This is a genomic window from Pseudomonas sp. GZJR-8, assembly GCF_002916705.1.
Classification (GTDB): Bacteria; Pseudomonadota; Gammaproteobacteria; order Pseudomonadales; family Pseudomonadaceae; genus Aquipseudomonas; species Aquipseudomonas synxantha_A.
Genome location: NZ_JXSI01000007.1, coordinates 194,316 through 250,511, shown reverse-complemented (window position 1 = coordinate 250,511; position 56,196 = coordinate 194,316). Strand labels below are relative to the sequence as shown.

55 protein-coding genes and 5 tRNA genes (1 of these 60 cut by a window edge) are annotated in these 56,196 nt (G+C 59.8%); 30 read left to right on the top strand and 30 right to left on the bottom strand.

Translation table 11 applies throughout. From position 1 onward, the window contains the following. From TK42_RS16340 to TK42_RS16300, 9 genes are all read right to left on the bottom strand, one after another. Window positions 1-586 carry the 5' portion of a sigma 54-interacting transcriptional regulator gene (locus TK42_RS16340; protein ID WP_032878007.1) on the bottom strand. It extends 338 nt beyond the left edge of the window, so 586 of the gene's 924 nt are visible here — the first part of the coding sequence; its start codon is at window positions 584-586; its stop codon lies off the left edge, out of view. A 323-nt stretch (window positions 587-909) separates the two neighbouring features. After that, entirely contained in the window at window positions 910-2,010 is a 1,101-nt protein-coding gene (ychF, locus tag TK42_RS16335) for a redox-regulated ATPase YchF (protein WP_005784608.1), read from the bottom strand. A gap of 22 nt (window positions 2,011-2,032) precedes the next feature. Beyond that, on the bottom strand, window positions 2,033-2,617 hold the full coding sequence (pth, locus tag TK42_RS16330) for an aminoacyl-tRNA hydrolase (RefSeq protein WP_005784610.1): 585 nt from the start codon (window positions 2,615-2,617) through the stop codon (window positions 2,033-2,035). A gap of 167 nt (window positions 2,618-2,784) precedes the next feature. Continuing rightward, window positions 2,785-3,390 (bottom strand): 50S ribosomal protein L25/general stress protein Ctc, encoded by a 606-nt coding sequence (locus tag TK42_RS16325; RefSeq protein ID WP_005784612.1) that lies wholly within the window; start codon window positions 3,388-3,390, stop codon window positions 2,785-2,787. 138 nt (window positions 3,391-3,528) lie between these two features. Beyond that, a complete protein-coding gene (locus TK42_RS16320; protein ID WP_003208392.1) occupies window positions 3,529-4,470 on the bottom strand; it encodes a ribose-phosphate pyrophosphokinase in 942 nt (313 codons plus the stop codon). A 46-nt stretch (window positions 4,471-4,516) separates the two neighbouring features. Further along, window positions 4,517-4,591, bottom strand: a tRNA-Gln gene (locus tag TK42_RS16315). 37 nt (window positions 4,592-4,628) lie between these two features. Beyond that, complete coding sequence (gene ispE / locus TK42_RS16310) at window positions 4,629-5,477, bottom strand: 4-(cytidine 5'-diphospho)-2-C-methyl-D-erythritol kinase (RefSeq protein WP_032878006.1); 849 nt, start codon at window positions 5,475-5,477, stop codon at window positions 4,629-4,631. A gap of 1 nt (window position 5,478) precedes the next feature. Next, window positions 5,479-6,096, bottom strand: coding sequence for a lipoprotein insertase outer membrane protein LolB (gene lolB, locus TK42_RS16305; RefSeq protein WP_032878005.1), 618 nt, complete (start codon window positions 6,094-6,096; stop codon window positions 5,479-5,481). Between the two features lie 4 nt (window positions 6,097-6,100). Beyond that, window positions 6,101-7,825: a tetratricopeptide repeat protein gene (locus TK42_RS16300; protein ID WP_032878004.1), complete on the bottom strand. Its 1,725-nt coding sequence runs from the start codon at window positions 7,823-7,825 to the stop codon at window positions 6,101-6,103. A 182-nt stretch (window positions 7,826-8,007) separates the two neighbouring features. Between TK42_RS16300 and hemA the strand changes: the two genes are divergently transcribed. The 6 genes from hemA (at window position 8,008) to TK42_RS16270 (ending at window position 13,372) form a co-directional block, all read left to right on the top strand. After that, window positions 8,008-9,297 (top strand): glutamyl-tRNA reductase, encoded by a 1,290-nt coding sequence (gene hemA / locus TK42_RS16295; protein ID WP_032878003.1) that lies wholly within the window; start codon window positions 8,008-8,010, stop codon window positions 9,295-9,297. Next, window positions 9,294-10,376, top strand: coding sequence for a peptide chain release factor 1 (prfA, locus tag TK42_RS16290; RefSeq protein WP_032878002.1), 1,083 nt, complete (start codon window positions 9,294-9,296; stop codon window positions 10,374-10,376). Before hemA ends, prfA begins: the two co-directional genes overlap by 4 nt. Continuing rightward, a complete protein-coding gene (gene prmC / locus TK42_RS16285) occupies window positions 10,377-11,207 on the top strand; it encodes a peptide chain release factor N(5)-glutamine methyltransferase (RefSeq protein WP_103734671.1) in 831 nt (276 codons plus the stop codon). Next, window positions 11,201-11,956 (top strand): molybdopterin-synthase adenylyltransferase MoeB, encoded by a 756-nt coding sequence (locus TK42_RS16280; RefSeq protein WP_103734670.1) that lies wholly within the window; start codon window positions 11,201-11,203, stop codon window positions 11,954-11,956. The genes prmC and TK42_RS16280 overlap by 7 nt, the downstream gene beginning before the upstream one ends. Next, window positions 11,949-12,743 carry a glutamate racemase gene (murI, locus tag TK42_RS16275; RefSeq protein ID WP_103734669.1) on the top strand — a complete coding sequence of 265 codons (795 nt, stop codon included), beginning with the start codon at window positions 11,949-11,951 and terminating at the stop codon, window positions 12,741-12,743. Before TK42_RS16280 ends, murI begins: the two co-directional genes overlap by 8 nt. Window positions 12,744-12,853: 110 nt before the next feature. Next, complete coding sequence (locus TK42_RS16270) at window positions 12,854-13,372, top strand: acyloxyacyl hydrolase (RefSeq protein WP_005784623.1); 519 nt, start codon at window positions 12,854-12,856, stop codon at window positions 13,370-13,372. A gap of 136 nt (window positions 13,373-13,508) precedes the next feature. On the opposite strand, the gene TK42_RS16265 is transcribed toward TK42_RS16270, so the two are convergent. The 12 genes from TK42_RS16265 to TK42_RS16210 form a co-directional block, all read right to left on the bottom strand. Beyond that, on the bottom strand, window positions 13,509-13,814 hold the full coding sequence (locus TK42_RS16265; RefSeq protein WP_032803249.1) for a YkgJ family cysteine cluster protein: 306 nt from the start codon (window positions 13,812-13,814) through the stop codon (window positions 13,509-13,511). 54 nt (window positions 13,815-13,868) lie between these two features. Then, entirely contained in the window at window positions 13,869-14,360 is a 492-nt protein-coding gene (locus tag TK42_RS16260; RefSeq protein WP_032877998.1) for a DUF2878 domain-containing protein, read from the bottom strand. After that, window positions 14,353-15,624: a cyclopropane-fatty-acyl-phospholipid synthase family protein gene (locus tag TK42_RS16255; RefSeq protein ID WP_032877997.1), complete on the bottom strand. Its 1,272-nt coding sequence runs from the start codon at window positions 15,622-15,624 to the stop codon at window positions 14,353-14,355. The genes TK42_RS16260 and TK42_RS16255 overlap by 8 nt, the downstream gene beginning before the upstream one ends. Continuing rightward, window positions 15,611-16,420, bottom strand: coding sequence for a DUF1365 domain-containing protein (locus TK42_RS16250; protein WP_103734668.1), 810 nt, complete (start codon window positions 16,418-16,420; stop codon window positions 15,611-15,613). Before TK42_RS16250 ends, TK42_RS16255 begins: the two co-directional genes overlap by 14 nt. Beyond that, window positions 16,417-17,664 carry an NAD(P)/FAD-dependent oxidoreductase gene (locus tag TK42_RS16245; RefSeq protein ID WP_103734667.1) on the bottom strand — a complete coding sequence of 416 codons (1,248 nt, stop codon included), beginning with the start codon at window positions 17,662-17,664 and terminating at the stop codon, window positions 16,417-16,419. The genes TK42_RS16250 and TK42_RS16245 overlap by 4 nt, the downstream gene beginning before the upstream one ends. Continuing rightward, entirely contained in the window at window positions 17,661-18,443 is a 783-nt protein-coding gene (locus TK42_RS16240; RefSeq protein ID WP_032877994.1) for an SDR family oxidoreductase, read from the bottom strand. The genes TK42_RS16245 and TK42_RS16240 overlap by 4 nt, the downstream gene beginning before the upstream one ends. Next, entirely contained in the window at window positions 18,440-18,862 is a 423-nt protein-coding gene (locus TK42_RS16235; protein ID WP_032877993.1) for a nuclear transport factor 2 family protein, read from the bottom strand. The genes TK42_RS16240 and TK42_RS16235 overlap by 4 nt, the downstream gene beginning before the upstream one ends. Then, on the bottom strand, window positions 18,855-20,297 hold the full coding sequence (phrB, locus tag TK42_RS16230) for a deoxyribodipyrimidine photo-lyase (RefSeq protein WP_103734666.1): 1,443 nt from the start codon (window positions 20,295-20,297) through the stop codon (window positions 18,855-18,857). Before phrB ends, TK42_RS16235 begins: the two co-directional genes overlap by 8 nt. Then, complete coding sequence (locus TK42_RS16225) at window positions 20,298-21,227, bottom strand: MerR family transcriptional regulator (protein ID WP_032877991.1); 930 nt, start codon at window positions 21,225-21,227, stop codon at window positions 20,298-20,300. A gap of 3 nt (window positions 21,228-21,230) precedes the next feature. Beyond that, the gene (locus tag TK42_RS16220) at window positions 21,231-22,190 is read right to left on the bottom strand and encodes a DUF523 and DUF1722 domain-containing protein (protein ID WP_005784633.1); all 960 of its coding nucleotides are present in this window, start codon (window positions 22,188-22,190) and stop codon (window positions 21,231-21,233) included. A gap of 111 nt (window positions 22,191-22,301) precedes the next feature. Beyond that, window positions 22,302-22,517, bottom strand: a complete 216-nt coding sequence (locus TK42_RS16215; protein WP_005784634.1) for a TIGR02450 family Trp-rich protein — start codon at window positions 22,515-22,517, stop codon at window positions 22,302-22,304. After that, entirely contained in the window at window positions 22,514-23,500 is a 987-nt protein-coding gene (locus TK42_RS16210; RefSeq protein ID WP_032877989.1) for an NAD(P)/FAD-dependent oxidoreductase, read from the bottom strand. The genes TK42_RS16215 and TK42_RS16210 overlap by 4 nt, the downstream gene beginning before the upstream one ends. Before the next feature lie 212 nt (window positions 23,501-23,712). On the opposite strand from TK42_RS16210, the gene TK42_RS16205 reads away from it, so the two are divergent. Together TK42_RS16205 and hemH are read left to right on the top strand one after the other, a co-directional pair. After that, on the top strand, window positions 23,713-24,612 hold the full coding sequence (locus tag TK42_RS16205) for a TIGR01777 family oxidoreductase (RefSeq protein WP_032877988.1): 900 nt from the start codon (window positions 23,713-23,715) through the stop codon (window positions 24,610-24,612). A gap of 14 nt (window positions 24,613-24,626) precedes the next feature. Continuing rightward, window positions 24,627-25,652, top strand: a complete 1,026-nt coding sequence (gene hemH / locus TK42_RS16200) for a ferrochelatase (protein ID WP_005784637.1) — start codon at window positions 24,627-24,629, stop codon at window positions 25,650-25,652. A gap of 127 nt (window positions 25,653-25,779) precedes the next feature. Here the strand turns inward: hemH and TK42_RS16195 are convergent, their stop codons facing one another. Both TK42_RS16195 and algW read right to left on the bottom strand, forming a co-directional pair. Beyond that, window positions 25,780-27,873, bottom strand: coding sequence for a TonB-dependent siderophore receptor (locus TK42_RS16195; protein WP_103734665.1), 2,094 nt, complete (start codon window positions 27,871-27,873; stop codon window positions 25,780-25,782). A 110-nt stretch (window positions 27,874-27,983) separates the two neighbouring features. Beyond that, a complete protein-coding gene (gene algW, locus TK42_RS16190; RefSeq protein ID WP_005784639.1) occupies window positions 27,984-29,144 on the bottom strand; it encodes a Do family serine endopeptidase AlgW in 1,161 nt (386 codons plus the stop codon). Window positions 29,145-29,245: 101 nt separating this feature from the next. On the opposite strand from algW, the gene TK42_RS16185 reads away from it, so the two are divergent. From TK42_RS16185 to cysN, 3 genes are all read left to right on the top strand, one after another. Continuing rightward, window positions 29,246-30,004, top strand: a complete 759-nt coding sequence (locus TK42_RS16185; RefSeq protein WP_103734664.1) for a Nif3-like dinuclear metal center hexameric protein — start codon at window positions 29,246-29,248, stop codon at window positions 30,002-30,004. Between the two features lie 259 nt (window positions 30,005-30,263). Next, window positions 30,264-31,181, top strand: coding sequence for a sulfate adenylyltransferase subunit CysD (gene cysD / locus TK42_RS16175; protein ID WP_005784641.1), 918 nt, complete (start codon window positions 30,264-30,266; stop codon window positions 31,179-31,181). A 9-nt stretch (window positions 31,182-31,190) separates the two neighbouring features. Next, window positions 31,191-33,089, top strand: a complete 1,899-nt coding sequence (cysN, locus tag TK42_RS16170) for a sulfate adenylyltransferase subunit CysN (RefSeq protein WP_005784642.1) — start codon at window positions 31,191-31,193, stop codon at window positions 33,087-33,089. 193 nt (window positions 33,090-33,282) lie between these two features. Here cysN and TK42_RS16165 read toward each other — a convergent pair whose 3' ends face one another. The 3 genes from TK42_RS16165 to TK42_RS16155 form a co-directional block, all read right to left on the bottom strand. After that, the gene (locus TK42_RS16165; RefSeq protein ID WP_103734662.1) at window positions 33,283-34,182 is read right to left on the bottom strand and encodes an acyltransferase; all 900 of its coding nucleotides are present in this window, start codon (window positions 34,180-34,182) and stop codon (window positions 33,283-33,285) included. Continuing rightward, on the bottom strand, window positions 34,183-36,282 hold the full coding sequence (pta, locus tag TK42_RS16160) for a phosphate acetyltransferase (RefSeq protein WP_032877983.1): 2,100 nt from the start codon (window positions 36,280-36,282) through the stop codon (window positions 34,183-34,185). A 79-nt stretch (window positions 36,283-36,361) separates the two neighbouring features. Continuing rightward, entirely contained in the window at window positions 36,362-36,652 is a 291-nt protein-coding gene (locus TK42_RS16155) for a DUF3565 domain-containing protein (protein ID WP_103734661.1), read from the bottom strand. On the opposite strand from TK42_RS16155, the gene TK42_RS16150 reads away from it, so the two are divergent. Further along, complete coding sequence (locus tag TK42_RS16150) at window positions 36,651-37,136, top strand: peptidylprolyl isomerase (RefSeq protein WP_003171645.1); 486 nt, start codon at window positions 36,651-36,653, stop codon at window positions 37,134-37,136. The genes TK42_RS16155 and TK42_RS16150 overlap by 2 nt on opposite strands. Before the next feature lie 263 nt (window positions 37,137-37,399). Here the strand turns inward: TK42_RS16150 and rpsT are convergent, their stop codons facing one another. Then, a complete protein-coding gene (gene rpsT / locus TK42_RS16145; protein WP_003188401.1) occupies window positions 37,400-37,678 on the bottom strand; it encodes a 30S ribosomal protein S20 in 279 nt (92 codons plus the stop codon). 253 nt (window positions 37,679-37,931) lie between these two features. On the opposite strand from rpsT, the gene murJ reads away from it, so the two are divergent. The 6 genes from murJ (at window position 37,932) to ispH (ending at window position 45,449) form a co-directional block, all read left to right on the top strand. Further along, window positions 37,932-39,470: a murein biosynthesis integral membrane protein MurJ gene (gene murJ / locus TK42_RS16140; protein ID WP_103734660.1), complete on the top strand. Its 1,539-nt coding sequence runs from the start codon at window positions 37,932-37,934 to the stop codon at window positions 39,468-39,470. A 119-nt stretch (window positions 39,471-39,589) separates the two neighbouring features. Beyond that, on the top strand, window positions 39,590-40,528 hold the full coding sequence (gene ribF / locus TK42_RS16135) for a bifunctional riboflavin kinase/FAD synthetase (RefSeq protein WP_003188404.1): 939 nt from the start codon (window positions 39,590-39,592) through the stop codon (window positions 40,526-40,528). Window positions 40,529-40,542: 14 nt separating this feature from the next. Then, window positions 40,543-43,374: an isoleucine--tRNA ligase gene (ileS, locus tag TK42_RS16130; protein WP_103734659.1), complete on the top strand. Its 2,832-nt coding sequence runs from the start codon at window positions 40,543-40,545 to the stop codon at window positions 43,372-43,374. Then, on the top strand, window positions 43,367-43,879 hold the full coding sequence (gene lspA / locus TK42_RS16125; protein ID WP_032877979.1) for a signal peptidase II: 513 nt from the start codon (window positions 43,367-43,369) through the stop codon (window positions 43,877-43,879). Before ileS ends, lspA begins: the two co-directional genes overlap by 8 nt. Further along, window positions 43,872-44,324 carry an FKBP-type peptidyl-prolyl cis-trans isomerase gene (gene fkpB, locus TK42_RS16120; RefSeq protein WP_103734658.1) on the top strand — a complete coding sequence of 151 codons (453 nt, stop codon included), beginning with the start codon at window positions 43,872-43,874 and terminating at the stop codon, window positions 44,322-44,324. The genes lspA and fkpB overlap by 8 nt, the downstream gene beginning before the upstream one ends. Before the next feature lie 177 nt (window positions 44,325-44,501). Next, window positions 44,502-45,449 (top strand): 4-hydroxy-3-methylbut-2-enyl diphosphate reductase, encoded by a 948-nt coding sequence (gene ispH, locus TK42_RS16115; RefSeq protein WP_005784653.1) that lies wholly within the window; start codon window positions 44,502-44,504, stop codon window positions 45,447-45,449. On the opposite strand, the gene TK42_RS16110 is transcribed toward ispH, so the two are convergent. Next, on the bottom strand, window positions 45,403-45,984 hold the full coding sequence (locus TK42_RS16110; RefSeq protein WP_032877973.1) for a GspH/FimT family pseudopilin: 582 nt from the start codon (window positions 45,982-45,984) through the stop codon (window positions 45,403-45,405). The genes ispH and TK42_RS16110 overlap by 47 nt on opposite strands. A gap of 206 nt (window positions 45,985-46,190) precedes the next feature. On the opposite strand from TK42_RS16110, the gene pilV reads away from it, so the two are divergent. The 5 genes from pilV to thiO all read left to right on the top strand — a co-directional run bounded on the left by pilV (window position 46,191) and on the right by thiO (window position 49,501). After that, window positions 46,191-46,676, top strand: a complete 486-nt coding sequence (gene pilV, locus TK42_RS16105; protein WP_032877971.1) for a type IV pilus modification protein PilV — start codon at window positions 46,191-46,193, stop codon at window positions 46,674-46,676. After that, window positions 46,673-47,380, top strand: coding sequence for a prepilin-type N-terminal cleavage/methylation domain-containing protein (locus TK42_RS16100; RefSeq protein ID WP_103734657.1), 708 nt, complete (start codon window positions 46,673-46,675; stop codon window positions 47,378-47,380). Before pilV ends, TK42_RS16100 begins: the two co-directional genes overlap by 4 nt. A gap of 5 nt (window positions 47,381-47,385) precedes the next feature. Further along, window positions 47,386-47,916: a PilX N-terminal domain-containing pilus assembly protein gene (locus tag TK42_RS16095; RefSeq protein ID WP_103734656.1), complete on the top strand. Its 531-nt coding sequence runs from the start codon at window positions 47,386-47,388 to the stop codon at window positions 47,914-47,916. A gap of 11 nt (window positions 47,917-47,927) precedes the next feature. Further along, window positions 47,928-48,329, top strand: coding sequence for a type IV pilin protein (locus TK42_RS16090; protein WP_032877965.1), 402 nt, complete (start codon window positions 47,928-47,930; stop codon window positions 48,327-48,329). A 62-nt stretch (window positions 48,330-48,391) separates the two neighbouring features. After that, window positions 48,392-49,501: a glycine oxidase ThiO gene (thiO, locus tag TK42_RS16085; RefSeq protein WP_005784658.1), complete on the top strand. Its 1,110-nt coding sequence runs from the start codon at window positions 48,392-48,394 to the stop codon at window positions 49,499-49,501. Here the strand turns inward: thiO and TK42_RS16080 are convergent. Together TK42_RS16080 and TK42_RS16075 are read right to left on the bottom strand one after the other, a co-directional pair. Next, complete coding sequence (locus TK42_RS16080; protein ID WP_005784659.1) at window positions 49,488-49,721, bottom strand: PP0621 family protein; 234 nt, start codon at window positions 49,719-49,721, stop codon at window positions 49,488-49,490. The genes thiO and TK42_RS16080 overlap by 14 nt on opposite strands. A gap of 127 nt (window positions 49,722-49,848) precedes the next feature. Beyond that, a complete protein-coding gene (locus TK42_RS16075; protein WP_005784660.1) occupies window positions 49,849-50,874 on the bottom strand; it encodes an outer membrane protein assembly factor BamD in 1,026 nt (341 codons plus the stop codon). Window positions 50,875-51,023: 149 nt separating this feature from the next. Here TK42_RS16075 and rluD point away from each other — a divergent pair, with 149 nt between their 5' ends. The 7 genes from rluD (at window position 51,024) to TK42_RS16040 (ending at window position 56,117) form a co-directional block, all read left to right on the top strand. Further along, window positions 51,024-51,986, top strand: a complete 963-nt coding sequence (gene rluD, locus TK42_RS16070) for a 23S rRNA pseudouridine(1911/1915/1917) synthase RluD (RefSeq protein ID WP_005784662.1) — start codon at window positions 51,024-51,026, stop codon at window positions 51,984-51,986. Further along, window positions 51,983-52,708: a peptidoglycan editing factor PgeF gene (gene pgeF, locus TK42_RS16065; RefSeq protein WP_103734655.1), complete on the top strand. Its 726-nt coding sequence runs from the start codon at window positions 51,983-51,985 to the stop codon at window positions 52,706-52,708. The genes rluD and pgeF overlap by 4 nt, the downstream gene beginning before the upstream one ends. A gap of 135 nt (window positions 52,709-52,843) precedes the next feature. After that, a complete protein-coding gene (gene clpB, locus TK42_RS16060; protein WP_005784667.1) occupies window positions 52,844-55,408 on the top strand; it encodes an ATP-dependent chaperone ClpB in 2,565 nt (854 codons plus the stop codon). A gap of 295 nt (window positions 55,409-55,703) precedes the next feature. Next, window positions 55,704-55,779, top strand: a tRNA-Asn gene (locus TK42_RS16055). Between the two features lie 9 nt (window positions 55,780-55,788). Then, a tRNA-Pro gene (locus TK42_RS16050) sits at window positions 55,789-55,865 on the top strand. 5 nt (window positions 55,866-55,870) lie between these two features. Beyond that, window positions 55,871-55,946: transfer RNA gene (locus tag TK42_RS16045), tRNA-Lys, on the top strand. 94 nt (window positions 55,947-56,040) lie between these two features. Further along, window positions 56,041-56,117 (top strand) — tRNA-Pro (locus TK42_RS16040). Window positions 56,118-56,196 lie beyond the last annotated feature (79 nt).

Below are 56,196 nucleotides of genomic sequence, written 5' to 3'. Positions count from 1 at the left end.
CCATTTCCAGAAACAACGGGATGATGCGTTCGCGCCGATCTCGCAGGGCGGGGAGCTCGATGTTGACCACATTCAAACGAAAGTAGAGGTCACGCCTGAAGGCGCCTTGTTCGACCATGATTTGCAGCGACTGCTGGGCTGATGCGATGACGCGCATGTCCACGGAGATCAGCCGAGTCGAGCCCAGGCGTTCCACCCCACGGCACTCCAGCACGCGCAGGAGCTTGGCTTGCAGGTTCAGGGGCATGCTGTCGATCTCATCCAGGTATAGGGTACCCAGGTGGGCTGCTTCGACGAATCCAGCCCTTGATTGTATTGCCCCGGTATAAGCCCCGCTGTTGACACCGAACAACTGGCTTTCCGCGAGGCTTTCTGGGATTGCCGCACAGTTCACGGCAACAAAATTACCGCGTCGCCCCGATAAACGATGAATCCGCTGTGCAAGAGTGTCTTTTCCGGTGCCGGTTTCTCCCAGCAACAGAATGTCAACGTTGAGCGCGGCAGTGTTGTTAAGCGTGGTTTCAATTTCCGGACCTTCGATGAGTGAAACGTCTGTTTTATTATCCTTCTGGACGTAGGTCGACATGAATTGATACTCCCTGTTCGCTATTACTTCACTGTTGCAAATACGGTGTGCAAGCGCCATTTCAGTAGAGCGTAGATTATAAAAGTTGTCACTCGGTGTAGAGAGGTTTAAGCGGAGGAGTGATGTAGGAAAATGATGGTAAGTTAAGGCTTGTTGGTCGCAGGAATAAGTGCGGGGTTAATCGGTCGATTGGTAAGTAGGAATATTCTGAGAGTCTGTTTTTTTTGGGGATACAAGTCTTTTTTCATAAGCGCTCGCCCACAAAAAAGCCGATGCAATGCATCGGCTTTTTCTGGTCCCGCAGTCAATACCGCGGGTTGTACTTACACGTTAAAACGGAAGTGCATTACATCGCCATCCTTGACGACGTATTCCTTGCCTTCCAGGCGCCATTTACCGGCTTCCTTGGTGCCGGCTTCACCCTTGTACTGAATGAAGTCGTTGTAGGCGATCACTTCGGCGCGGATGAAGCCCTTTTCGAAGTCGGTGTGGATCACGCCGGCAGCTTGTGGCGCGGTAGCGCCAACCTTGACGGTCCAGGCGCGAACTTCTTCGACACCGGCGGTGAAGTAGGTCTGCAGGTTGAGCATCTCGTAGCCGGCGCGGATCACACGGTTCAGGCCAGGCTCTTCAAGGCCCAGGGCCTCAAGAAACATATCTTTTTCTTCGCCGTCATCGAGCTCGGCGATTTCAGCTTCGATCTTGTTGCATACCGGAACAACAATGGCGCCTTCTTCCTCGGCAATGGCCTTGACCACGTCGAGCAGCGGGTTGTTCTCGAAGCCGTCTTCGGCGACGTTGGCGATGTACATCACAGGCTTGGTGGTCAGCAGGTGGAAGCCCTTGATCACAGCCTTCTCATCGGTGCCCATGCTCTTCATCAGGCTGCGTGCCGGCTTGCCTTCGGTGAAGTGAGCGATCAACTGCTCCAGCAGGCCTTTCTGGACCACTGCGTCCTTGTCTCCGCCTTTGGCGTTACGCGCGACTTTCTGCAGTTGCTTTTCGCAGCTGTCGAGGTCGGCGAAGATCAGTTCCAGGTCAATGATTTCGATGTCGCGCTTGGGGTCGACGCTGTTGGAGACGTGGATCACGTTCTCGTCTTCAAAGCAGCGGACCACATGGGCAATGGCATCGGTTTCACGGATGTTGGCCAGGAACTTGTTGCCCAGGCCTTCGCCTTTGGATGCGCCAGCGACCAGGCCCGCGATGTCGACGAATTCCATGGTGGTCGGCAGGATGCGCTTGGGGTTGACGATCGCTGCCAGTGCCTCCAGGCGTGGGTCCGGCATCGGCACGATGCCGCTGTTGGGTTCGATGGTGCAGAAGGGGAAGTTCTCCGCCGCAATACCGGACTTGGTCAGGGCGTTGAACAGGGTGGATTTGCCGACGTTGGGCAGGCCGACGATGCCGCAATTGAATCCCATGGTGTTTCCCCTCGGGTAAAAGTCAGGCCTTCTGGCTGTGCAGGTTTTTCATCGCGCGGTTCCATTCACCGGCGAAGATATCCGGCAGCACGCCGAGGGCAAAATCGATGCTGGCATCGAGTTTTTCCTGTTCGGCGCGTGGCGCACGACCCAGGACGAAATTTGAAACCATACTGGCAACGCCTGGGTGGCCAATGCCGAGCCGCAGACGGTAAAAGGTATTCTGATTGCCCAGCTGCGCGATGATGTCGCGCAGGCCATTGTGCCCGCCGTGTCCGCCGCCTTGCTTGAGCTTGGCAACGCCGGGTGGCAGGTCCAGTTCGTCATGGGCCACCAGGATTTCTTCGGGTTTGATCCGGAAGAAGCCCGCAAGCGCCGCGACAGCCTGGCCGCTGCGGTTCATGTAGGTGGTGGGAATCAGTAGACGAATATCCTGACCCTGGTGCGAAAAGCGCCCGGTCAGGCCGAAATATTTGCGATCGGCCACAAGGTTGATGCCTTGGGCATGGGCGATGCGCTCAACAAAAAGGGCCCCCGCGTTATGCCGGGTCTGTTCGTATTCGGCGCCTGGATTTCCCAGGCCAACGATCAGTTTAATGGCAGTCACGACAGGGGCCCTTCCTTTGGAGTTGTGGATAACATCGCTACACCAGCGTGCGGCGAAAGTGGACGACAGGAGCTCACTTATCCAGAGATAAACTTCGCGTTGTTGCCCGCTTTCTCGCTACGTTTCGGTCCGCGATGTTCCCTCAAGCTCCTTCGTTGCAGAGTGTATTACTCGGCAGCGGTTTCGCCGGCTTCATCTTCTGCTACAACACGTGGCGCGTGGACGTTGGCAACAGCCTTGTCGTCGTTGTGAGCCAGTGCAACGAACTCAACGCCTTTAGGGGCCTTGAGGTCGGACAGGTGGATGATGGTGCCGATTTCAGCAGCCGACAGGTCGACTTCGATGAACTCAGGCAGGTCTTTCGGCAGGCAGCTTACTTCCAGCTCGGTAGTGGTGTGAGAAACAACGCCACCTTTCTTGACTGGAGCTTCTTCGCCAACAAAGTGCACAGGCACGATAGCGGTCAGTTTCTGACCAGCTACGACGCGTACGAAGTCAGCGTGCAGTACGTGGCCCTTGGAAGGGTGGCGCTGCAGGGCCTTGATGATAACGTTCTGCTTTTTGCCGCCAACGTTCAGTTCGATAACGTGGCTGTAGGCAGCGTCGTTTTCGAGCAGTTTGGCAACTTCTTTGGCCAGCATGCTGATGGATTCAGGGGCTTTGTCGCCACCGTAAACTACAGCTGGAACCAGGCTTGCGAGACGACGCAGGCGGCGGCTCGCACCTTTCCCCAGGTCGGAACGCACTTCAGCATTCAGAGTAAAATCGTTCATGTTGTATCTCCAAAATAACCACATTCGCCCCAGCGTTTGCGACCAGCGCTAAAGGCGATATGGGCAAAAAAGCCCCGCCCCAACAGTATGTTGGGGCGGGGCGCTTTTCGTCAGTGAGGTGCTCCGAAGGTTTGACCCTTAACGGAACATCGCGCTGATCGATTCTTCATTGCTGATGCGGCGAACCGCTTCGGCAACTACCGGTGCGATATCCAGTTGACGGATACGCGAACAGGCTTGAGCAGCAGCGGACAACGGGATGGTGTTAGTCACCACCAGTTCGTCCAGCATGGAGTTCTCGATGTTCTCGATCGCTCGGCCCGACAGCACAGGGTGTGTGCAGTAGGCGAAGACTTTTGCAGCACCGTGCTCTTTCAGGGCTTTCGCCGCGTGGCACAGGGTGCCGGCGGTGTCGACCATGTCATCAACCAGAATACAGGTACGCCCTTCGACATCACCGATGATATGCATCACTTCAGAGTGATTGGCTTTTTCACGGCGTTTATCGATGATCCCGAGGTCCACGCCCAGGGATTTGGCAACGGCCCGTGCACGCACGACGCCACCAATGTCCGGGGACACGATCATCAGGTTTTCAAAGCGCTGGTCTTCGATGTCATCCACCAGAACGGGGGAGCCGTAGATGTTATCTACCGGAATATCGAAGAAACCCTGGATTTGGTCAGCGTGCAGGTCAACCGTGAGAACACGGTCGATGCCTACCACGGTCAGCATGTCAGCAACGACTTTCGCGCTGATAGCCACACGTGCGGAACGCGGACGGCGATCCTGACGGGCATAACCAAAGTAAGGGATTACAGCTGTGATTCGAGTCGCTGAGGAGCGGCGGAAGGCATCAGCCATCACGACGAGTTCCATCAGGTTATCGTTGGTCGGAGCGCAGGTCGGCTGAATAATGAAGACGTCTTTACCGCGGACATTTTCATTGATCTCGGCTGTAATTTCGCCGTCGGAAAACTTACCGACAGAGATGTCACCGAGAGGGATATGCAGCTGACGTACGACACGTCGAGCCAGATCGGGGTTGGCATTCCCCGTAAAGACCATCATCTTGGACACGCGCAGTACCTAGAGGCTGAGGGTAACCTGGATGAGTATTAGAAAATGGCAGGGGCGGCTGGATTCGAACCAACGCATGGCAGGATCAAAACCTGCTGCCTTACCGCTTGGCGACGCCCCTGTATCTGTTGCAACGAGTGCCTAACACTCGATTCCTTTTAGAGCAGACTTTGCAGCTTGCGATGCAACATCGAAACGTTGCTTCCCTTTGCTACAAACCCTGTAAGGGTCTCTGTAAGAAGGGCCGAGACTTTATCAGCTTCAGCTTTGCTTGGGAAGCCCCCAAACACACAACTTCCAGTTCCGGTTAATTTTGCTTCGGTAAATTTACCTAACAAATTCAAAGCGTTACGTACCTCTGGATAACGCCTTGCTACAACCGGTAAGCAGTCATTTCGACTGTTTCCCTTGGGAACGGGGCGCACTTTAATGGGAGAAGAGTTACGTGTCAACAACGGATCTGAAAAAATTTCTGCTGTACTTACAGATACTTGCGGCACAAGCACGACATACCAAGGTTCTTCGGGCTCTACAGGGGTAAGTTTCTCCCCTACGCCCTCAGCAAACGCGGCGTGGCCGCGCACGAAAACCGGGACGTCCGCGCCCAGCGTCAGGCCCAGCACAGCCAGGCGATCGTGGTCCCAGCCCAGTTGCCACAAGTGGTTCAGCCCCAGCAACGTCGTTGCAGCATTCGAGCTCCCGCCCCCGATACCTCCGCCCATGGGCAGGATTTTGTCGATCCAGATATCTATCCCGAGCGGGCAGCCGGATTGTTGCTGAAGTTTTTTCGCCGCCTTCACGATCAGATTGCTGTCGTGGGGCACGCCTTCGAATTCGGTGTGCAGCTGGATCACGCCATCGTCGCGTACGGCGAAGGTCAGCTCATCGCCATAGTCGAGGAACTGAAAGAGGGTCTGCAGCTCGTGATAGCCATCTTCACGGCGACCAAGAATATGCAGCATCAGATTGAGTTTCGCAGGCGAGGGCAGGGTCAGGCGTTCTGTCACGTTATTGCCCCAACTTGCGCGGTTGCCAGTCCTTGATCACCAACGTGACATCAAGGTCGGTGCCGTGCAGCTTGATGCGCTCGGGCAGCCAATAGCCGTTCTGTTGCACGTAGCTCAGGTACTCCACCTGCCAACCGTCCTGCTCCAGGGAGGCAAGGCGACTGTCGCCATTGAGGCTCAGGCGACTTTTGCTCTCGGGCGCCGGAAGACCGCGCACCCACCAGACCAAATGCGAGACAGGCAGCTTCCAGCCGATCTGCTGCTCCAGCAGTTCCTCCGGGGAGGTCGCTTCATAGCGGCCCTGGTTGGCCACTTCCAGGCTCACCTGCCCCGGCCGGCCCGTCAGGCGAGCCGCCCCCCGGCCCAGCGGGCCCGAGAGGCGAATGTCGTAATAATCCTGGCGTTGCAGCCAGAACAGGGTGCCGCTGCCGGAATCTTTCGGCGCGCGAACCCCGACCTTGCCCTCGATCTGCCAGCCGTCGATGCTGCTGAGCTGATCCTTGTGTTGTTGCCATTGCGCCGGGTTGCCCTGGCCTTCAACGGATTCACGGGTGCCTACGCCCGCGCAACCGGCGAGCAGGGCGATAAAACTGAAAACGATAATGTGGCGCAAGAACATAAGCTTAAAGGGTCTCGGATCCGGTCAGGCGCTTGATGGTGCCGCGCAGGATTGGGCTTTCGGGTTGTTCCTTGAGGAATTTTTCCCAGATTTGTCGTGCTTCGCGTTGCTTGCCCTTGGCCCAAAGCACTTCGCCCAGGTGCGCGGCAACTTCTTGATCGGGAAAGCGCTCCAGTGCCTGGCGCAGCAAGCGCTCGGCCTCGTCGAGGTTGCCCAGGCGGTAATTCACCCAGCCCAGGCTGTCGAGTACGGCCGGGTCTTCAGGGTTGAGCGCATGGGCCTGCTCGATCAGTACCTTGGCTTCGGCGTAACGCGTGGTGCGGTCGGACAAGGTATAACCCAGGGCGTTGAGTGCCATGGCGTTATCCGGGTCGCGCTTGATGATCAGGCGCAGGTCCTTTTCCAGCTGGGCCAGGTCATCGCGTTTTTCTGCCTGCATGGCGCGGGTGTACAGCAGGTTCAAATCGTCGGGATATTGCAACAAAGCTTGTTGCAGCAGCTTCCAGGCGCGTTCGCCCTGCTTGTTGGCCGATAAGGTCTCGGCCTGGATCAAGTACAGCTGGATGGCGTAGTCCGGCTCGGCATCGCGGGCCGCCGCCAGGCGTTTTTCCGCTTCGTCGGTACGGCCATTGCTCATCAGGATGTCGGCCTGGCGCAACTGGGCGGGCAGGTAGTCATTGCCGGGGCCGACCTGGGCGTACTCGAGCAGGGCGGCCTGCGGGTCGTTGCGTTCTTCAGCGATGCGGCCCAGGTTCAGGTGCGCCGAGTCGACATGGCTGTCACGTTCAATCAACTGTTCCAGGTAGCCCTTGGCCTCATCCCAGGCTTTGGCTTCCAGGCACACCAGGGCCAGCGAATAGCGCAGTTCGTCGTCGTCGGGGTATTGCTGGACCAGGTTGGCGAACTGCACTTTGGCGTCTTCCATGCGGTCCTGCTCAACCAGCATTCGCGCATAAGTCAGGCGCAGGCGCTTGTCGTCCGGGTATTTCTTGATGCTTTTTTCCAGCAGAGGAATCGCTTCCTTGCCGCGGTTGAGGTTCTGCAGCAGGCGTGCTCGCAGCAGGATCGGCGCGATCTCGCCGTCTTCCGGCGGGTTCTGCTCAAGCAATTTGAGTGCGGCGTCGGCTTCGTCATCCTGTTGCAACAGCAAGGCTTTGCCGAAAATCAACTGGCTGTTCTTGGGATGCTTTTGCAGCAGGCGGTCGAAGCTCTTCATCAGGCCATTGCGGGTGTCCTGATCGGTGTCGGCGGCCGACAGTGCCAGGAAGTCGAAATGCGTGTCGCCCTTGCCCTGCAGGACTTTCTCCATATAGACCATAGAGTCGTCATAGCGGCCCGCGCGCGCCAGTTGCACGGCGGCGGCGCGCTGGGCTTCCAGATCATCGGGGGCATTTTTTGCCCAGATCAGCGACGTATCCAGCGCAGCCTGGTCGGCGCCCAGGTATTCGGCGATGCGAAACGCACGCTCGGAAATGCCCGGATCCTGGGTGTTGATGGCCTGGGTCACGTAATTATCCAGCGCAATATCGAAACGATTACGCTGGCCGGCCAGTTCCGCGGTCAGCAGGCTGTAGATCGTTTCTTCACTGAACGAGGAATAAACCTTGGGCTTTTCAGGGGCGGGGGAGGTGTCTTCTACCGGCGGCGTAGCCTCCGGCGACACGGGTGCCATGGCCTGGCAGCCGCTGAGAAAGACAAAAGCAAGGAGCAACGCGGAAGATCTATTCATATAGGAAGAGGACGACTAACCTGCGGTCGGATCATCATGACACAAGCCTTCGGCCAAACATAACCGAGTCTCAGTGGAGGCCTTTATAGGCATAACGCATTAGGACAATAGACGACGGTGGTTGTTCTGGATCTTTCGAAGTAGGACAATTGTCGGCTTCCCGACATCATCAGCGATATTGAATGGCCTTCCTCGCACTCGGTATTAACCACAAGACTGCCTCCGTAGACGTGCGCGAGCGCGTGGCGTTTACGCCAGAGCAGTTGGTTGAGGCCTTGCAGCAGCTCTGCCGGCTCACCGACAGCCGCGAAGCTGCGATCCTTTCGACCTGCAATCGCAGCGAGCTCTATATAGAGCAGGAACATCTTTCAGCGGATGTGGTACTGCGCTGGCTGGCCGATTATCACCATTTGAGCCTCGATGACCTGCGCGCCAGTGCCTATGTGCATGAAGAGGATGCGGCAGTTCGTCACATGATGCGTGTGGCGGCCGGTCTCGACTCGCTGGTGTTGGGCGAACCGCAAATTCTTGGCCAGATGAAGTCTGCCTATGCCGTAGCGCGTGAGGCCGGCACGGTCGGTCCGCTGCTGGGTCGCCTGTTCCAGGCCACCTTCAATTCGGCCAAGCAGGTGCGTACCGACACGGCTATCGGCGAAAACCCGGTGTCGGTGGCCTTTGCCGCTGTCAGCCTGGCCAAGCAGATTTTCAGCGACTTGCAGCGCAGCCAGGCGCTGCTGATAGGTGCCGGTGAAACCATTACCCTGGTAGCCCGGCACCTGCACGATTTAGGCGTGAAGCGCATCGTTGTCGCCAACCGCACGCTCGAACGGGCGAGTATCCTCGCTGAACAGTTCGGGGCCCATGCCGTGCTGTTGTCAGACATCCCGGCTGAACTGGTACGCAGTGATATCGTTATCAGCTCCACCGCCAGTCAGTTGCCGATCCTCGGCAAAGGTGCGGTCGAGAGCGCGTTGAAACTGCGCAAGCACAAGCCGATCTTCATGGTGGATATCGCCGTTCCCCGGGATATCGAACCCGAAGTCGGCGAGTTGGACGACGTTTACCTCTATAGCGTCGACGATCTGCATGAAGTGGTCGCCGAGAACCTCAAGAGCCGCCAGGGGGCCGCCCAGGCCGCCGAGGAGATGGTCAGCACCGGTGCTGAAGATTTCATGGTGCGCCTGCGTGAATTGGCGGCGGTGGATGTGCTCAAGGCGTATCGTCAGCAGGGCGAACGCCTGCGTGATGAAGAGTTGCTCAAGGCCCAGCGTCTGCTCGCCAACGGCAGCAGCGCCGAAGAGGTGCTGATGCAATTGGCCCGTGGCCTGACCAACAAACTGCTCCATGCACCCAGCGTCCAGTTGAAAAAGCTTACCGCCGAAGGCCGCCTCGATGCGCTGGCCATGGCTCAGGAACTCTTTGCCCTCGGTGAGGGCGCGTCAGACAGCTCTTCGGATAAAAAACCGCAATGAAAGCGTCACTGCTCAATAAACTGGACGTGCTCCAGGACCGTTTCGAAGAACTGACCGCCTTGCTCGGCGACGGCGAGGTCATTTCTGATCAGGCCAAGTTTCGCGCTTATTCCAAGGAGTACGCCGAAGTTGAGCCGATTGTAGCCACCTACAAACATCTCACCAAAGTGCAGGCTGACCTCGAAGGCGCTCAGGCGCTGCTCAAGGACAATGACCCGGACATGCGTGAAATGGCCGTGGAAGAAGTCCGCGAGGCCAAGGAAAAACTTGCCGAACTGGAAGGCGACCTGCAACGCATGTTGCTGCCCAAGGACCCTAATGACGGCCGTAACGTGTTCTTGGAGATCCGCGCCGGTACCGGTGGCGACGAGGCGGCGATTTTCTCCGGCGACCTGTTCCGCATGTATTCGCGCTACGCCGAACGACGCGGCTGGCGGGTCGAGATCCTGTCCGAGAACGAAGGTGAACACGGTGGCTATAAAGAAGTCATTGCTCGGGTAGAAGGTGACAACGTCTACGGCAAGCTGAAGTTCGAATCCGGCGCCCACCGTGTGCAGCGTGTCCCTGCGACTGAGTCCCAGGGCCGTATCCATACCTCGGCGTGCACCGTGGCGGTGTTGCCTGAGCCGGACGAGCAGGAAGCCATCGAGATCAACCCCGCGGACTTGCGTGTTGACACCTACCGCTCGTCGGGCGCCGGTGGCCAGCACGTCAACAAGACCGACTCGGCGATTCGGATTACCCACTTGCCGTCGGGCATCGTGGTGGAATGCCAGGAAGAACGTTCCCAGCACAAGAACCGGGCGCGGGCCATGTCCTGGCTGTCGGCCAAATTGAACGACCAGCAAACCAGCGCCGCCGCCAACGCGATTGCCAGCGAGCGTAAGCTGCTGGTGGGCTCGGGCGATCGCTCCGAGCGCATCCGAACTTACAACTTTGCCCAAGGCCGGGTGACCGACCATCGGGTCAATCTCACCCTTTATTCCCTGGACGAGATTCTCGCTGGCGGCGTGGATGCGGTGATCGAGCCGTTGCTCGCCGAATATCAGGCGGATCAACTGGCCGCGATAGGTGAATAAATGACCATCATAGCCAGCCTGCTGCGCGCGGCCGACCTGCCCGATTCGCCCACCGCGCGCCTGGATGTGGAACTGCTGCTGGCCGCCGCCCTGGGCAAGTCCCGCAGCTACCTGCACACCTGGCCGGAAAAGATCGTCAGCAGCGAAGACGCCCTGACCTTTGCCGACTACCTGCAGCGCCGCCGCAGCGGCGAGCCGGTGGCCTATATCCTCGGCCAGCAAGGCTTCTGGAAGCTGGATCTGGAAGTCGCGCCGCACACGCTGATTCCGCGTCCGGAAACCGAATTGCTGGTGGAAGCCGCTCTGGAACTGCTGCCTGCTACCCTGGCCAAAGTCTTGGACCTGGGCACCGGCAGTGGCGCCATTGCCTTGGCGTTGGCCAGCGAACGCCCGGCCTGGCAAGTCACCGCCGTTGATCGCGTGCTCGAAGCGGTGGCCCTGGCCGAGCGCAACCGCCAGCGCCTGCACCTCAATAACGCCACGGTGCTGAACAGCCATTGGTTCAGCGCCCTGCAAGGCGATCGCTTCGACTTGATCATCAGTAATCCGCCCTACATTGCTGACAACGATCCGCACCTGGTGGCGGGGGACGTGCGGTTTGAGCCGGCGAGCGCCCTGGTGGCCGGGCCTGATGGCCTGGACGATTTGCGCCTGATCATCAATGAATCACCTGCCTATCTGAATGCTGGCGGCTGGCTGTTGCTTGAGCACGGCTACGACCAGGCCTTGGCTGTGCGTGACTTGTTGTTGAGCCAGGGTTTTGAAGGCGTACACAGTCGTATCGATCTTGGCGGTCACGAACGTATCACCCTGGGGCACCGACCGTGCTGACCGATCAGGAGCTGTTGCGTTATAGCCGGCAGATTCTGTTGCAGCATGTCGACATCGAAGGGCAGTTGCGCCTGAAACAGAGCCGCGCGTTGATCGTCGGCCTCGGTGGCCTGGGCGCTCCGGTTGCGCTCTACCTCGCCGCTGCCGGTGTAGGTGAGCTGCACCTGGCGGATTTTGACACGGTCGATTTGACCAACCTGCAACGTCAGATCATCCATGACACCCACAGCGTAGGGCAGACCAAGGTAGATTCGGCCATGCGTCGGCTGAGCGCGATCAACCCTGAAATCACCCTGACCGCCCATCGCGTGGCGCTGGATGCTGACTCGCTGGTCTCTGCAATCGGCGCGGTGGATGTGGTGCTCGATTGCAGCGACAACTTCTCTACCCGCGAAGCGGTGAATGCGGCCTGCGTCGTGGTGGGCAAGCCATTGATCAGTGGCGCGGCCATTCGCCTTGAGGGGCAATTGTCGGTGTTCGACCCGCGTCGCGCCGACAGCCCGTGCTATCACTGTTTATACGGGCACGGCAGCGACACCGAACTGACCTGCAGCGAAGCAGGTGTGGTCGGGCCGTTGGTGGGGCTGGTCGGTAGCCTGCAAGCGCTGGAAGCCTTGAAGCTGTTGGCAGGTTTCGGTGAGCCGCTGGTGGGTCGCCTGTTGCTGATCGACGCCTTGACCACGCGTTTTCGCGAATTGCGCGTCAAGCGCGACCCGGGTTGCAGCGTGTGTGGAACCCTGCATGGTTAAGGGCGCGCCCATCGGTGTGTTCGACTCCGGCGTCGGCGGCCTGACGGTGCTGGAAGAAATCCAGCAGTTATTGCCCCATGAATCGCTGCTGTATGTGGCCGACTGCGGGCATATCCCCTATGGTGAGAAAACGCCCACTTTCATCCTTGAGCGTTCTCGAACCGTCGCCGAGTTTTTCCGCGAGCGCGGCGCCAAGGCATTTGTGATCGCGTGTAACACCGCAACGGTCGCCGCCGTTGCCGATTTGCGCCAGGACTACCCAGATTGGCCCTTGGTCGGCATGGAGCCTGCGGTCAAGCCCGCTGCTGCCGCTACCCGCAGCGGCGTGGTGGGTGTGCTCGCCACCACCGGCACGCTGCAAAGCGCCAAATTCGCGGCCTTGCTCGACCGCTTCGCCACTGATGTACGAGTGGTGACCCAACCCTGTCCGGGCCTGGTGGAGCTGATTGAAGCCGGCGACCTGAACAGCCCGGCTTTGCACATACTGTTGCAGGGCTATATCGAGCCACTGCTCAGCGCCGGTTGCGACACCATCATCCTGGGTTGCACCCACTATCCCTTCCTCAAGCCGCTCCTGGCGCAGATGCTGCCCCCCAGCATTATCCTGATCGACACCGGCGCCGCCGTGGCGCGCCAGCTCAAGCGCTTGCTGGATGGGCGCGACCTGCTGGCAGCTGGCAATCCCGACACTGCACAGTTCTGGACCAGCGGCGATCTGACTCACCTAAGAAATATCCTACCGACACTTTGGAAACATCCCGGAGTTGTGCGAAGCTTTGGCTCGTGAAAATTTCGTGAAATAGTGCTGATAAAAGCTGAACTTCCGGCTCTACGTCAGCTTCTATAGCCAGTTAGCCTGTTTAAAACTATATAACTTCGTTCGGAAGGATGTTTCTTATGAAGCGCTTGTTCTGTTTGGCTGCGATTGCGGCCGCTGTGTTGGGACACTCTGTTTCAGCCCAGGCCGCCGGCCTGGAGTTCGGGTTGGGGAGTACCAGTGATTCGACGTTGACCTATCGACTGGGCCTGACTTCGGATTGGGATAAAAGCTGGATGCAAAGCGATGTTGGCCGTCTGACCGGCTACTGGAGCGGCGCCTACACGTATTGGGAAGGTGATGACCGTGCAGGTGCCAGCAGCCTGTCGTTCTCGCCGGTGTTTGTGTATGAGTTTGCCGGCCAGTCAGTCAAGCCCTACATCGAAGCCGGTATCGGCGTGGCGGTGTTCTCCCGCACCCGGCTGGAAGACAACAACATCGGCCAAGCTTTTCAGTTCGAGGACCGCCTGGGTTTCGGCCTGCGGTTTACCGGTGGGCATGAAGTGGGCATTCGCGCCACGCACTATTCCAACGCCGGCATCAGCAGCAATAACGATGGGGTAGAGAGCTACTCGTTGCACTACACCATGCCGTTGTAATTCAACAACAACGAAGCCCCCCTGTGGGAGCGGGCTTGCTCGCGAAAGCGGTGTATCAGCTAGCACATGCATAGACTGACCCACCGCCTTCGCGAGCAAGCCTGCTCCCACATTTAGATCTTTGCTCATCGCAGGATCAGCGGTAGACCGTCGCGATGCCTTCCCGCTCTTCAAGACACTCCGGCGCACCCATCTCAAACTCCCGGCAAATCAGCGGTCGAAGCGCGTAAATCGTGCACATCATCGTGTCCCGGTCCAGCGCGGCGCACCAGCCGTCGTCCAGGCGCAGCATCACTTCGCCGCCCCACTCATCGGTATCGATAAAGCGCTGCGGCACGCCGGTGTCGGTGATCAGCATGACTTCCAGCTGACAGCAGCAGGCCGCGCACGTCGAGCAGGTGACGGCCGGTTCAGTGATTTGGATATGGGGGATGTTGGTCATAGCCGCGCAGTGTAAGGCAAGTGCGTTAAGCGTGTATGAATGCTCGGACAAGCGTCAGTGTTCGAGCTTGCGCGCGAGCCCGTGCAGCAAGGGAAACAGCATGGCCCATAGCAGCGTCAGACCGGTCAGAGTGGCTGCCGTGCCGTAGCCAAAACCCACACCGGCCAATTGGCTGCCGGCGTAATAAGACAAAGGCCCACCCACTGCGCCCAACAGGCCGGCCAGCCACCAGGGCCGTGCACTCCAGGCCAGGCAATGGCGCAGGGTCGTGGCCAGCAGCGCCCACAGTACGATCAACCAGAATGGAATCAACGGCCCGGGCTCGCTGAAGTGGAAAACGCCCAGGGTGCGCAACAGCGTGTCCAGCAGTGTGCCCGCCAGTGTCACGTTGAGCACGAGCAGGCCGTCATCCGCCGGCGAACTTATCCACAGCAGATGCACGCCCAGTGCCGCCAAACCCACCAGCAGCCATGGGCTGTCGCCGCCGAGTACGCAGGCAAACCAGCCGCATTGGAACAGCGCGGCATTGGCCAGGGTTTTAAGCACTGAAGCGCCCAAGCAATGGCGGGTTGATCGCCGCGGGTTTGGCCAGCAGCAGTTGTGCGGTACCAATGGTGCGTTCCATAAACCCGCCTTCGCAATAGCACAGGTAGAACTCCCACAAACGCAGGAAATATTCGTCGTAGCCCAATTCCATGAGACGGCCATGGGCGCGGCGGAAGTTTTCATGCCACAGGCGCAGGGTACGGGCGTAGTGCAGGCCGAATTCCTCCATGTGCAGCAGGTTCATGTCGGTGTCGCGGCTGACGATGTGCAGCATGTTCTGTACACAGGGCAGGGCGCCACCGGGGAAAATGTAGCGCTGGATGAAGTCGACGCTGCGCTTGGCCTGCTCAAAGCGCTGTTCGCGAATGGTGATGGCTTGCAGCAGCATCAGGCCGTTGGGCTTGAGCAAGTGCGCACATTGTTTGAAATAGGTCGGCAGGAACCGATGGCCCACCGCTTCGATCATCTCGATCGACACCAGCTTGTCATACTCGCCGGTGAGGTCGCGGTAATCGCTGAGCAGCAAGGTCACTTGATCTTGCAGGCCCTGCGTCTGGATGCGTTTTTCGGTGTAGGCGAATTGCTCCTTGGACAGGGTCGTGGTGGTGACCTTGCAGCCGTAATGCTGCGCCGCATACAACGCCATGCTGCCCCAGCCGGTGCCGATTTCCAGCAGATGGTCGCTGGGCTTGAGCGCCAGTTTCTGGCAGATGCGCTCCAGCTTGTTCAGTTGCGCTTGTTCCAGGCTGTCATCGGGTGTCAAAAACTGCCCCGCCGAGTACATCATGGTCGGGTCGAGAAACTCTTCGAACAGGTCGTTGCCCAGGTCGTAATGGGCGGCGATGTTTTTCTGCGAGCCCTTGCGTGTGTTGCGGTTGAGCCAGTGCAGGCCTTGGGTGAACGGGCGGGCCATGCGTGCCAGGCCACCTTCCATGGCGTCGAGTACTTCCAGGTTGCTGACCATCACCCGGACCACGGCGGTGAGGTCGGGACTGGTCCAGTAACCATGGATAAATGCCTCGCCGGCGCCGATCGAACCATTGGCGGCCACCAGGCCCCATACCGCCGAGTCGAGAATCTGAATTTCGCCTAACAGGTGCGCTTCCCGTGCGCCGAACACTTGTCGCTCGCCGTCTTCGATCACCACCAACTGGCCGTGACGCAGTTGGCTGAGCTGGCGCAGCACCGCCTTGCGCAACAGCGCAGCGGTCATGCCATTGACGTTCAGGCGGTTAGCCTTGACCGATAAACTAGGGTGTTTCATGGCGGCGATCCTTGGTGTACCCGACGGCGGTGCGAGAGGCGCCATCGGCGGCCCGGTGGGAAAAAATCGGTGTGCGCTTGAGCAGCAGGCGCAAGGCTTGCCAGTAGATTGCCAGGCAGGTCTTGGCGGTCATCCAGGGGAAACGCCACAAATAGTGATGCAGGCTTGCGCGGCTGAGTGAGTGTTTTTCCAGGCTCAAGGTGGCGTCGAAAACCTTTTGCGTGCCCTGCCAGTCGGCCATGTGCACGCCGAGCCGGGCAGATGGAGGGCTGAAACTCATGCGATATTCCAGGTCGCGCGGTAAGAAGGGCGACACATGGAACCCCTTGGCCACGGCGAAGTGCTGATGCTCATCGGCGTCGAGGGGCTGGGCCGGCAGCACGTAGTGATAGCGCTCGCGCCATGGCGTGTTGGTCACTTCACACAGAATCGCGGCCAACTGCCCGTCGGCCTCGAAGCAGTAGAAGAAACTCACCGGGTTAAACGCCAGGCCCCAACTGCGGGCCTGGGTCAGCAGGCAGATAGCGCCCTGGGGTGTTCGCCCCAGAGCTTTGCCGACTTCGTGGCGCACGGCATCGCTCAAACTCATGCCGTGGCGCGTGAGTTCACGCAGGTAGTCCTGCTGGCGAAAGCCGAAAGGCGCCAGGCGACTAGTGCCGGCCAGGGGTGAAAGCCCGAGTACTGCATCCTGTTCGCTGAGGTCCAGATACAGCAGGCCGATGCGGTAGCGAAAGGCGTGGGCCCTGGGTGTAAACCGGCGATGGGCGATCCAGCCGCTGTACAGGGCGCTGTTCACAGGCTTTCCCCGAACGCCTGGGCCACGCGCAGGGCACTGACCACGCCGTCTTCGTGGAAGCCGTTGGCCCAGTACGCGCCGCAGTAGAAGGTGTTGCGGGTGCCGTGCAATTCTTCCCAGCGTGCTTGAGCGGCCACGGCGGCCAGGCTGTACTGCGGATGGGCGTAGGTGTAGCGCGCGAGGATCTTCAACGGGTTGATCACTTGCGTCTGGTTGAGGCTGACACAAAACGTGGTGTCGCTGTCGATGCCCTGCAGGATGTTCATGTCGTAGGTGACGGCGGCCTGATTCTGCGAGTGGCCGGTCAACCGGTAATTCCAACTGGCCCAGGCCAGCTCGCGGTCAGGCAGCAAGCGCGTGTCGGTGTGCAGCACTACGTCGTTGTCGGCGTAGGGTAGGGCGCCGAGGATCTCTTGTTCGGCCTGGCTCGGGTCTTCAAGCAATGCCAGGGCCTGATCACTGTGGCAGGCCAATACCACCCGGTCGAAGGTTTCGCTGCCGTACGGGCTGTGGATAACCACGCCATTGTCGGTGCGTTGCACTTTATGCACAGGGCAACCGAGGCGCACACGCTCGCGAAAACTGCGGGTCAGCGGTTCGATGTAGCTGCTTGAACCACCTTCGATCACGCACCATTGCGGCCGGTTGTTGACCGACAGCAAGCCGTGGTTCTTGAAGAAGCGCACGAAGAATTGCAGTGGGAAACCGAGCATGTCCGAAAGGGACATTGACCATATCGCAGCCCCCATCGGCACGATGTAGTGGCGGATAAACCTTTGGCCGTAACCGCCGGCTGCGAGGTAGTCACCGAGGGTCATCTCGGCACTGATACGCTGCTCTTGCAGGTCCAAAGGCGCTTGGCGGTTGAAGCGCAGGATATCGCGCAACATGCCCCAGAACCCGGGCGACAGAATATTGCGGCGTTGGGCAAACAAGCTGTTGAGGTTGTTGCCGTTGTACTCGAACCCGCTGCTTTGGTCACACACCGAAAAGCTCATTTCGGTGGGTTTGAACGTCACGCCGATCTGGCCCAGCAACTGGATGAAGTTGGGGTAGGTCCAGTCGTTGAACACAATAAAGCCGGTGTCCACGGCATAGCGTTCGCCCTCTACGGTAACGTGGACTGTGTGCGTGTGCCCGCCGATGCGGTCGCCCGCTTCGAACACCGTGATGTCGTGGCGGCGGCTGAGCAGGTAGGCGCTGGTCAGCCCGGCGATACCGCTGCCGACAATGGCGATCTTCACGGAATGTCCTTTTTCGGTGGCGGGCTGCGCAACATGCGCTTGCCGATGATCAATTGCGCGCGGTTAGGCAACTTCGACAGCGGCCACAGGGTGGCAATGAACATGGCCGGGAAGGCAATTTCCAGCGGGCGTTTCTCCAGTTTCGCAAAGATGTGCCGCGCCGCCTTGTCGGCGGACCAGCTCAGGGGCATCGGGAAGTCATTGCGTTCGGTCAGCGGTGTGTCAACAAAGCCTGGGCTGATCACGGTGACGTCGATGTTTTCCGGTGACAGGCTGATGCGCAGGGACTCGAACAGGTAACGCAGGCCGGCCTTGGATGCGCCATAGGCTTCGGCGCGTGGCATCGGCAGGTAAGTCACCGCGCTGGCCACGCCCACCAGATGCGGGGTACGCCCCGCGCGCAACAGCGGCAGCGCGGCCTCGATGCAATAACTGCTGGCCAACAGATTGGTACGCACCACATGTTCGATGATCGAAGCGTCAAATTGCCGGGCGTCGACATATTCACAGGTGCCGGCATTGAGGATCACCGTGTCCAACTCACCCCAGACCTGGGCGATGTGTTCACCGATCTCGCGCACGGTCTGGCTGTCGGTCAGGTCGCCGGCCACCACCAGCACTTGCCCTGGATAACGATGGGCGAGTGCTTCCAGCGGGCCTTTGGTGCGGGAACTGAGGGCCACATGGGCGCCACTGTTGAGCAGCTCTACGGCCAATGCGGCGCCGATGCCACTGCTGGCGCCGGTTAGCCAATAACGGCGGGGCGATGCAAGGCTCATCCCATTCTCCTTTTCAGCCAACTGATGACGCGGCCGAGAATCGGCACATGTTCATAAAGCAGTGCGCCCGCATCGAAGTAATCGCGATGCCGGTAGACCTTGTCGCGCCACATCAAGTGGGAACAGCCCTCTACCCGGATCATCTTGCCTGCGGCCAGGCGCGGATGACGAAAACTCATGATCCAGCGCAGGTAGCCTTCGCCTTCGGCCGTCTGGTCGATACCCTGAAACTCGAAATCCAGTTGGCTGACGTTGCTGTATAGCTGAGCGAAATAACGCTGCAGTTCGGGCAGCCCATGGACTTCATGCAGCGGGTCGGCAAATACAATGTCATCACTGTACAAACTGCCAAGCAGGTGCAGGTTGTGCTTGTCCAGCGTAGTGAAGGCTTCGGCGAAGCGGCGCAGGAAGTCACTCATGATCGGCCATCTCCTGACGTGAAGGCAGGCGGCGAAAGGCAGCCAATGCGCGTTCCCGAGAGGCTTTGAGGTCGACGATGGCGCAGGGGTAATCCGCCACGCCAAACAAACCGCCAGCCGCTGCCGGGTTATGCACTTCTTTTTTATTCAGCGTGGCCAGTTCCGGCAGCCAGCGCTTGATGAAAATGCCGTCGCCGTCGAATTTTTCCGATTGGCTCAACGGGCTGAAAATCCGGAAGTACGGTGCCGAGTCGGTACCGGTCGATGAGCTCCACTGCCAACCGCCATTATTGGCCGCCAGGTCGCCGTCGATCAGGTGGCGCATAAAAAAGCGCTCGCCTTCGCGCCAGTCGATCAGCAGGTTCTTGGTCAGGAACATCGCCACCACCATGCGTACGCGGTTGTGCATCCAGCCGGTTTCCAGCAATTGGCGCATGGCCGCGTCGATGATCGGCAAACCCGTGCGCGCCTGTTGCCAGGCCGCGAGGTCTTCGGGGGCATTGCGCCACGCCAGCGCTTCGGTTTCCGGGCGAAAGGCGCGGTGGCGGGACACCCGTGGGTAGCCGACCAGAATGTGTTTATAGAACTCGCGCCATAGCAGCTCGTTGATCCAGGTGATGGCGCCGATGTCGCCGCTTTCGAACTCGCCCTGATTGGTTTGCAGCGCAGCGTGCAAGCACTGGCGCGGCGAAACCACACCGGCGGCGAGGTAGGCCGAAAGCTGGCTGGTACCGGGTTTGGCTGGGAAGTCGCGCTCGTCCTTGTAATAGCTGATCTGCTCGTCGGTGAAGGCGTCGAGGCGGCGGCGCGCCTCGTCTTCACCGGCTGGCCACAGGGCGCGCAAAGTTTCGCTGGGCGACTCGAAACCGTCGACCGTGGTCGGCACCGGATCGCTTCTCACGTCGAGCCTGGCCTGAGCTTTCGGCGTTGCCACCTGGCGCGGCAGGGCGCTGTGCAGGCGGTTGTAGCAAACCTTGCGAAACTGGCTGAACACTTGGAAATAGGTGCCGGTCTTGGTCAGTACGCTACCGGGTTGGAAAAACAGTTGGTCCAGGTAGCTGTGAAACGTGATTCCCTGCGTTTGCAGCGTCTCTGCCACGCCAGCATCACGCTGGCTCTCGTGGATGCCGTATTCCTCGTTGACATGCACAGACTCCACCGACAGTTCCCGGCACAGCTCGCTCAGTGCAGCGGGCGCCTGGTCCCAGGTCGCGGCGTAGCGGATCAATAAAGGGATGTTCAGTTCGCCCAGCGCCTGGCTCAAGTGCTGCAGGTTGCGCAGCCAGAAATCGATTTTGCACGGCGCGTCATCGTGGGCCAGCCACTGCTGGGGAGTGATCAGGTAAATGGCCGCGACGGGGCCACGCTGGCACGCAGCAGCAAGGGCCGTGTTGTCGTGCAGGCGCAAGTCGGTGCGCAGCCAGATCAGATGCATTTAGACGATTCCACGCTGGATCAATAATTGGTGGGCCGACAACGGGTCTTGCGCCATGAACAACTCAGGGATGTCGCGGGTGAGTACGGACAACTCGGCGTTGTGAATGCGCACCGTCGGGCCGGCAATCACTATTGGGCAACTGACGTCGCCCAATAGTTTTGTCAGTGTCGACAAATGGAGGGTCTTGCTCGAATACAACAGCACGGCGCGTGGTTGCAGGTGTTCCACCGCCAGGGCCAGTTCGCCGGCAGGCAGCGGCCAATCGAATACTTCCACCGGGCAGTCGGCGCTGCTCGCCAGCCATGCGCTGAGCCACAGGTGCGGTTCCAGCGGTAAGTCGGAATGGTTGACCAGCAGCAGCGGCGCGCCGTGGAGTTGGCGATTGTTGTGATAAATCCGCGCGCCGAACTTGCTGCGCAGCCACGACAGGAAAAACGCCCGCTCCATCTGCGCGCCGAACTGGCCCTGCCACCGTTGTTCCAGCTCCTTGAGCAGCGGCAGCATCAATTGCTCGCACAAGGTGCGTGGCGGGTAGAGCGCCATGGCCTGGTTGAAGGCGTCATCGACCCGGCGTTCGGCCAGTTCGCTGATGGCATCCACCAAATGCTGGCGCAGGGCGTGCCACTCGTTTTCCATGGGCGCGGGGCTGGCCTGGGCTGAATCGATCAAGCCTTTGACCTGACTGACCGGCACGCCTCGATTGAGCCAGGTGAGGATGGCGTGGATGCGTTGTACATGTTCGGCACTGAACAGCCGGTGCCCCTTGGGCGTGCGCTGGGGCACGATGAGGCCGTAGCGGCGCTCCCAGGCGCGCAGGGTCACGGCGTTGACGCCGGTCTGGCGCGCCACTTCGCGGATTGGCAACCAGCCGTTTTCAATGGCCAGGGCAATGTCTTCGCCGGGTTCGTCAAGCAGGGCAGCTTTCATGGGTTATATCGCATTACGCAGGCTGAGGTTTTCCGGGTGCGGTTGCAGGTAGGCCTGCTGCGCGATGTAACGGTCCGGATGTTGGCGAAAGTGATGCTTGAGCAGGGTGAGTGGCACTACCAGCGGCACGATGCCTTGACGGTACTGGCCGATCACGGTTTGCATTTCCTGTTTGTCATCGGCGCTGATGACCTGCTTGAGGTAGCCGCTGATGTGTTGCAGCACATTGCTGTGTGTGCCGCGGGTGGCGCACTTCTTCAGGCCCGTCATCAGCTCGCCGAAGTAGCCGTGGGCCAGAGCCTGGAGATCGACGTCCTTGCCCATGCTGCCGAGCAAATGGCCCAGGCTTTTGTAATGCGCCGGGCTGTGGGCCATCAGCAGGTACTTGTAGCGCGAGTGAAACGTCAGCAGGCCGTGGCGGGTGAGCCCCTCGGCCAGCAGTTGTTGCCAGCTGGCATACACGAATACGCGGGTCAGGAAATTTTCCCGCAACACAGGGTCGTTCAGCCGGCCGTCTTCTTCTACCGGCAGGTTAGGGTGGCGCGCACAAAACGCCTGGGCGTAAATGCCGCGGCCGCCACCGTCAACGGGCGTGCCGTTGGCGCGGTACACCTTGACCCGCTCCAGGCCGCACGATGGCGACTTCTGCATGAAGATATAACCGCACAGGTCGGTGTGTGCCTGGGCCATTTGCTGGCCGTAGTCGTGCAGTGGCTGCGTGACGTTGAGTTCACGGTTTACCGTGCCAACGGCTTGCGGCTGCGCAGGGTCGCCTACCAGCCGGATTGGCTCGCGGGGGATGCCCATGCCGATGGCAACTTCCGGGCACAACGGCACGAAGTCGAAGTAGTCGCTGAGTGTCTGGGTGCACAGCAGCGACTGTTTATGCCCACCGTTAAAGCGCACGTTCTCGCCAAGGAGGCAGGCGCTGATGGCGATCTTCGGTTTTGTACTACTCGACATACCCAAAACCTCTGCAATAATCCTGTACAACTTATAAAGTTTGTACAACTACGTCTCATCATAGATTCGATGTTGTACAAGTCAAATAGTTTGTATAGGTTTTTTGCAGCGTTACTTCCAGCCGATTTTCCAGCACTCGGCGTTTTGCAGGGTCTGCCATGGCAGGCGTTCGGCACGGTGGGTCAGCACCGCTTGCAGCTCGATTTCCAGCACCGTGCCTTCGTCATCACGAAACAACTCGGTGACCAAAAAGTGTTTTTCCTTGTTGCGTGGCTGTGCTGCCGTCCATTTCGACAGCAGCAGCTTGCTGGGGTTGAGGCGGTTCATTGCAGGTGTGCGATCAAGCGTCGTGCCGCTTCCTGGCCACTGAGCCAGGCGCCTTCCACCCGGCCCGAGAGGCACCAGTCGCCGCAGACGAACAGGCCCAGGTCGGCATCGGCCAGTACGCCGAACTCATGGCTGCCCGACGGGCGAGCGTAGAGCCAGCGGTGTGCCAGGCTGAATGACGGCGCGGGCATGGCGCTGTGCAGCAGTTCGGCGAAGGCGCCGTGCAAGTGCTCGATTACCGCTTCCTTGGGCAGGTCCAGGTGCGCCTTGCTCCAGGCGCTGGTGGCGTGCAGCACCCAGGTGTCGAGGGTGGTGTCGCGCCCGGGTTTGCTGCGGTTGCGCGCCAGCCAGTCAAGGGGGCTGTCTTGCACGAAGCAGCCCTCCATCGGTGTATCCAGGGGCTTGTCGAAGGCCAGCGCAATGGCCCAGGTCGGGTCCATTTTCACCCCGGCGGCGGCACTTGCCAGCTTGGGGGCAGCGGCCAGCAGGGCAGTGGCCTGAGGGGCCGGTGTGGCGATGATCACATGGCTGAAGGGGCCGTGACTCTCACCGTCGGCGTCGAGCAGGTTCCAGTGCTGTGTGCCCTGGAACACCTCGGTGATGCGGCAACCGAACTCCACCGGCAGGTCATCGAGCAGTGCGCGGGTGATCGCGCTCATGCGCGGTGTACCGACCCAGCGGATCTGTTCATCGGGGGAAGGCGTCAGTTGGCCGGACTTGAAGTTGTACAGCTGGGGCTTCCACTGTTCGGCCCAGCCATTGCTTTGCCAGCGCTGCACTTCGTTGACGAAGCGCCGGTCGCGGGCGGTGAAGTATTGCGCGCCCATGTCCAGCGCGCCGGCATCGCTGCGCTTGCTGGACATGCGGCCACCGCTGCCGCGGCTTTTATCGAAGAGTTGTACGGTGTGGCCCGCGTCTTTCAACGCTCGGGCGGCGGAGAGACCGGCTATGCCGGTGCCGATGATCGCGATGGGGACAGTCATGGGAGGCCTCGTTTTACCGTTGGGTACAGACTACGCCGACACCAATAGCTGTACAATATTGTTTTTTGGTATAAGTTTTGGCGTGCCTGATTGTGTGGCGTGACCTATGGTTAAGCTCAGGCTTGAACGCGCGTCACGCTCGATTATCAAATTGATCCCTGCTTATAAAATAGACCAGTGAGCGGCGGCGAACGTTACATGAGGAGAGTCCCATGCATATTTTGCTGACCGGCGGTACCGGCCTGATTGGCCGTCAACTTTGCCAACACTGGCTCGCCCAGGGTCATCGCCTGACGGTGTGGAGCCGGCAACCGGAAACGGTCGCCAGGGTCTGCGGCGCACAGGTGCTTGGGGTGGCTCGCCTGCAAGAGGTGATTGGCGCGGTGGACGCGGTGGTCAACCTTGCGGGTGCACCCATCGCTGACCGGCCCTGGACCCACAAGCGCAAGGCATTGCTGTGGAGCAGCCGCATCAACCTCACCGAAACCCTGCTGGCCTGGATCGACAGCCTGGAGCAGAAACCGGCGGTACTGATCTCCGGCTCCGCCGTGGGCTGGTATGGCGACGGCGGCGAGCGCGAATTGACCGAAGCCAGCGGGCCGGTGCTGGACGATTTTCCCAGCCAGTTGTGTATTGCCTGGGAAGAAACCGCCCAACGTGCCGAAGCCCTGGGCGTTCGCGTGGTGCTGGTGCGCACCGGCCTGGTGCTGTCGGCGCAGGGCGGCTTTTTGTCGCGCCTGTTGCTGCCCTTCAAACTGGCGCTGGGCGGGCCGATCGGTAACGGTCGGCAGTGGATGCCATGGGTGCATATCAAGGATCAAATCGCCCTGATTGATTTTCTTCTGCACAAGACTGACGCCAGCGGTCCTTATAATGCTTGCGCGCCACACCCGGTGCGTAATCGCGAGTTTGCCAAGACCCTCGGCCAGGTGTTGCACCGCCCGGCGTTCATGCCGATGCCGGCGTTTGCACTGAAGGTTGGGTTGGGCGAATTGTCTGGTTTGTTGCTGGGCGGGCAGAAGGCCTTGCCTGAACGGCTGCTGGCGGCGGGTTTCACTTTCCAGTTCACTGAGTTGCGTGCGGCTCTGGACGACCTGTCCAGCCGCCTCTAAAGATAGGATGTTGCATGACCGATCACGCGTTGTTACTGGTCAACCTGGGTTCGCCAAAGTCCACTTCGGTGGCTGATGTGCGCAGCTACCTCAATCAGTTCCTGATGGACCCTTATGTGATCGACCTGCCATGGCCGGTGCGGCGTTTGCTGGTGTCGCTGATCCTGATCAAGCGCCCTGAGCAGTCTGCCCATGCTTATGCGTCGATCTGGTGGGATGAGGGCTCGCCGTTGGTGGTCTTGAGCCGTCGTCTGCAACAGCAGATGACTGCGCAGTGGACCCAGGGCCCTGTGGAACTGGCAATGCGTTATGGCGAGCCGTCGCTGGAAACCGCCCTGACACGGCTGGCCGCCCAGGGTATCGGCAAGGTGACACTGGCGCCGCTGTATCCGCAATTTGCCGACAGCACCGTGACCACGGTGATAGAAGAAGCCAGGCGCGTGGTGCGCGACAAGAAACTCGCTATCCAGTTTTCGATCCTGCAGCCTTTTTACGACCAGCCCGAGTACCTCGATGCTCTGGTAACCAGCGCACGCACTTACCTGGAGCAGGATTTCGATCACTTGCTGCTCAGTTTCCATGGTCTGCCCGAGCGCCATCTGAAAAAGCTCGACCCTACCGGCGGGCATTGCTTCAAGGATGCCGACTGCTGCAAGAACGCATCGCCAGAGGTGCTCGCCACCTGCTATCGCGCCCAATGCTTCAGCGTCGCCCGGGATTTTGCCGCGCGTGCCGGTTTGCCCGATGGCAAGTGGTCGGTGGCGTTTCAATCGCGCCTTGGCCGGGCCAAGTGGATCGAGCCCTACACCGAGGCCCGCCTGGAGGCGCTGGCCCAGCAGGGCGTGAAGAAGCTGCTGGTGATGTGCCCGGCGTTTGTCGCCGACTGCATCGAGACCCTGGAAGAAATTGGTGATCGCGGGCGGGAGCAGTTCCGCGAGGCGGGGGGCGAGGAGTTGGTGTTGGTGCCGTGCTTGAATGATGACCCGCAATGGGCGGCGGCGCTCAATACCCTGTGCGAACGAGCGCCCGTTGCCTTGTAGTCAAGCCTTGCGGTGACTCAAATGTGGGAGGGGGCTTGCTCCCGATGGCGGTGGATCAGTGACAGATATACTGCCTGATACTCTGCTATCGGGAGCAAGCCCCCTCCCACATTCAGTTCCATGCTCGTCAGAGATTGAGGGTCAGGCTGACGGTGAGGTTGCGCGGTTCACCGGGGTTGGTCCAATAGCGGCTGTAGGAGCGCTCGTAGTACTTCTCATCGAACAGGTTATTCAGGTTCAGCCCCACGGTGACATTCTTCGTGGCCTTGTAGTGGGCCAGTAAATCCACGGTGTGGTAGGCCGGCAGTTCGAAGCCTGTGCCCGCCTCGCCGGAACGGTCACCCACATAAGTAAACGCCGCCCCCAGGTCTGAACCGCGCAACGCCCCATCCTGGAATTCATAAACGCCCAACAGACTGCCGCTGCGCTTGGCGACCCCGAGAATGCGACTGCCCGTGGGGATGGCTTTGTCGCCCTTGGTCACTTCGGCGTCGATGTAGGCCAGGGCGCCAATCACGCGTATGGCGTCGGTCACTTGCCCGGTCACTTGCAGGTCAAACCCCTGGCTGCGCGCCTTGCCAATGGCGCGGTCGGTGTTGGTCGCCGGGTCCAGGGTGAGGACGTTTTCCTTTTCGATATGGAAGGCCGCGAGCGTCGCGCTGAGGCGCTCGTCAAACAGCTCGCTCTTGATACCCACCTCATAGCCCACGCCTTCTTCTGGCTTGAAGGATTTGCCGCCGGCATCCAGGCCGCTGTTCGGCTTGAACGAGGTGGATGCGTTGGCAAATACCCCGACTTGCGGTGTCAGCTGATAGAGCAGGCCGGCGCGTTGGGTCAGGGCGTCGTGGGTCTGGCGGTTTTTGGCGTGGTTGCGGGCGAAGTTCTCGGTGCTCTGTTCGAAGTGCTCGAAGCGCGCACCGATCATGCCTCGCAGGCGGTCGGTGAAGATGATCTGGTCTTGCAGGTTCAGCGCGTGGCTTTTGGTCTGTTCGAAGAAGTCGGTGCCGGAGCGTGCGCCATTGGGTTTGGCCTGGCCGTAGACCGGTTTATAGATGTCGATAGGGTAGTCACCGCCAATCGCCGTCACACGCTCCTTTTTGCGGTAGTCCTCGTATTCGGTGCCGATCAGCAGTTCATGCTGCCAGCTGCCGATATCGAACAGCCCGCGCAGTTCCAGCTGGGTGATGCTGTCATGCCAACCGGTCGAGCGTTCACGGTAGCGACGGTTGACGGTGTGACCATCTCCATTCAGCGCACGGCTTTCCGACGCATCGCCCCACAGGCTGCCCTGCTTGTAGTGGCTGGCCAGGCGCAGCTTCCAGGCGTCGTTGAGGTGGTGTTCCAACGCGGCCTGGATGCGGTTGTTGTGGTTGCGAATATTGCCGTCGTTGGGCTCGCCGAGAAAGGTGGAATGGGACATGCCAGTATCGGCGACGATGCCCCGGTCGAAGGTGGAGCTGTGGCGCACGAATTCGCTTTCGACCAGCAACTGAGTGTCCGGGGTCAACTGCCAACTGAACGACGGCGCGACGAACACTCGTTTAGCGTCCACGTGATCGCGGAAACTGTGCTTGTCTTCAACCGCCAGGTTCACCCGTGACAAGACGCGCCCCTCGCTGTCCAACGGCGTATTCACATCCAGCGCAGTGCGGTAGCGGTCCCAACTACCAGCACTGGTTTGCAAGGTGGTGAACGCTTCGGGCTGGGGTTTCTTGGTGACGATGTTCACCGTGCCGCCAGGATCGCCACGCCCATACAAGCTGGCGGCGGGGCCTTTGAGAACTTCAATGCGTTCGATATTTGCCGCGTCCGGCGTACTGGGGTAACCGCGGTTGGCGCTGAAACCGTCCTGGTAGAACTCAGACGTGGTGAAGCCGCGCACGCTGTATTCGTAGAGGGTCAGGCCACCGAAGTTGTTTTGCTTGGATACGCCGCCGGCAAATTCCAGGGCGCGCTCCACGCTGGTACTGCCCAGGTCCTTGAGCACCGTGGCGGGGATCACGCTGATCGATTGCGGTATGTCGCGAAGGGCGGTATCCGTTTTGGTGGCACTGGCAGAGCGGGTGGCGCGATAGCCTTGGACCGGGCCGATGGCGGACTCATACGCCTCGGAGGTTACGCTGATGGTGTCCAGTTCCAGGGTGTTTTCTTCGGCGTAGGCAGGGTCGAGCAGCAAACCCAAGGCCAGGCCGGCCAAGGGCACAAACTTTCGAGACGGCATGATAGAGCGTTCCAATAGCGATATTGAAACAATATAACATGCCCAATGAGAATGAGTCGCCGCAAAAGTGGCCTTGCATGTGCCCGCGGACGGGCACTTGGGCGTATCGGCTACTGCTCTTCTTTTATCGGTGCGGTCGCCGGTGGCGGACGCAGGCCGATTTCCGCCGAGAGCTTGATCTCCTTGCCGTTACGCATGACCAGGATCGCCACCTTGTCGGTCGGTTTGATTCGCGCTACCTGGTTCATCGACTTGCGGCCATCACCGGCCGGTGCACCGTCGATGCTGAGGATTACATCGCCCAACTCCAGGCCGGCTTTCTGTGCCGGGCCATCGCGGAAGATCCCGGCGACCACGATGCCTGGGCGTCCGGTCAGGCCAAACGACTCGGCCAGTTCCTTGGTCAAGGGTTGCACTTCGATGCCCAGCCAGCCGCGAATGACCTGGCCGTGTTCGATGATCGACTTCATCACTTCCATCGCCAGCTTCACCGGGATCGCAAAACCGATGCCTTGGGAGCCGCCGGACTTGGAGAAAATCGCCGTGTTGATGCCGGTCAGGTTGCCATTGGCATCCACCAGCGCACCGCCGGAATTGCCCGGGTTGATGGCTGCGTCGGTCTGGATGAAATCTTCGTAGCTATTAAGGCCCAACTGGTTGCGCCCGGTGGCGCTGATGATGCCCATGGTGACTGTCTGGCCCACGCCGAACGGGTTGCCGATCGCCAGTGCTACGTCACCCACACGCAACCCGTCGGAGCGACCGAGGGTGATCGATGGCAGGTTCTTCAAATCGATTTTCAGTACTGCGAGGTCGGTTTCCGGGTCGCTGCCCACCACACGGGCCAGGGTTTCGCGGCCATCACGCAGGGCGACCACGATCTGGTCGGCGCCGGTAGTCACGTGATTATTGGTGAGGATGTAGCCTTCGGGGCTCATGATTACCCCGGAACCCAGGCTCGACTCCATGCGGCGCTGCTTGGGGCCGTTGTCACCGAAGTAGCGGCGAAACTGCGGGTCCTCGAACAGCGGGTGTGCCGGTTTGTTGATGACCTTGGTGGTGTACAGGTTGACCACCGCAGGGGCCGCAATGGTGACCGCGTCGGCATAGGTGACCGGGCCCTGCACCACCGTGTTGGTTTGCGGTGCTTGTTGCAGGTTCACATCCAGGGTAGGCAGGCCCACCCATTGGGGATAACGCTGAATAATCAGCATCGCGATCAGCACGCCAGCCAACAATGGCCATCCAAAAAAACGCAGTGCCTTGAGCATCAAGTAAGTCCTGACAGGTTGCAGGGGGCGGGCGAGCGCCCATAATGTCGCGCATTATACGAGGCTGCGATGCCTGCGAACCGGATATTTAGGAGTCTTTTATGGCCGTCCCTCTTACCACCCTCGTTGAGGAAGCCGACCGCTACCTTGGCAGTGCCAAAATTGCCGATTATTGCCCCAATGGCTTGCAGGTCGAGGGCCGCCCGCAGGTGATGCGCATCGTCAGCGGTGTGACCGCAAGCCAGGCGCTGCTGGACGCCGCCGTCGAAGCCGGGGCCGATCTGGTGCTGGTGCATCATGGTTATTTCTGGAAGGGCGAGAGCCCGTGTATCACCGGCATGAAGCAGCGCCGCCTGAGAACCCTGCTCAAGCACGACATCAGCCTGTTGGCCTATCACCTGCCATTGGACCTGCACCCTGAGGTGGGCAATAACGTGCAACTGGCCAAGCAACTGGACATCACCGTCGAAGGCCCGTTGGACCCGAGCAACCCCAAGGTGGTCGGCCTGGTGGGGTCGCTGGCCGAACCCTTGTCACCGCGTGATTTCGCCCGCCGTGTGCAGGATGCAATGGGGCGCGAACCGCTACTGATCGAAGGCAGCCAGATGATCCGTCGCGTCGGCTGGTGCACCGGAGGTGGCCAGGGCTATATCGACGAGGCGATTGCCGCCGGGGTCGACCTGTACCTGAGCGGCGAGGCATCCGAGCAGACCTTCCACAGCGCCCGTGAAAACGACGTCAGCTTCATTGCTGCCGGTCATCACGCCACCGAGCGCTATGGGGTGCAGGCGTTGGGCGATTATCTGGCGCGACGCTTTGCCCTGGAGCATCTATTTATCGACTGCCCGAACCCGATCTGAGCCTTAGAGCGCGACTGAATGTGGGAGGGGGCTTGCTCCCGATGGCGATGGATCATTGAAATATGTACTAACTGACACACTGCTATCGGGAGCAAGCCCCCTCCCACACTTGAGTCTATTTGCGGCCAAACTGGCCGGTATATTCATATACCGTTTCGATCTAGATGGCGCCCTGAATAGAAGAAGGTGCTGTGCTAGCATGCCCCGCTCGAACACGGCCCGCCTGGCCGTCCATAAGATCGTTTTTCCGTGAGTAACCATGGTCGACAAACTGACGCATCTGAAACAGCTGGAGGCGGAAAGCATCCACATCATCCGCGAGGTCGCCGCCGAGTTCGACAACCCGGTGATGCTCTACTCGATCGGTAAAGACTCCGCCGTGATGTTGCACCTGGCACGCAAGGCTTTCTTCCCGGGCAAGCTGCCGTTCCCAGTGATGCACGTCGACACGCGCTGGAAATTCCAGGAAATGTACAAGTTCCGCGACAAAATGGTCGAAGAGCTTGGCCTGGACCTGATCACTCACGTCAACCCGGATGGCGTGGCGCAGGGTATCAACCCCTTCACCCACGGCAGCGCCAAGCACACCGATATCATGAAGACCGAGGGCCTCAAGCAAGCCCTGGACAAGCATGGTTTCGATGCAGCGTTCGGCGGCGCCCGTCGCGATGAAGAGAAGTCCCGTGCCAAAGAGCGCGTGTACTCGTTCCGCGACAGCAAGCACCGCTGGGACCCGAAGAACCAACGTCCGGAGCTGTGGAACGTTTACAACGGCAACGTCAACAAGGGCGAGTCGATTCGCGTGTTCCCGTTGTCCAACTGGACTGAGTTGGATATCTGGCAGTACATCTACCTGGAAGGCATCCCGATCGTGCCGCTGTACTTCGCCGCCGAGCGCGAAGTGATCGAGAAGAACGGCACGTTGATCATGATCGACGACGACCGCATCCTCGAACACCTGTCCGACGAAGACAAAGCCCGCATCGTCAAAAAGAAAGTCCGTTTCCGTACCCTTGGCTGCTACCCGTTGACGGGCGCGGTGGAGTCCGAAGCCGAGACGCTGACGGACATCATTCAGGAAATGCTCCTGACGCGAACTTCCGAGCGCCAGGGCCGGGTCATCGACCACGATGGCGCAGGCTCCATGGAAGATAAAAAACGTCAAGGCTATTTCTAAGGGGCTGTCATGTCGCATCAATCTGATTTGATCAGCGAGGACATCCTCGCCTACCTGGGCCAGCACGAGCGCAAAGAGATGTTGCGCTTCCTGACCTGCGGCAACGTCGACGACGGCAAGAGCACCCTGATCGGGCGCCTGCTGCACGACTCCAAGATGATCTACGAAGATCACCTGGAAGCCATCACCCGCGATTCGAAGAAGTCCGGCACCACCGGCGATGACATCGACCTGGCCTTGCTGGTCGACGGCCTGCAGGCCGAGCGTGAGCAGGGCATCACCATCGATGTTGCCTACCGCTACTTCTCCACCGCCAAGCGCAAGTTCATCATCGCCGACACCCCCGGCCATGAGCAGTACACCCGCAACATGGCCACCGGTGCGTCCACCTGTGACCTGGCGATTATCCTGATCGACGCCCGCTATGGCGTGCAGACCCAGACCCGTCGCCACAGCTTTATCGCCTCGTTGCTGGGCATCAAGCACATCGTGGTGGCCGTCAACAAGATGGACATCAACGGCTTTGACCAAAGCGTATTCGAGTCGATCAAGGCCGATTACCTGAAGTTCGCCGAAGGCATCGCGTTCAAGCCAAGTACCCTGGCCTTCGTGCCGATGTCGGCGCTCAAGGGCGACAACGTGGTGAACAAGAGCGAGCGTTCGCCCTGGTACACCGGCCAGTCGCTGATGGAGATCCTCGAGACCGTCGAGATCGCCAACGACCGCAACTACACCGACCTGCGTTTCCCGGTGCAGTACGTCAACCGCCCGAACCTGAACTTCCGTGGTTTTGCCGGCACTCTTGCCAGCGGCATCGTGCACAAAGGCGACGAAGTCGTGGTGCTGCCGTCACGCAAACGCAGCCGGGTCAAATCCATCGTCACCTTCGAAGGTGAGCTGGAGCACGCCGGCCCAGGCCAGGCCGTAACCCTGACCATGGAAGACGAGATCGATATCTCCCGTGGCGACCTGTTGGTGCATGCCGACAATGTGCCGCAAGTGACCGATGCGTTCGACGCCATGCTCGTGTGGATGGCTGAAGAGCCGATGCTGCCGGGCAAGAAATACGACATCAAGCGCGCTACCAGCTACGTGCCGGGTTCTATCACCAGCATCGTGCATCGCGTGGACGTGAACACCCTGGCCGAAGGCCCGGCGAGTTCGCTGCAGCTCAACGAAATTGGCCGGGTCAAGGTCAGCCTTGATGCCGCCATTGCGTTGGATGGTTATGACAGCAATCGCACCACCGGTGCCTTTATCGTCATCGACCGCCTGACCAATGGCACCGTGGCCGCGGGTATGATCATCGCGCCACCGGCCAGCCAGGGCGGTGCAGCGCAGCACGACAAATTGGCACACGTGGCCACTGAAGAACGTGCCCTGCGTTTCGGCCAGCAGCCGGCCACCGTGTTGTTCAGCGGCTTGTCGGGAGCCGGCAAGAGCACGTTGGCCTATGCGGTTGAGCGCAAGCTGTTCGACATGGGGCGTGCGGTGTTCGTGCTGGACGGCCAGAACCTGCGGCATGACCTGAACAAAGGCTTGCCTCAGGACCGTGCCGGGCGTACCGAGAACTGGCGCCGTGCGGCTCACGTGGCGCGTCAGTTCAACGAAGCCGGTTTGCTGACCCTTGCGGCTTTTGTCGCGCCGGATGCCGAAGGCCGTGAACAGGCCAAGGCGCTGATTGGCAGTGATCGCCTGCTGACCGTCTATGTGCAGGCGTCGCCGCTGGTATGTGCCGAGCGTGATCCGCAAGGTTTGTACGCGGCCGGTGGGGATAATATCCCTGGCGAGTCCTTCCCGTACGACGTGCCGTTGAATGCCGACCTGGTGATCGATACCCAGGCCTTGTCGCTGGAAGACAGCGTCAAGCAAGTGCTGGAGTTGTTGCGTCAGCGCGGCGCGATCTAGGCTTTATTGCCGCACAAAAAAGCCCGCCACCGAGTGATCGGTGGCGGGCTTTTTACACATTCTCAAATGTGGACTCGGTCAATGTGGGAGCTGGCTTGCCTGCGATGGCGGACTGTCAGTTTATTTATCCTTAGCTGATCCACCGCTATCGCAGGCAAGCCAGCTCCCACATTGAATTGCATCCACATGTTGATCAGCGGCTGGCTGGAAAGTCTTTGTGCAACTGCTCCAGCAACGCATCCTTGTCTTCCCACAACCGGTTGATCCAGCCCTGGAACGCTAACCGGTACTCCCCATCCTGCTCATAATTCTTGCCAATGAATTCAGCCGGGATCTGCACCTCTTCAAAATGCACCACCACCTCCTTCACATTGCCGCACAGCAAATCCCAATAGCCTGGGCGCCCGGCAGGGTAATGGATGGTCACATTCACCAATGATTTGAGCTGCTCGCCCATGGCATCCAGCACAAACGCAATGCCGCCCGCCTTGGGTTTAAGCAGGTAGCGAAACGGTGACTGTTGCTGCGCATGCTTGCCCGGCGTAAACCGTGTGCCCTCGGCAAAGTTGAAAATGCCCACCGGATTGTCGCGAAACTTCGCACAGGTCTTGCGGGTGGTTTCCAGGTCCTTGCCTTTCTTTTCCGGGTGCTTCTCAAGATAAGCCTTGGTGTAGCGCTTCATGAACGGAAAGCCCAGTGCCCACCACGCCAAACCAATCACCGGCACCCAGATCAGCTCTTGCTTGAGAAAAAACTTCAGCGGGCGAATGCGCCGATTGAGCACGTATTGCAGCACCATGATATCGACCCAGCTCTGATGGTTGCTGGTCACCAGATACGAATGCTGATAGTCCAGGCCTTCAAGGCCGCTCAGTTGCCAGCGTGTGCGGCGCACCAGGTTCATCCAGCCTTTGTTGTTGGTCACCCAGGCTTCGTGGGTGTGGTTCATCAGCCATTCGCTGAAGCGCTTGGCGAAGGGCAGTGCCTTGAACAGCGCGACAATAAACAGGAACGAGCACAGCAGGATCGTGTTCAGCGCCAGCAACAGCGAAGCGATCACCCCGCGTACGGCGGCAGGTAGAAAATCCAGCATTTAGATATCCATAGGTCGGTTGGCGGCTTGGATCGCAGTCAGCGCGATGGTGTACACGATGTCGTCTACCTGGGCGCCGCGCGGCAGGTCGTTGACCGGTTTGCGCAGGCCCTGGAGCATCGGCCCCAGGCTCACGCAATCGGCGCTGCGTTGCACGGCTTTGTAAGTGGTGTTGCCGGTGTTCAGGTCGGGGAACACGAACACCGTGGCCTTGCCCGCCACCTGGCTGTTGGGCGCCAATTGCCGGGCCACGCTTTCATTGGCGGCGGCGTCGTATTGCAGCGGTCCGTCGATCAGCAGCGAGCCTTGCTGTTCGTGGGCGAGCAGGGTGGCTTCGCGGACTTTCTCGACTTCTTCGCCGCTGGCCGAATCACCGCTGGAGTAGCTGATCATTGCCACCCGTGGCGTGATGCCGAACGCGGCGGCCGAGTCGGCGCTTTGCAGGGCGATTTCCGCCAGTTCCGCGGCGCTCGGGTGCGGGTTCATCACGCAGTCGCCGTATACCAGCACCTGCTCGGGGAACAGCATGAAGAACACCGACGACACCAGGGTGCAGCCCGGCGCGGTCTTGATCAGTTGCAGGGCCGGGCGAATGGTATTGGCGGTGGAGTGAACAACCCCGGAGACCAGGCCGTCCACTTCGTCCAGGGCGAGCATCATGGTGGCGATCACCACTGTGTCTTCCAGCTGTTGCTCGGCCATGGGGGCGTTGAGGCTCTTGGTCTTGCGCAAGGCAACCATCGGCTCGACATAGCGCTGGCGAATCAGGTCCGGGTCAAGAATCTCCAGGCCCTCGGGTAGCTCGATACCCTGGGCACGGGCGACCGCTTCGACATCCGCCGGTTTGGCCAACAGCACGCAGCGGGCAATGCCTCGGGCCTGGCAGATGGCGGCGGCCTGTACCGTCAGCGGCTCGCTGCCTTCGGGCAACACGATGCGCTTGTTGGCGGCCTGGGCCCGTTGGATCAACTGGTAGCGGAACACCGCCGGCGACAGGCGCATCTCCCTGGGCGTGCCACACCGTTGGTGCAGCCAGCGTGCATCGAGGTGGCTGGCGACGAAGTCGGTGATGATCTCCGCGCGCTCACGGTCATCGATGGGGATTTCCTTGTTGAGGCTATTGAGCTGGTTGGCGGTGTCGTAGGAGCCGGTGCTCACCGACAGCACTGGCAACCCGGCCTGGAAGGCGCCGCGGCACAGATCCATGATGCGCGGGTCGGGCAGGGTGTCGCTGGTCAGCAGCAGGCCGGCCAGCGGCACGCCGTTGATCGCGGCCAGGCTGACGGCGAGGATGATGTCGTCGCGATCGCCGGGGGTAACCACCAGGACGCCGGGCTTGAGCAGCTCTACGGTGTTGCGCATGGTACGGGCGCAAATGATGATCTTGGTCATGCGCCGGGTTTCATAGTCACCGGCGTTGAGGACCTGCGCACCCATCAGGTCGGCCACATCGCGGGTGCGCGGGGCATTGAGTTCGGGCTGGTAGGGGATGCAGCCAAGCAGGCGGAAATCGCCGCTGCGCAACAACGGCGAGTGCTCTTTAAGGCGCGCCGAGAATGCCTCCATGCTTTCGTCGGTGCGCACTTTGTTGAGGATCACGCCCAATACTTTCGGGTCTTTGGGGCCGCCGAACAGTTGGGCCTGCAATTCCACCCGGCCAGAAAGCTCGGTGAGCACTTCGTTCTCCGGCGCCGAGACCAGGATCACTTCCGCATCCAGGCTCTTGGCCAGGTGCAGGTTGACCCGCGCGGCGTAGCTGGCGCTGCGGGTCGGCACCATGCCTTCGACGATCAGCACGTCTTTGCCTACGGCGGCCTGCTGATACAGGGTGATGATTTCTTCAAGCAGCTCATCGAGTTGGCCGTCGCCGAGCATTCGCTCCACATGGGCCAGGCCCAGGGGTTGTGGTGGCTTCAGGCCGTGGGTACGTGCCACCAGCTCAGTGGAGCGCTCCGGACCGGTATCGCCCGGGTGTGGCTGGGCAATCGGTTTGAAGAAGCCGACTTTAAGGCCGGCCCGTTCCAGGGTGCGCACCAGCCCAAGGCTGATGGAGGTCAGACCCACACCAAAATCGGTGGGCGCGATAAAAAAAGTCTGCATGCGAATTCTCTGGAGGTGCATGGCTTGGGTGGCGCCCTATGCATGGGCGCCTACCGCGAATCAGGCGTCAAGGTTATCGTTATTCGCGCACTTGCGCACACCAGCCGCACGCAAAGGGTTGGCCTATTTTTTCAAGGCGTTGCGCGGGGTCGACGACCCAGGCGCGCGACTGCCACGGCGGCTGGTGGCGCAGGTGCTGGGTGTGGCCGCAGGACAGCTCGGCAACCCAGTGCAGGTCGTCATCCTGGTGGAATCCGGTGATCGTCGAGACCGTTGGTCGGCCCCGTCTGTCCGGGTTCTGTTCGCTTTCGGGCAAATCCTTGTTTAGACTTGTCCGTTCTTCATTCTTATGCAAAAGGTCTCGCCCCATGACGATCGCCGCTAACAAGGCTGTCTCCATCGACTATACCCTGACCAACGACGCTGGTGAGGTCATCGACAGCTCAGCCGGCGGCGCGCCGCTGGTCTACCTGCAAGGCGCAGGTAACATCATCCCAGGCCTGGAAAAGGCCCTGGAAGGCAAGGCAGTCGGTGACGAACTGACCGTAGCCGTAGAACCTGAAGATGCCTACGGCGAATACTCCGCCGAGCTGGTCAGCACTTTGAGCCGCAGCATGTTCGAAGGCGTTGACGAGCTGGAAGTGGGCATGCAGTTCCACGCTTCCGCGCCGGACGGCCAAATGCAGATCGTCACCATCCGTGACCTGGACGGCGATGATGTGACGGTCGACGGCAACCACCCTCTGGCTGGCCAGCGCCTGAACTTCCAAGTGAAAATCGTTGCCATCCGCGATGCTTCCCAGGAAGAAGTGGCTCATGGCCACGTCCACGGTGAAGGCGGTCACCACCATTGATTGTGGTTTGATCAATCGGTAGCAAAAACGCCCCGACTGGTTCGGGGCGTTTTTTTTTGCGTTTTAATGTGGGAGGGGGCTTGCTCCCGATAGCGGTGTATCAGTACCAGATATTCTGACTGACACACCGCCATCGGGAGCAAGCCCCCTCCCACAAGGGAAGTTGTGATGAATCTTTGGGCAAACAAAAATGCCCCGGACCTTTCGGTACGGGGCATTTCTTAACTGTTACGCAGCCTGGGCTGCGTGGCAGTTGTTACCACTTAGGCTGCAGCAGGAACGCTCAGAGCCTTGATGTGGCCATTCAGGCGGCTCTTATGGCGAGCGGCCTTGTTCTTGTGGATGATGCCTTTATCGGCCATACGGTCGATAACTGGCACGGCCAGAACGTAAGCAGCTTGAGCTTTTTCAGCGTCTTTGGTGTCGATGGCTTTAACTACATTCTTGATGTAGGTACGAACCATGGAACGCAGGCTGGCGTTGTGGCTGCGACGCTTCTCAGCCTGTTTTGCACGTTTTTTGGCGGAAGGTGTGTTGGCCACCGTCGAGCTCCTCGAAAGACTTTTTAGGAAATAGCAAACAAAATAGGCCGCGAATCATGCCGATGACTTGATGGGTTGTCAAGGGCGGCTGATGCGAACTGCTGAGTGGTCGATCTGAAGAGGCGGGTGATTTATTTCCGGCGCTTGACCTGTAAACTCGCGAGCTTTGGCTCTGTGCTGTTGCAGGCGCGCAGTATCGCATAAGTGGGCGCTTTGTTCGCCTGCTCTTTATCTATAGGCGCAAACTCTTTCAATGAATCTGCTCAAATCGTTGGCTGCGGTCAGCTCTATCACGATGATCTCCCGGGTTTTGGGGTTTGTGCGTGACACTCTGCTGGCGCGCATCTTTGGCGCCAGTATGGCCACGGATGCCTTCTTTATTGCCTTCAAACTCCCCAACCTGCTGCGACGGATCTTTGCCGAAGGCGCGTTCTCCCAGGCGTTCGTGCCGATTCTGGCCGAATACAAGACCCAGCATGGCGAGGAGGCGACTCGTACGTTCATCGCCTACGTCTCGGGTTTGCTGACGCTGGTACTGATGCTGGTAACCATCGTCGGGATGCTCGCCGCGCCCTGGGTGATCTGGGCCACGGCGCCCGGTTTTGCCAATACGCCGGAAAAGTTTGCGCTCACCACTGATCTGCTGCGGGTGACCTTTCCTTATATATTGCTGATTTCCCTGTCTTCGCTCGCCGGGGCGATCCTCAATACCTGGAATCGTTTCTCGGTACCGGCCTTTGTGCCGACCTTGCTGAACGTCAGCATGATTATTTTTGCGCTGTTCCTTACGCCGTATTTCGATCCGCCCGTCATGGCCCTGGGCTGGGCGGTCCTGGCCGGCGGCCTGGCGCAGTTGCTGTACCAACTGCCGCACCTGAAAAAAATCGGCATGCTCGTACTGCCACGCCTGAACCTCAAGGACACCGGCGTCTGGCGCGTGATGCGCAATATGCTGCCGGCGATACTCGGGGTATCGGTCAGTCAGATTTCCCTGATCATCAACACCGCGTTTGCCTCGTTGCTGGTATCCGGCTCGGTATCGTGGATGTACTACGCCGACCGCTTGATGGAGTTGCCATCCGGTGTGCTTGGCGTGGCATTGGGCACGATCCTGCTGCCGACCCTGGCACGCACCTACGCCAGCAAGGATCGTCAGGAGTATTCGCGCATTCTCGATTGGGGCCTGCGTCTGTGCTTCCTGCTGGTGTTGCCATGCGCCTTGGCCCTGGGAATCCTGGCCGAGCCGCTGACGGTCTCGCTGTTTCAATACGGGCAATTCGATGCGCATGACGCCTTGATGACCCAGCACGCGCTGGTTGCCTACTCCGTCGGCCTGCTCGGCATTATTGTGATCAAGGTGCTGGCGCCGGGCTTCTACGCGCAGCAAAACATCCGTACGCCGGTGAAAATCGCGATTTTCACGCTGATTGTCACGCAACTGCTCAACCTGGTATTTATCGGTCCTTTGGCCCATGCCGGGCTGGCGCTGGCGATCAGTGCCGGAGCTTGTATCAATGCAGGCCTGCTGTTTTATCAACTGCGCAAACAGCAGATGTATCAACCACAGCCGGGTTGGGGGATGTTTACCCTCAAGTTGCTCGTGGCGGTGGCTGCGATGTCCGCCGTGCTGGTGGGCTTGATGCACGTGATGCCGGCCTGGGGCGATGGGGATATGCTTGAGCGCTTTATGCGCCTGGGTGTATTGGTGGTCGCGGGCGTAGCGGTGTACTTCGGGATGTTGCTGTTGCAGGGCTTCCGCGTGCGGGATTTCAATCGCAAGTCGCTGGGATAGAGACTTCGCCGCGATAAAACGATTGTTTTATCGATTCGACCCATTTGGCCTGCGCTGTTGCCTGTCGTCCGGGGCCGGGTGTGGTTATAATCGACCACTTTATGAGCAAGAAGCGCGTTATGCAGCTGGTTCGAGGTCTCCACAACCTGCGCCCCGAGCATCGGGGCTGCGTCGCCACTATTGGCAACTTTGACGGTGTTCACCGTGGCCACCAGGCTATCCTGGCAAGGCTGCGCGAGCGTGCGGTCGAGTTGGGTGTGCCCAGCTGCGTGGTGATTTTCGAGCCACAACCGCGGGAGTTCTTTACCCCGGAAACAGCGCCGGCCCGTTTGGCGCGCTTGCGCGACAAGCTGCAACTGCTGGCGGAGGAGGGCGTGGACCGCGTCCTCTGCCTGGCTTTCAACCAGCGTTTGCGCAGCCTCAGCGCCGCCGAGTTCGTCGACCGCATCCTGGTCGATGGCCTGGGTGTACAACACCTGGAGGTCGGTGACGACTTCCATTTCGGTTGCGATCGGGTCGGGGATTTCGATTTCCTGCAACATGCCGGCGTCAACCAGGGCTTTACCGTTGAAGCCGCCCAAACCGTCGAACTGGACGGCCTGCGTGTGAGCAGCACCCAGGTGCGTAACGCCTTGGCTGCCGCCGACTTCGACCTGGCCGAGCGTTTGCTCGGTCGCCCCTTCCGCATTGCCGGGCGGGTACTGCACGGCCAGAAGCTGGCGCGCCAATTGGGCACGCCAACTGCCAACGTGCAACTCAAGCGCCGCCGTGTGCCGCTGACCGGGGTTTACCTGGTCAGCGTCGACATCGACGGCCAATCGTGGCCGGGAGTCGCCAATATAGGCGTCAGGCCCACGGTTGCAGGTGATGGCAAGGCCCACCTGGAAGTTCACCTTTTGGATTTTGCCGGTGATTTATACGACCGGCGTTTGACGGTGGTTTTCCACCAGAAGCTGCGTGAAGAGCAGCGTTTCGCCTCCCTGGAGGCGTTGAAAACGGCGATCAATGCGGATGTCGCCGCCGCCCGTGCACTAGCCGCACCTAGCGCCCATCGCTAACCGAAGAGCCTTAAATGACCGACTATAAAGCCACGCTAAACCTTCCGGACACCGCCTTCCCAATGAAGGCCGGCCTGCCACAGCGCGAACCGCAGATCCTGCAGCGCTGGAACAGTATTGGCCTGTACGGAAAGTTGCGCGAAATTGGCAAGGATCGTCCGAAATTCGTCCTGCACGACGGCCCTCCTTATGCCAACGGCACGATTCATATCGGTCATGCGCTGAACAAGATTCTCAAGGACATGATCCTGCGCTCCAAAACCCTGTCGGGCTTTGACGCGCCGTACGTTCCGGGCTGGGACTGCCATGGCCTGCCGATCGAGCACAAAGTCGAAGTGACCTACGGCAAGAACCTGGGCGCGGACAAGACCCGCGAACTCTGCCGTGCCTACGCCACCGAGCAGATCGAAGGGCAGAAGTCCGAATTCATCCGCTTGGGCGTGCTCGCCGAGTGGGACAATCCCTACAAGACCATGAACTTCAAGAACGAGGCCGGTGAAATCCGTGCCTTGGCTGAAATCGTCAAGGGCGGCTTCGTGTTCAAGGGCCTCAAGCCCGTGAACTGGTGTTTTGACTGCGGTTCGGCCCTGGCCGAAGCGGAAGTCGAATACGAAGACAAAAAGTCGTCGACCATCGACGTGGCCTTCCCGATTGCCGATGACGCCAAGCTGGCCGAGGCGTTCGGCCTGGCAAGCCTGGCCAAACCGGCTGCCATCGTGATCTGGACCACGACCCCGTGGACCATTCCGGCCAACCAGGCGCTGAACGTGCATCCGGAATTCACCTACGCCTTGGTGGATGTCGGTGATCGCCTGTTGGTGCTGGCCGAGGAAATGGTCGAGTCGTGCCTTGCCCGCTACGAGTTGCAAGGCTCGGTGATCGCCACCGCCACCGGCTCTGCGCTGGAACTGATCAACTTCCGTCACCCGTTCTATGACCGTCTGTCGCCGGTGTACCTGGCTGACTACGTCGAGCTGGGTTCGGGTACCGGCATTGTCCACTGCTCGCCTGCCTATGGCGTGGACGACTTCGTGATCTGCAAGAAGTACGGCATGGTCAACGACGACATCATCAACCCGGTGCAGAGCAACGGCGTATACGTGCCTTCGCTCGAGTTCTTCGGTGGCCAGTTCATCTTCAAGGCTGACCAGCCGATCATCGAAAAGCTGCGTGAAGTCGGTGCGTTGATGCAAACCGCCGCCATCCAGCACAGCTACATGCATTGCTGGCGTCACAAGACCCCGCTGATCTACCGCGCTACGGCGCAGTGGTTTATCGGCATGGACAAAGAGCCGACCAGCGGCGACACCTTGCGTGTACGCTCGCTCAAGGCCATCGAAGACACCAAGTTCGTCCCGGCCTGGGGTCAGGCGCGCCTGCACTCGATGATCGCCAACCGTCCGGACTGGTGCATCTCCCGCCAGCGCAACTGGGGCGTGCCGATCCCGTTCTTCCTGAACAAGGAAAGCGGTGAGCTGCATCCGCGCACCGTCGAGCTGATGGAAGTCGTGGCCCAGCGTGTCGAGCAGCAAGGCATCGAAGCCTGGTTCAAGCTGGACGCTGCCGAGCTGCTGGGCGACGAAGCGCCGCTGTACGACAAGATCAGCGACACCCTCGACGTGTGGTTCGATTCGGGCACCACTCACTGGCATGTGCTGCGTGGTTCGCACCCGATGGGCCACGAGACCGGCCCGCGTGCCGACCTGTACCTGGAAGGTTCGGACCAACACCGTGGCTGGTTCCACTCGTCGTTGCTCACCGGTTGCGCCATCGACAACCATGCGCCGTACCGCGAGCTGCTGACCCACGGCTTCACCGTCGACGAGACGGGCCGCAAGATGTCCAAATCGCTGAAGAACGTGATCGAGCCGAAAAAGATCAACGACACCTTGGGCGCCGACATCATGCGCCTGTGGGTGGCTTCCACCGATTACTCGGGTGAAATCGCCGTCTCGGACCAGATCCTGGCCCGCAGCGCCGACGCCTACCGTCGTATCCGCAATACCGCGCGATTCATGCTGTCGAACCTGACCGGCTTCAACCCGGCCAGCGACCTGCTGCCGGCCGAAGACATGCTCGCCCTCGACCGTTGGGCTGTGGACCGTACCTTGTTGCTGCAGCGCGAGTTGCAGGAACACTACGGCGAATACCGCTTCTGGAACGTCTACTCCAAGATCCACAACTTCTGCGTGCAGGAGCTGGGTGGTTTCTACCTCGACATCATCAAGGACCGCCAGTACACCACTGGCGCCAACAGCAAGGCGCGCCGTTCGGCGCAGACCGCGCTGTACCACATCAGCGAAGCGCTGGTGCGCTGGATCGCACCGATCCTGGCATTCACCGCTGACGAACTGTGGGAGTACCTGCCGGGCGAGCGTAACGAGTCCGTCATGCTCAACACCTGGTACGAAGGCCTGACCGAACTGCCGGCTGACTTCGAACTGGGCCGCGAGTACTGGGAAGGCGTGATGGCCGTCAAGGTTGCGGTGAACAAGGAACTGGAAGTCCAGCGTGCGGCCAAGGCCGTGGGTGGCAACCTGCAAGCCGAAGTCACCCTGTTTGCCGAAGACGGCCTGACCGCCGACCTGGCCAAGCTGAGCAACGAGCTGCGCTTCGTGCTGATCACCTCTACTGCGAGCCTGGCGCCGTTTACCCAGGCTCCGGCAGATGCGGTGGCTACCGAAGTGCCTGGCCTTAAACTCAAAGTGGTCAAGTCGGCCTTCCCCAAGTGCGCTCGTTGCTGGCACTGCCGTGAAGACGTCGGCGTGAACCCTGAGCACCCGGAAATCTGCGGTCGTTGTGTCGACAACATCAGCGGTGAAGGCGAGGTTCGCCACTATGCCTAATGCAGACAGTCGTTTCGGACGTCTGGGCTGGCTCGTACTGAGCCTGCTGGTCCTGGTCATTGACCAGGTCAGCAAGGCTCACTTCGAGGGCTCCCTGGAAATGTTCCAGCAAATCGTGGTGATCCCGGATTACTTCAGCTGGACCCTGGCCTACAACACTGGCGCCGCCTTCAGCTTCCTCGCTGACGGCGGTGGCTGGCAGCGCTGGCTGTTTGCTGTGATCGCCGTGGTAGTAAGTGCCGTGCTGGTGGTGTGGCTCAAGCGCCTGGGCCGCGACGACACCTGGCTGGCCATCGCGCTGGCCCTGGTGTTGGGTGGCGCGCTGGGCAACCTGTATGACCGCATCGCCCTGGGCCATGTGATCGACTTTATCCTGGTGCATTGGCAGAACCGCCACTACTTCCCGGCGTTCAACTTTGCCGACAGTGCTATCACCGTCGGCGCAATCATGCTGGCGCTGGATATGTTCAAGAGCAAGAAAACCGGAGAAACCGTCAATGACTGATCAGGTATTGGCTGAGCAACGCATCGGCCAGAACACGGAAGTCACTTTGCATTTCGCACTGCGCCTGGAGAATGGCGACACGGTCGACAGCACGTTCGACAAGGCCCCCGCGACCTTCAAGGTCGGCGACGGCAACCTGCTGCCGGGTTTCGAAGCGGCACTGTTCGGTTTCAAGGCCGGTGACAAGCGCACCCTGCAAATCCTGCCGGAAAACGCCTTTGGCCAGCCCAACCCGCAAAACGTGCAGATCATCCCCCGTTCGCAGTTCCAGAACATGGACCTGTCGGAAGGCTTGCTGGTGATCTTCAATGATGCGGCGAACACTGAATTGCCTGGCGTGGTGAAAGCATTTGATGACGCGCAAGTGACCATCGACTTCAATCACCCGTTGGCCGGCAAGACGTTGACCTTTGACGTCGAGATTATCGACGTCAAAGTGCTGTAACCGACCGTACGCGGTCTAAAATGTGGGAGGGGGCTTGCTCCCGATAGCGGTGTATCAGCTAAATGTGCAGACTGATATACCTATATCGGGAGCAAGCCCCCTCCCACCTTTGATCTCCATTGTCGGTTGAGTCAGTGTCAAATTGACTCAATGTGGCTGCAATACACGAGGCACAGCATGCAAATCAAACTCGCCAACCCCCGTGGCTTCTGCGCCGGCGTGGACCGGGCGATCGAAATCGTCAATCGCGCCCTGGAAGTCTTCGGGCCGCCGATTTATGTGCGCCATGAAGTCGTCCATAACAAATTTGTGGTCGAAGACTTGCGCGCGCGCGGGGCGATCTTTGTCGAAGAACTCGATCAGGTGCCCGACGACGTGATCGTCATCTTCAGTGCCCACGGTGTTTCCCAGGCTGTACGTACCGAAGCGGCGGGCCGTGGCCTCAAGGTGTTCGATGCCACCTGCCCACTGGTGACCAAGGTGCATATCGAAGTGGCGCGCTACAGCCGCGACGGTCGTGAGTGCATCCTGATCGGCCACGCCGGTCACCCGGAGGTAGAAGGCACCATGGGCCAATACGACGCCAGCAACGGCGGTGCTATCTACCTGGTCGAGGACGAGAAAGACGTCGCCAACTTGCAGGTGCACAATCCGGAACGCCTGGCCTTCGTGACCCAGACCACCTTGTCCATGGACGACACCAGCCGCGTAATCGATGCCCTGCGCACGCGGTTCCCGGCCATTGGCGGCCCGCGCAAGGATGACATCTGCTACGCCACGCAAAACCGCCAGGATGCGGTCAAGCAACTGGCAAATGAGTGTGACGTAGTGCTGGTGGTCGGCAGCCCTAACAGCTCCAACTCCAACCGCCTGCGTGAGCTGGCCGAGCGCATGGCTACGCCGGCGTACCTGATCGACGGTGCCGAAGACATGCAGCGCAGTTGGTTCGATGGTGTCGAGCGTATCGGCATCACGGCAGGCGCCTCCGCACCGGAAGTGCTGGTACGCGGCGTGATCCAGCAGTTGCAGGCCTGGGGCGCTACTGGCGCCGATGAGCTGGCAGGTCGTGAAGAGAACATCACGTTCTCGATGCCGAAGGAACTGCGGGTCCGCTCGCTGCTCTGACGCCAACAATGCCGGCATCGGCTCGGCATAATGCCTGCTCGGTCTTGTCACTGCGCAGGCTGATGCGTCCGCTGGGGGCCAGCACGATCTGATACAGGCTCTGTGCCTGGCTCGTGTCGCACACATGCACGGTGCCGGCACGGAAGCCTCCGCCGGCGAAAACCGGTTCTCCCAAGCCGCTGAAACGCACCTGGTTCGTAACCGGGCCATTGCCTGCCACGGGCACGCGACCATCGCCCTGGCGCTCCAGCAGCACCGGGTTGTCGTCGTCCTGATGGCCGCGTCCACTGACATCCAGTATCACCCGCCACCCCAGGCTCCAGTCCCTGTCGTTTGCATGAATGACCACCGCCTGATTGCGCGTGATGGCCTCCATGCGTGCGTAACGCAGTCCGGCGGCAAGTGATTGGGCCACGCTTTGTCGTTGCTGCGATTCAAGCAAACCTTTGAAACCGGGTACGGCCAATTGCGCGAGGAAGCTGGTGACGATCAGCCCCAGCAGCATTTCAATCAGGGTGAACCCTCGTTGTGTCATGTGCGTTCCCTCCGTGGACGCGAGTGAATCTTCGAGTTGCAGACCTAGGTATAGCGCGTGGCCGCGAATGCTGGGTGATGGCCTTTATGTCCAAAGTATTTCCCTTTGTTCCGGCAGCAGCGCTGCTCGAAATCCGCCGCTAGTCTTGGATCGCACAGCAGGGTTTGCCTGCTTTTTTCCGGCCTTCGACATGGATGACGACGGTAATGCCTGCCCGCCCGAATCGATTTTTCCTGCGCTCCGCGCATCGGCACCAATCCGGCATGACGCTGATCGAGGTGCTGATAGCGCTGTTGATCCTGGCTGTCGGCCTGATGGGCGCTGCAATGCTTCAGCTCAACGCGCTCAAGTACACCGACAGCGCCAGGATGATCAGCCAAGCCAGCTTTATCGCCTACGACATGCTCGACCGAATTCGCGCCAATGCTGGTGCGGATTACACGTGGGGGAGGGACGAGTCGGGGCCGCCCAACACTTCGGCCGCCAGTGTGCGCGACCTGGACCTGCACGATTTCGAGGCCAATATCATTGGTTTTGCTGGCAAGGATGCCAAGGGTTCCGTGGCGGTAAGCGGGCATGAGGTCACCATCAGCATCAGTTGGGAGGATCGCCGCTCAGCAGGCACCCCAGAAGCACGGGAAACCTTCACGCTGACCAGCCGAGTCACCAGTGAGCAGGGAGCCTTGCAATGAATCGTCATGTCCGAGGTTTCAGCCTGGTGGAGTTGTTGCTCGCACTCGCCGTCGGGCTGGTGCTGGTGTTGGGGGTGAGTCAGGTGCTCATAAGTTCACGATTGACTCACGACAGCCAGCAGGCCGCCATGGTGCTGCAGGATGATGCGCGGCTTGCCCTGGGCAAGATCACACAGGACATTCGTCAGGCAGGCATGTTGGGATGTTTGGCCGCGACCGTTATCGACAACGCCCCGGCTGCCTTCGATCGACCGATAAGCTGGGACGCGTCTGGAAGTTCAAGGTCGCTGACGTTGGTCACCGCGTACGTCGGTGACGGCGCTGGCAAGCCCGACTGGACGGTGTTGTCCGACTGCAAGGAGGCGGCCCATGCGTATGAGGGGGCAGCGCCTGCCGCCGCCCCTGGCCTGATCCGCTTTGGCGTACGCCAGCTTACCTACACCTATGAATCGGGCCAGTTGAAGGTCAGTACTCCGGCAGCACCGGCAAAGGCGGTACTGATTGATAACGTGCGTGCATTCGACATCAGTTTTGGCTTGGCGGCTGAGCCTGCATCAACGGTTGTGGTGCGTTACGACAGCCATTCGGCTGACAGTTCTTTGGTACGTAGTGTGCGTATCTCCATGACTCTGCAAGACCCAACTGGGCGGGTTAAGGATCAGACCTACAGTGTCGTCGCGGCGCTGCGAAATCGGTTGGGTTAGGGGCGATGTCGATGCTTGGCGGTATTCGGGTACGGCAGAACGGGATGGTGCTGCTGATCAGTCTGGTATTCCTGCTGTTGTTATCGCAGCTGGGGCTGTCGTCGATACAGGGGGCGGTCGCCCAGCAAAAAGTCGCGAGTAGCCTGTGGCAGCGTAATCAATCCTTTCAGTTTGCTGAGAGCGGTTTGCGGCTGGGGGAGTCGGTTGTGCAGAGGGGCGGCCCTGCGATGCCTGTGTGCAACTCGGTTATTACGTGTGTACCGCCCAATGAAGCATTTTCCTTGACTGGCGCAGGGGCAAACCCTGTCTCAGCGGTCACCTGGTTGGCCTTGAGGGGTGGGTTTTATGGCGTTCAATCCCTGGGGGAAGGAGCAGGGCTGGCTCATTTGCCGCCCGATACACGGGCAGCGCTCTTTCGCATCACTGCCGTGGGCCTTACAGGCCAATCGCGCACGGTGCTGGAGTCGGTTTATGCACGGGTGGAGGAGGGCGGCAACGTCAGGTTTCGACGGATTTCATGGCGGCAACTTCAATAAGGAGCAATGGGATGGGCATGGATAGCCAGGGCTTTACCCTGATGGAGTTATTGATCGCCGTGGCGATCGTTGCGTTGTTGGCCGGCATTGCGTATCCCGGGTACATCGGCCAGGTAAAAAAGGTGTATCGCGCGCAAATCGTCGCGTTGCTGAGCGAGCAAGCCCAGCACCTGGAGCGCGCATATACCAGAAACGGCACTTTTATTGATGCGGGCGGCGCCATTGCGGGTAACGATCACTATAGAATCAGTGTGATTTTAAACCCCCAGGATTTCGACTTGCTCGCTACGCCTGCCGTGGACTCAGTCATGGCGGACGACGCGTGTGCAGCTTTCAGCTTGAGCAGCACCGGTATGCGAAGCAACCCGGGAGCGGCGCCTGAAATGTCGCGCAAAGTCTGCTGGGGGCAGTGATGAGAGTGCTTGAAGAGTCGGCGCCGGGCGCGCCTTTCCCTGTTTATCGGCGGGATCAGATGATGGCAAAGCAACAGCAAGTGGTGATTGTCGGCGGCGGAGTAATCGGGCTGTTGACGGCGTACAACCTTGCCAGAGAAGGGCGGGCAGTCATGCTGCTGGAGCGTGCGGGGCTTGGGCAGGAGTCTTCCTGGGCGGGTGGCGGAATTGTCTCACCGTTGTATCCATGGCGTTATAGCCCGGCCGTGACTGCCTTGGCCCATTGGTCCCAGGATTTCTATCCGCAGTTGGCACAGCGCTTGTTTGCCGCAACCGGTGTCGATCCCGAGGTTCATACCACGGGTTTGTACTGGCTTGACCTGGATGATGAGGCTGATGCATTGGCCTGGGCTGCGCGTGAAGGGCGGCCATTGAGCAAGGTGGATGTGTCCCAGGCTCATGATGCCGTGCCGGCGCTGGGAGGCGGCTACTCCCGGGCGATCTACATGGCCGATGTGGCCAATGTGCGCAACCCTCGCCTGGTTAAATCCTTGAAGGCGGCGCTGCTGGCGTTGCCGGATGTGACGATTCACGAGCACTGCGAAGTGTCGGGTTTTGTGCAGAACAACAATCGCGTGGTGGGGGTGAACACTGCTACGGGACCGGTTTTTGCCGATCAGGTGGTGCTCGCCGCCGGGGCCTGGAGCGGGCAGTTGCTGAGCACACTGGGCATGACCCTTCCCGTGGAGCCGGTCAAAGGCCAAATGATCCTGTACAAGTGCGCGTCCGACTTTTTATCCAGCATGGTCTTGGCCAAGGGGCGCTATGCAATCCCCCGCCGCGATGGGCACATTCTGATTGGAAGCACATTGGAACATGAGGGGTTCGACAAGACGCCGACCGAAACTGCGTTGGCGAGCCTCAAGGCGTCTGCGGTTGAACTGATCCCCGCCTTGGCGGACGCCGAGGTGGTCGGGCATTGGGCGGGGTTGCGGCCCGGTTCGCCGGAAGGTATCCCCTATATCGGAGAGGTTCCCGGCTTTCAGGGCTTGTGGCTCAATTGCGGGCATTACCGCAATGGCCTGGTACTCGCACCGGCTTCCTGCCAGTTGTTCGCCGACTTGCTGTTGGGGCGGGCTCCGATCATTGATCCGGCGCCTTATGCCCCGGCAGGTCGCCTCAACGCTGGATAGACTTCGGCCCTTGTTCCAGGTGCGCCTGGGTGCAGTACCACTCCTGGCGCGAACTCAGTGCGCGATCCTGCGGCAGGTGCACGCCGCAGTGGGCGCATCGCACCATCAGCGCTGCGTTCGGCTCGGCAGGTCGTTGCTGGCGGGCTGCAGGGTTTTTGAATTTACGCCAGAACCATACCGCGGCAGCAATGACGGCAATCCAGAACAGTAGACGAAGCATGATGGGCAGTTTCTCGACAAGGAATGCGCCAGTTTAGCCAAGCTGGCCACAGGCGCACAGCGCAATAAATACTCGCTCATAAAAAAGGGAGCTCCTTCAGAGCTCCCTTTTGCGTTGCGTCGAACAATCAGTCGAACACACCGAAGGTCATGTAGCTGAACCACGAACGGTCTTCGTTGTTGCCAAGGGCCTGCGGCTCCTCTTCTTCGATAACGTCGCCGTTCTCGTCGTGAGGCTTGAGGTCCGAAGGGATGGCATCCTTGGCGTCCTGGTACTGCTTGATCACGTCCTGGTTGGCGCGGGTTTCACCCGGCGGCAGTGGCGGACGAGACTCGATCAGGCCCAAAGTGTACTTGCTCAGCCACGAACGGTTGTCGGCTTCGGCAACCTGAGGCACGAACTGGCCATCTTTCAGGCTTGGGTGATCTGGGTAGTTGAGCTTCAGGGTTTCCAGGCTGGTGGTCGCCAGGGTGTCCAGGTGCAGACGCTGGTAAGCCTCGGTCATCACCGCCAGGCCGTCGCCCACGGATGGGGTTTCCTGGAAGTTCTCCACAACATAGCGGCCACGGTTGGCGGCAGCTACGTAGGCCTGACGGGTCAGGTAGTAGTGGGCCACGTGGATTTCGTAGGAGGCCAGCAGGTTGCGCAGGTAGATCATGCGCTGCTTGGCGTCCGGCGCGTAGCGGCTGTTGGGGTAGCGGCTGGTCAGCTGGGCGAACTCGTTGTAGGAGTCGCGTGCAGCGCCCGGGTCACGCTTGGTCATGTCCAGCGGCAGGAAGCGCGCCAGCAGGCCAACGTCCTGGTCGAACGAGGTCAGGCCTTTCATGTAGTAGGCGTAGTCCACGTTCGGGTGCTGTGGGTGCAGGCGGATAAAACGCTCGGCGGCGGACTTGGCAGCTTCCGGCTCGGCGTTCTTGTAGTTGGCGTAGATCAGCTCCAACTGGGCCTGGTCGGCATAGCGGCCGAATGGGTAGCGCGACTCCAATGCCTTCAGCTTCGCTGTGGCGCTGGTGTAGCTATTATTGTCCAGGTCTGTCTGAGCTTGCTGGTACAGCTCGACTTCGCTCAGGTTTTCGTCGACGACGTCCTTTGTTGACGAGCAAGCAGCAGTCATGGCGAGGATGGCGATCAGCAGCAGGTGTTTCACTTGCATGGCGGCTTGCGTCCCTATGACGGCCGCTGTCTTGGGCGGGGCCGTCCTGTTATGATGAGCGCCCCGTTGAAAGCCTCGGGGCAAAAGACGCCGTATTTAACCACAAGCGCGCAGCCGAAACCAAAGGCTGTGCCACGCCTAGTCTGAGCATGTCCGATAAAATTGAACTTCGCGCAGAGGTGCCGTCCGAATTGGGCGGCCAACGCCTCGATCAAGTCGCCGCACAATTATTCGCTGAGCACTCGCGCTCGCGCCTTTCCGCCTGGATCAAAGACGGCCGCCTGACTGTGGATGGAGCGGTTATCCGCCCGCGAGACATAGTTCATGGCGGTGCGATTCTTGAGCTGACTGCCGAGCAGGAAGCCCAGGGAGAATGGGTCGCCCAGGACATCGAGCTGGATATCGTCTATGAAGACGACGACATCCTGGTCATCAACAAACCCGCTGGCCTGGTGGTTCACCCGGCTGCCGGGCACGCTGATGGCACTTTGCTCAATGCCCTGTTGCACCACGTCCCGGACATCATCAATGTCCCGCGCTGCGGCATCGTGCACCGTCTGGACAAGGACACCACCGGTTTGATGGTGGTGGCCAAGACCATTCAGGCGCAGACGCAGCTTGTTACTCAGTTGCAGAGTCGCAGCGTCAGCCGGATCTACGAGTGCATCGTGATCGGTGTGGTGGTGGCCGGGGGCAAGATCAACGCCCCGATTGGTCGCCATGGCCAGCAGCGCCAGCGTATGGCGGTGATGGAAGGTGGCAAGCAAGCCGTCAGCCACTACCGTGTGCTGGAGCGTTTCCGCTCCCACACCCATGTGCGGGTCAAGCTGGAAACCGGGCGCACCCACCAGATTCGCGTGCACATGGCGCATATCAACTTCCCGTTGGTCGGCGATCCTGCCTACGGTGGGCGCTTCCGTATTCCGCCGGCGGCAAGCCAGACAATGGTCGAGTCGCTGAAGTCCTTCCCGCGCCAGGCACTGCACGCACGCTTCCTGGAACTGGATCATCCGACGAGCGGTAAGCGCATGAGTTGGGAATCGCCACTTCCAGACGACCTGGTCTGGTTGTTGTCGCTGCTCAAGCAGGATCGTGAGGCGTTTATCGGATGAGTGACTGGCTGATTCCTGACTGGCCCGCGCCGTCTCAGGTCAAAGCCTGCGTCACGACTCGTGCGGGCGGTGTCAGTCTGGCGCCGTTCGACAGCCTCAACCTGGGCGATCACGTCGAGGACAGCCTTGAGGCCGTCCTTGAAAATCGCCGTCGTCTGAGCAGCGCCTTCGATATCCAGCCTGCCTGGTTGCGCCAAGTCCACGGTACTCACGTGGTTGAGGCCGATCCAGGCCTTACCGTCGAGGCAGATGGCAGTTGGACCAGCACCCCCGGCATCGCCTGCACATCCATGACCGCCGATTGCCTGCCTGCGCTGTTCTGTAATCGTGCGGGTACCCGGGTTGCCGCAGCCCATGCCGGTTGGCGTGGCTTGGCGGCTGGCGTGCTGGAGGCCGCATTCGAAAGCCTGGATACTGCTCCTGAAGACGTCCTGGTCTGGCTCGGCCCAGCCATTGGCCCGCAAGCCTTTGAGGTCGGCCCGGAGGTACGTGAAGCGTTCATGCAGCAACTGCCGGCCACCGCTGAAGCCTTTGTTCCCAGCCACAACCCCGGCAAGTTCATGGCCGACATCTACCAGCTGGCGCGCCTGCGTCTGGCAGCAAACGGTGTCACCGCTGTATATGGTGGTGGTTTTTGCACCGTGACCGATACACGCTTCTTTTCTTATCGCCGCAGCCCGCGTACGGGCCGATTCGCCTCCCTTATCTGGCTTGAACGCTAGACTGTCCTGACCTGTATCAACAGTCCGCCGCTTGAAACCCCCAGAATCCACCCCATCTATAAGGGTATCTGGCAGGTTTCTTCATTCAGGATGTGTTTGTTCATAGCTCCGGCCTGCTCAAAAGGAAGGTGACTAATGCGTATTGATCGTTTAACCAGCAAATTGCAGTTGGCCTTATCGGACTCCCAATCCCTGGCGGTCGGCCTCGACCATCCGGCGATTGAGCCGGCACACTTGATGCAGGCGCTCTTGGAGCAACAAGGTGGTTCTATCAAACCCTTGTTGATGCAGGTGGGCTTTGACATCAACAGCCTGCGCAAGGAGTTGAGTAAAGAGCTCGACCAACTGCCGAAAATTCAAAACCCTACCGGCGACGTGAATATGTCCCAGGACCTGGCGCGCCTGCTCAATCAGGCGGACCGCCTGGCCCAGCAGAAGGGTGACCAGTTCATCTCCAGCGAACTGGTGCTGCTCGCCGCCATGGACGACAACAGCAAGCTCGGCAAATTGTTGCTGGGGCAGGGCGTGAGCAAGAAAGCCCTGGAAAACGCTATCAACAACCTGCGTGGCGGCGAGGCCGTGAACGACCCCAACCATGAGGAGTCGCGCCAGGCCCTGGACAAATACACCGTCGACCTGACCAAGCGTGCAGAAGAAGGCAAGCTCGACCCGGTGATTGGTCGTGACGATGAGATTCGTCGCACCATCCAGGTCCTGCAGCGTCGCACCAAGAACAACCCGGTGCTGATCGGTGAGCCTGGCGTGGGTAAAACCGCGATTGCCGAAGGCCTGGCCCAGCGCATCATTAATGGTGAAGTGCCGGACGGCTTAAAAGGCAAACGCCTGTTGTCCCTGGACATGGGGGCCCTGATCGCCGGTGCCAAGTTCCGTGGTGAGTTCGAAGAACGACTGAAATCCCTGCTTAATGAATTGTCGAAGCAGGAAGGCCAGATCATTCTGTTTATCGACGAACTGCACACCATGGTCGGCGCCGGTAAAGGCGAAGGCTCCATGGATGCTGGCAACATGCTCAAGCCGGCCTTGGCGCGGGGCGAGTTGCATTGCGTCGGTGCGACCACGCTCAACGAATACCGTCAGTACATTGAAAAGGATGCGGCCCTTGAGCGGCGTTTCCAGAAAGTGCTGGTGGAAGAGCCAAGCGAAGAAGACACCATCGCGATCCTGCGGGGCCTGAAAGAACGCTATGAGGTCCACCATAAGGTGGCGATCACGGATGGCGCGATCATTGCGGCGGCCAAGCTGAGCCATCGCTACATCACCGATCGTCAGTTGCCGGACAAGGCCATCGACTTGATCGACGAAGCGGCCAGCCGCATTCGCATGGAGATTGACTCCAAGCCGGAAGTGCTCGACCGCCTGGATCGGCGCCTGATTCAACTGAAAGTCGAATCCCAGGCGTTGAAGAAAGAAGAGGACGAGGCAGCGAAGAAACGCCTGGAAAAACTTCAGGAAGAAATCGTCCGTCTGGAGCGTGAGTATTCGGACCTCGAAGAAATCTGGACCTCGGAAAAAGCCGAAGTACAGGGTTCGGCGCAGATCCAGCAGAAAATCGAGCAGTCCCGTCAGGAACTGGAAGCCGCGCGTCGTAAAGGCGATCTGAGCCGCATGGCTGAGTTGCAATATGGTGTGATTCCGGACCTGGAACGCAGCCTGCAGATGGTCGACCAGCACGGCAAGCCTGAGAACCAGTTGCTGCGCAGCAAGGTGACCGAGGAGGAGATCGCCGAAGTAGTCTCCAAGTGGACCGGCATTCCAGTCTCGAAAATGCTCGAAGGCGAGCGCGACAAACTGCTGAAAATGGAAAGTTTGTTGCACCAGCGCGTCATCGGTCAGGAAGAGGCTGTGGTGGCGGTATCCAATGCGGTACGGCGTTCCCGTGCCGGCTTGTCCGACCCGAACCGTCCAAGCGGCTCGTTCATGTTCCTCGGCCCGACCGGCGTAGGTAAGACTGAGCTGTGCAAGGCCCTGGCCGAGTTCCTCTTTGATACTGAAGAGGCCATGGTACGCATTGATATGTCCGAGTTCATGGAGAAACACTCGGTGGCTCGCCTGATCGGCGCACCACCAGGCTATGTGGGCTACGAGGAGGGCGGTTACCTGACCGAGGCCGTGCGACGCAAGCCTTACTCGGTGATCCTGCTGGATGAGGTCGAGAAGGCGCACCCGGATGTGTTCAACATTTTGCTGCAGGTGCTGGAAGATGGTCGCTTGACGGACAGCCACGGGCGTACGGTGGACTTTCGCAATACGGTGATCGTGATGACCTCCAACCTGGGCTCGGCACAGATCCAGGAACTGGTGGGGGATCGCGAGGCCCAGCGCGCAGCGGTGATGGACGCCTTGACCACCCACTTCCGCCCGGAATTCATCAACCGGGTGGATGAAGTGGTGATCTTCGAGCCTCTGGCACGGGATCAGATTGCGGGTATCACCGAAATCCAGTTGGGCCGCCTGCGCAGTCGCCTGGCTGAGCGTGAGCTCGACCTTGAGCTGAGCGGCGAGGCGTTGGACAAGCTGATCGCAGTGGGTTACGACCCGGTGTATGGCGCACGGCCATTGAAGCGTGCGATCCAGCGCTGGATCGAGAACCCGCTGGCACAATTGATCCTGTCGGGCAGCTTTATGCCGGGCACTCGCGTCACGGCAACGGTGAAAGACGACGAAATCGTCTTCCACTGAGGCCAGCACCCGGTGTAATAACGAGAGGCCTCGCATTGCGAGGCCTTTTTTTTCGATAGGGCGTTGAACTGTAAGGCAAAGGCTTGTAAAGTGCGCCCCGCAGCAACGTCAGCCCACGGGTTTCTTCTCCCCAAGAAGAAATCAGAAAGAAGCGCAAATCATTGTCTTAAAAGCAATTTAAAGGGTTGACAGGGGTTTTTAAGATTGTAGAATAGCGCGCCTCAGAGACGCTAACGTAGCGATACGGACAGGGTCGAAGAGAAGGTTACACAGCAGTAAATTTGAAATATGTAGTTCCGTGATAGCTCAGTCGGTAGAGCAAATGACTGTTAATCATTGGGTCCCAGGTTCGAGTCCTGGTCACGGAGCCAATTTCAAATCGGGGTATAGCGCAGTCCGGTAGCGCGCCTGCTTTGGGAGCAGGATGTCGGGAGTTCGAATCCCCCTACCCCGACCATATTTGGGTCGTTAGCTCAGTTGGTAGAGCAGTTGGCTTTTAACCAATTGGTCGTAGGTTCGAATCCCACACGACCCACCATTTTTGAGACCAGTTCAGGCTGGAATCGAATCTTAAGATCAGAGGCCAAAAGCGCTGATCGAAGAAGGCGACTGAAAGGTCGCCTTTTTTTTACCGGGGTATAGCGCAGTCCGGTAGCGCGCCTGCTTTGGGAGCAGGATGTCAGGAGTTCGAATCCCCTTACCCCGACCATATTAAAAATCCTCGTATCGAAAGATACGGGGATTTTTTTTGCGCGCGCGAATCCTGAATTCTCCTCAAAACAAATGTG

Coding starts and splice junctions, on each gene's coding strand:
- ychF (WP_005784608.1), bottom strand. CDS start 2,010: ATGGGATTCAATTGCGGCATCGTCGGCCTGCCCAACGTCGGCAAATCC.
- TK42_RS16325 (WP_005784612.1), bottom strand. CDS start 3,390: ATGAACGATTTTACTCTGAATGCTGAAGTGCGTTCCGACCTGGGGAAA.
- lolB (WP_032878005.1), bottom strand. CDS start 6,096: ATGTTCTTGCGCCACATTATCGTTTTCAGTTTTATCGCCCTGCTCGCC.
- TK42_RS16300 (WP_032878004.1), bottom strand. CDS start 7,825: ATGAATAGATCTTCCGCGTTGCTCCTTGCTTTTGTCTTTCTCAGCGGC.
- hemA (WP_032878003.1), top strand. CDS start 8,008: ATGGCCTTCCTCGCACTCGGTATTAACCACAAGACTGCCTCCGTAGAC.
- prfA (WP_032878002.1), top strand. CDS start 9,294: ATGAAAGCGTCACTGCTCAATAAACTGGACGTGCTCCAGGACCGTTTC.
- prmC (WP_103734671.1), top strand. CDS start 10,377: ATGACCATCATAGCCAGCCTGCTGCGCGCGGCCGACCTGCCCGATTCG.
- murI (WP_103734669.1), top strand. CDS start 11,949: ATGGTTAAGGGCGCGCCCATCGGTGTGTTCGACTCCGGCGTCGGCGGC.
- TK42_RS16270 (WP_005784623.1), top strand. CDS start 12,854: ATGAAGCGCTTGTTCTGTTTGGCTGCGATTGCGGCCGCTGTGTTGGGA.
- TK42_RS16265 (WP_032803249.1), bottom strand. CDS start 13,814: ATGACCAACATCCCCCATATCCAAATCACTGAACCGGCCGTCACCTGC.
- TK42_RS16255 (WP_032877997.1), bottom strand. CDS start 15,624: ATGAAACACCCTAGTTTATCGGTCAAGGCTAACCGCCTGAACGTCAAT.
- TK42_RS16240 (WP_032877994.1), bottom strand. CDS start 18,443: ATGAGCCTTGCATCGCCCCGCCGTTATTGGCTAACCGGCGCCAGCAGT.
- TK42_RS16235 (WP_032877993.1), bottom strand. CDS start 18,862: ATGAGTGACTTCCTGCGCCGCTTCGCCGAAGCCTTCACTACGCTGGAC.
- phrB (WP_103734666.1), bottom strand. CDS start 20,297: ATGCATCTGATCTGGCTGCGCACCGACTTGCGCCTGCACGACAACACG.
- TK42_RS16225 (WP_032877991.1), bottom strand. CDS start 21,227: ATGAAAGCTGCCCTGCTTGACGAACCCGGCGAAGACATTGCCCTGGCC.
- TK42_RS16220 (WP_005784633.1), bottom strand. CDS start 22,190: ATGTCGAGTAGTACAAAACCGAAGATCGCCATCAGCGCCTGCCTCCTT.
- TK42_RS16215 (WP_005784634.1), bottom strand. CDS start 22,517: ATGAACCGCCTCAACCCCAGCAAGCTGCTGCTGTCGAAATGGACGGCA.
- TK42_RS16210 (WP_032877989.1), bottom strand. CDS start 23,500: ATGACTGTCCCCATCGCGATCATCGGCACCGGCATAGCCGGTCTCTCC.
- TK42_RS16205 (WP_032877988.1), top strand. CDS start 23,713: ATGCATATTTTGCTGACCGGCGGTACCGGCCTGATTGGCCGTCAACTT.
- hemH (WP_005784637.1), top strand. CDS start 24,627: ATGACCGATCACGCGTTGTTACTGGTCAACCTGGGTTCGCCAAAGTCC.
- TK42_RS16195 (WP_103734665.1), bottom strand. CDS start 27,873: ATGCCGTCTCGAAAGTTTGTGCCCTTGGCCGGCCTGGCCTTGGGTTTG.
- algW (WP_005784639.1), bottom strand. CDS start 29,144: ATGCTCAAGGCACTGCGTTTTTTTGGATGGCCATTGTTGGCTGGCGTG.
- TK42_RS16185 (WP_103734664.1), top strand. CDS start 29,246: ATGGCCGTCCCTCTTACCACCCTCGTTGAGGAAGCCGACCGCTACCTT.
- cysD (WP_005784641.1), top strand. CDS start 30,264: ATGGTCGACAAACTGACGCATCTGAAACAGCTGGAGGCGGAAAGCATC.
- cysN (WP_005784642.1), top strand. CDS start 31,191: ATGTCGCATCAATCTGATTTGATCAGCGAGGACATCCTCGCCTACCTG.
- TK42_RS16165 (WP_103734662.1), bottom strand. CDS start 34,182: ATGCTGGATTTTCTACCTGCCGCCGTACGCGGGGTGATCGCTTCGCTG.
- pta (WP_032877983.1), bottom strand. CDS start 36,282: ATGCAGACTTTTTTTATCGCGCCCACCGATTTTGGTGTGGGTCTGACC.
- TK42_RS16150 (WP_003171645.1), top strand. CDS start 36,651: ATGACGATCGCCGCTAACAAGGCTGTCTCCATCGACTATACCCTGACC.
- TK42_RS16155 (WP_103734661.1), bottom strand. CDS start 36,652: ATGGGGCGAGACCTTTTGCATAAGAATGAAGAACGGACAAGTCTAAAC.
- murJ (WP_103734660.1), top strand. CDS start 37,932: ATGAATCTGCTCAAATCGTTGGCTGCGGTCAGCTCTATCACGATGATC.
- ribF (WP_003188404.1), top strand. CDS start 39,590: ATGCAGCTGGTTCGAGGTCTCCACAACCTGCGCCCCGAGCATCGGGGC.
- ileS (WP_103734659.1), top strand. CDS start 40,543: ATGACCGACTATAAAGCCACGCTAAACCTTCCGGACACCGCCTTCCCA.
- lspA (WP_032877979.1), top strand. CDS start 43,367: ATGCCTAATGCAGACAGTCGTTTCGGACGTCTGGGCTGGCTCGTACTG.
- fkpB (WP_103734658.1), top strand. CDS start 43,872: ATGACTGATCAGGTATTGGCTGAGCAACGCATCGGCCAGAACACGGAA.
- ispH (WP_005784653.1), top strand. CDS start 44,502: ATGCAAATCAAACTCGCCAACCCCCGTGGCTTCTGCGCCGGCGTGGAC.
- TK42_RS16110 (WP_032877973.1), bottom strand. CDS start 45,984: ATGACACAACGAGGGTTCACCCTGATTGAAATGCTGCTGGGGCTGATC.
- pilV (WP_032877971.1), top strand. CDS start 46,191: ATGCCTGCCCGCCCGAATCGATTTTTCCTGCGCTCCGCGCATCGGCAC.
- TK42_RS16100 (WP_103734657.1), top strand. CDS start 46,673: ATGAATCGTCATGTCCGAGGTTTCAGCCTGGTGGAGTTGTTGCTCGCA.
- TK42_RS16095 (WP_103734656.1), top strand. CDS start 47,386: ATGTCGATGCTTGGCGGTATTCGGGTACGGCAGAACGGGATGGTGCTG.
- TK42_RS16090 (WP_032877965.1), top strand. CDS start 47,928: ATGGGCATGGATAGCCAGGGCTTTACCCTGATGGAGTTATTGATCGCC.
- thiO (WP_005784658.1), top strand. CDS start 48,392: ATGGCAAAGCAACAGCAAGTGGTGATTGTCGGCGGCGGAGTAATCGGG.
- TK42_RS16080 (WP_005784659.1), bottom strand. CDS start 49,721: ATGCTTCGTCTACTGTTCTGGATTGCCGTCATTGCTGCCGCGGTATGG.
- TK42_RS16075 (WP_005784660.1), bottom strand. CDS start 50,874: ATGCAAGTGAAACACCTGCTGCTGATCGCCATCCTCGCCATGACTGCT.
- rluD (WP_005784662.1), top strand. CDS start 51,024: ATGTCCGATAAAATTGAACTTCGCGCAGAGGTGCCGTCCGAATTGGGC.
- pgeF (WP_103734655.1), top strand. CDS start 51,983: ATGAGTGACTGGCTGATTCCTGACTGGCCCGCGCCGTCTCAGGTCAAA.
- clpB (WP_005784667.1), top strand. CDS start 52,844: ATGCGTATTGATCGTTTAACCAGCAAATTGCAGTTGGCCTTATCGGAC.